This window comes from Alicyclobacillus sp. SP_1, from assembly GCF_024706985.1.
Classification (GTDB): domain Bacteria; phylum Bacillota; class Bacilli; order Alicyclobacillales; family Alicyclobacillaceae; genus Alicyclobacillus_I.
This window is the reverse complement of sequence record NZ_JAMCCX010000018.1, coordinates 1-57,671: the sequence shown is the minus strand read 5'-3', so window position 1 is coordinate 57,671 and position 57,671 is coordinate 1. Positions and strand designations below refer to the sequence as shown.

Genomic DNA, 57,671 nt, shown 5'->3' with positions numbered 1-57,671 from the left:
CGATAGGTCAAATAAATAACTAAAAGCAACCCTTCGCCAACCCCCAGCATGGCTGCGCACCCAAACACTATGTCAATTGATGCAGCAATAGAGAGGAAGACGGCACCGACAAACATGCACAGCTGCGCACCCATGCCTACCGCCATGCCCAAATGCGTCGGTATTCGCGAGCCAATTAAAGTTCCGATGAGAGAACCGACCGCATATAAGCTAACGGCCACGCCGACCTGGAATGAATCCCCATGAAATGTCTTAAGAACAAAGAATGTGAGAGCCGGAATGAGCGCCGCAAACACAAAGCGGTTGCTCCCCCAAAGGAGAGTAACCGCACTCAGAACCGAGTCCTTCAAGACTGTCTGAACTCCCACTTTCATTTCCAAGAAAAAACCTGCAGTGGTTTTCGAACCGGGCGTGCTCCGTTTGTCGACACTACGTAACCCAAGTATGGATATGGCCGAAAACAAAAACGACAGTGCATCTATGCCGATGGTATAAGACGCTCCAATTTTCGATGTCAAAACACCCGCGAATAACGGCCCCAAACCATACGCAATACTCTCAATCGCTTCAAAATAGCCATTGGCGCGTCCCAATTCTCCTTCGCCCACAACTCGCCGAATCAGTCCCGTGTAAGCTGCGCCGAAAAACACTGCCAAGGTCCCGCTGACGATTGCTACAACCACAACCACCGGCATCATCGGCGCGTGGGCTAAAGAGGCCGCCGGGATGAGCCCCATGACCAGCGCTCGGCCGAAGTCCGATACGAGCATCACTTTTTTGCGGCTCCATCGGTCGACCCAAACACCAGCTGCCAACCCGATGACGAACACCGGAACAACTTCTAAGGCACCGACCAAACCCATCAAAAACGCCGACTGCGTGTAGGTGAGAACTAGGATTGGGATGGCCACAGCAGCGATGGAGTCCCCAAAATAAGAGATGCCTTGGCCACAGAACCAGAGCAAAAATCGCTGATTCGAAAACATCGACTTCTTGAACCAATTCATTGCGGACCCCTTAATTTAGCCGACTGTTTCAGGCACATTCAGATTGATAGATTTTAGTATATCAACGCATAAAGATTCAAAGCTTGCAACCCAATTATGAGCCAGGTTCCAACTGATATATCATGGAAATCAACCCATGGTTTGATTCATAGCGCGTTGAAGATACTTTATCCTCGAAACTCCAAAGAAGATGAACATGAGGATGCAATATACTGCGGCCACTATGGCGAGAATTCCCCATTCACCTGCACTCAGTAGCACAAGATGCCCGAGGTCGATGATAGCGACTGTACTGTGCACTAGCGCAACACCGACAGGAACAAAGAACAGTAAGAGTAACTCTATGGAAAGCAAGCGACCAATTTCTTTTCGTTGTAAACCCAACCTTTGAAATGTGCGAAACTGTTTGCGGTCCTCTTCGAGTCGTGAATCCAGTCGAAAATAAATAGAACCGCCAGCAGTAAGAAAGAACAGAGTGCTGATGAAGAAACCTGAGAACAGCATGACGGACAGTAATTCTTGTGTTTGTTTGAAACCCGTCACGGTTGCCGACACAGCCAGGTTCCTGGAAGCAACAGCGTCTTGTATCTGACGCACCGCGGAGCGTGATTTTACCCAATGAGACAACATCGCGCTATAAATTGTCCATTTCATGGACTTGGGAATATCAAGTTCCCATTTTCTGTAGTCCTCGTTCGAGACCACAAGTTCAAAATCAGGAAGCTGGTTCGATTCGTCCACAACTCGAACATTCGACTGTTTCTGGATGTGGATCGTTTCGACCGCGCGACCTATCTTTAGCTCTGCACGGATAGGCGTAAGTCTTTTGGACACAATAAGGGGATATGGTACCATCAATTCTGCGTGAGCCGTACGAATCCTCGGAAGAGCAGGAATATATTTTTTCAACCGCGAGTCGGTAAGAAACTCGGCTCGTAGCGAATTGTATGTGGACAGGGACATAACTTGAACCCCCACCCACTGTCCAGACATTGTGCGAAGTGTCGCAACGAAGATGGACGACGTATTTTCTGCCGCGATTCGGACTCCGTGAGTGTTTAATATATGACGCAAACGAGTGGCTGAGAAGTGTGTAGAGTTAGCCGCATTACTGGCTATCATAACATTCATCGGGTTGACCCTCAGAGAGTTTTCCCCCACGATTTGCTGCAGACCTAGCACGGAGCCCATACTCGTCAGAACGACCGCGGTCAACATCGTGACCACTGTTAATACCCGGGCGTTGTCTTTAAGGCGATACATCAATCGACTTACAACCAAGAGACTGACCCCGCTCAGCGCACGACGCCGTAGCACCGTGAGAATCATGATCAGTACTTGACTGTAGAGAAAGTATGTCCCTGCGCTTGTCAAAATGAGGATAGGTATCAAGTCTCTGATAAATTCACGACTTTCCGAAACAGCCATATAATATCCTGCTCCAAGACAAGTCAACCCTATCACAATCCACCAAACCGAATACCTTGGCACCTTTTGAGCTGACCTCTGTTCCACGAAGAGCGCTGTCGGCGACAATCCCATCACACGCCGCGAAGCCAAATAGGCTTCGCACAGAAATAAAGCTCCGAAAAATACTGCTGTCAGTAGCACAGAAGCCGGCGGCACTGCGAATGGAATTACGTGTGGTAATTGTAGAGCGGCTGCCATAGTCAATAGAAACAACTTGGAGAACAAGAGGCCTAAAATCATTCCAGAAACGATCGATACGAAACCGAGTATCAAGCTCTCGAAAAATATCCATCGTCCCATCTGCTTGGGGATGATGCCCAGTGTTAAAAGTAGTCCAAATTCTTTGCTGCGCAGTCGTAACAGACCGCTGTGAAAGAAGAAGATGAAGAAAGCGGCGAAAACTATCACAATGAATTGGCATGATGCAAGCACCTGCTGAGCTGTATGTGTCATGTATCCATGGTGAACTGCAGGGTTTAATACAAACGCAGAAAACATATAAAATATCATGACAGCGAATGAGCATGCAGCAAGGTAATTTACGTAGCGGCGCAGACTCCGCACACTATTTTTGAACGCAAAGCTAAGCCACATCATTGCTGCGTCCCCTCCAGCACGCCAAGCGTATCTAAAATTTCTCGGAAGAAAGATTCTCTCGAGTCTGCTTTTTCTAAGTTTGCAAACACACTACCATCACGGATAAACACGATTCTTTGGCAGTAACTAGCAGAAAACGGGTCATGTGTAACCAAGAGTATAGAGGTTCCGTTTTCTTGGTTTAACCGCTGAAGCAGCTCTAGTAAGGACCGAGCCGATCCCGAGTCTAAATTGCCCGTAGGCTCATCCGCCAAAATCAACGCTGGATTATGAATTAATGCCCGCGCAACCGCAGTTCGCTGTTGCTGTCCGCCGGAAACTTCATATGGATATTGGCGCATGACGTCTCTCAATCCAAGATATTCTAACAATTCCTCAGCTCTCTGATTGACTTTTTTCCCTCGTTGACCATCTAAGGCTAGCGGCAGTGTCACATTTTCAAATAGTGTGAGCGTGTCTAGCAAATTGTAATCTTGAAACACAAACCCTATACTTTTCCGGCGAAGCACAGCCATTTGTTCTGGTGTACATTTGGACATATTAGTATCTTGAATCCAAAGTTCACCACTCGTAGCCTGATCTAAACCTGCGAGTAAATTGAGCAACGTTGTTTTCCCACTTCCGGAAGGACCCATAATGCCAACAAATTCACTAGACCTCACAACAAGGTCAATCCCGTTCAACGCTGTCTTAGAGGAACCAGGATTTTTGGTTCCGTAAACTTTGGTCAAACCCTTCGCACGCAATACATTCAATCGGCATCCCTCACTTACGCAGACATCTTTCACTTAGTCGAATGTCTCACATCGATACGTGAAGTTCCTTCGCTGTCCCTTACAAAACCTCTTATTACCCTTACAATTTTGCAACTTTTCACGTTGTAAGCAGTGGACGCAGAAAATCTTCTAGGGAAATGCTCACAAACACAGTGGTGCCTCGCCCTTCGTTCGACTCAATTCGAATGTCATGCCCGAGGCGCTCGGCTACCTGTTTGACGATATACAGCCCCATGCCAGTTGCCCTAGAATGTGACCGACCATTAGACCCCGTATAAAAGGGTTCGAAGACATGTGCCAAGTCCCTCGCTGGAATCCCTATCCCGTTATCTGAAAAGACCAATACCGCATAATGGTCACGTTTTTTAATTTGTATGACAAATGAATTGGCCACTTCAGCCGGTATTCCGTCTTCGTCCACACGATAACCGTATTGAAGGGCATTGCGAATAATCTGATCCATAATAAACAAAAGCCATTTCCGATCGGATTTCACAACTACAGGGCAATCTTCCCCATCCAATCGTGGATAAATTGCTCTTCGAATCCACTGACTTTTATGCTCGTTCACAGCTTCGCGAACTAACTCTTGCAGGTCGACTTCTTCAATGTGGACATCAACAGAGAACGAACCCAGACGCATAGTGTTCAACATCAGGTTCACGGAAGTGTCCAGTCTCAGTCGTTCTTCCGAGAGTCGACTCACGATTTCCGCCATATCTGTCGACCACGCGAACTCCCGGCGCATCTCATCTTCAAGAAGTTGAATGACCGTCAGTGGCGTCTTCATTTGATGCGCAAATCGCGTTCCAAACAGTTCATACACTCTCTGTCGCTCTATAAGGACATCCAGTTGGCGAACGTGCTCTTGGTGATACCTGTGCAGAAGCTGAACGAATAAGCGTTGGTCGTGTGTTCCAGTCACTGGCATGGTGACCGCGTCAGACATAACAGCCTCCTTCTTCAATCGATACGCCAATTCGGTATAGAAGCGATGGCGACGAACGTACTCTAAAACCAAAAACACGACCAGCATAGTGAGTCCGAGCACATAGGCATACATAAAATTACTTTGACGAACCAATGTCCGAAAAGACAATAAAATTGTCGCCACAATCAGCGCATAGCCAATGCAGAAAAAAAGCACAGTCTGCCACATGTCCCGTATAAAGAGAAGCAACGGATTATGATTCATTGGACGCTCTCATCATCTTGTCCCGGCTCCGGAGGCGAACACTCGTCAAATAGTGCAAAACGATATCCTACCCCGCGAAGCGTAACAATCGCGTCGTGAATACCTACGTTCTCAAGCTTTTGCCTCAGACGAGTCACATTGACAGTCAACGTATTATCATCCACGAAATGCGTGTCGTCCCAAATAGCCTCCAGCAGGGCATTGCGGGACACCACCGCTCCTTGCGCATCCAGTAGTCTGCGCAAAAGTTCCAATTCTGTTTTACTCAAGAAACTAGATTTCCCTTTATTATCCACTGTAGCTCTACGTACATCCAACTTCATCGTTCGAAGAGAGTAAACTTCCCGTGGTGAAGTCCTACCCACCGCATATTCCCCACATGTACGTCGCAACAACGCCTTGCTTTTGGCAAGCAATACTTCTAATTGAAATGGTTTGGTGATAAACTCATCGCCACCATTATCTAAGCCAAATACTTGGTCCATATCGCCGTCGCGCGATGAAATGTAAATTACAGGTACTGTGGAAAAGCGGCGTATTCGTCGACACCAATAAAACCCATCGTAAAATGGCAGGTTAATATCCAACAAGACTAGGTCTGGGTTTTCCGTCCTCACCACTGTATCGACATGCTCAAAATCTTGACACAAGCTCACACCGTAGCCATAGCGACTCAGTTGCCGTCCCAAAAGCTTTGCCACTTGCGGATCATCTTCGATGACGATGATCCGATAGTTGATTTCGCCCCGTAAAGTCTGTTCCATTTTTATCCACCCTTCAAAGAGGCCCCATGACTGGCACGACGACTGCCTCAATTCACCAGACCATCGCGCAGGGCAAAGACGACAGCCTGCGTGCGGTCCTCAACTCCAAGTTTTTGCAAAATACGATGAACGTGCGTCTTTACCGTCCCTTCCGATACGGAGAGCGTGGTGGCAATCTCCATGTTGCGTTTGCCATACGCCATCTGCTGCAAGACCTCGATTTCACGCTCGGTCAATGGCTCAGCCAACCCCTCCGATGCAGTCACAGACTTCTTTGGTTGCACACCTGGCCCCAGTGGCACCCCCCTCGTCTCCACTTCTTTGACTTCTTGCGGCGATTGGTGAGAGACTGCACGGGCTAATGCCCGCGCTGCACTGGCGGTGCGATACACTGCCTCGCCGCGCGCCGCCCGACGGATGGCATCGAGCAGTTCGTGCACATCCGCATCTTTGAGCAAATACCCCACCGCGCCTGCCCGAATGCCATCAAACAGGTTTTGTTCGTCGTCAAACGTTGTCAGCAACACAATTTTCGCAGGCGATCCGCTAGTTACAATCCTACCTGTCGCTGCAATGCCATTTTGTTTCGGCATGCGAATATCCATCAGGATGACGTCAGGACGCCTTTCCGCCGCTTCCATGACAGCCTCATCCCCGTCCGCGGCTTGGCCGACAACATTCAGGTCGCTCTGCGCACTAATCATGTAAGCGAGGCCTTGACGAATCATCGCCTGGTCATCCACTATCAAGACACGAATTGTGCTGGACGGTTCGATTAGAATGCGCCTCCATTCAACGGGAGTTTGGCACGGACGCGCATACCGCGCTCTAGCGCGTCATTGAACTCTACTACGAGGTGACCCCCTAATTCCTTGCAGCGCTCCTGCATGTGCTTCAATCCAAACCCAAACGATACTGGCGGATTGCCCGTATAACATCCATCATCTTCGATGGTTAACGTCACCTCATCGGACACCTCCAGTACCGTCACCACAACATGACGCGCGTTCGCGTGTCGCAATACATTGGTCAGCGATTCTTGAAGCACTCGATACAACGCAATAGAAACGTCACGCGACCAAGAGTCTGACTGCTGCAGGGGCGCCTCGAACGTGCAAGAGATTCCCCCGCGGCGCGCAACCTGTTCTGCCAATCCTCGCAAAGAAGAAAGTCCAAGACCAGCGTCCTCGTCACTCCACTGATGCACAGCTAAGCGCACATCAGACACCGCCTGTCGAGCCACGGCCAACATGTCTGGAACATGTTCTGCCGCCATTTGCGGATTCTCTGGCAACATCATTTGTAACGATTGCAGCTGAATGACCAGAGACGTCAAAAGATGTCCGACACCATCGTGGATGTCTCTCGCGATACTGGCTCGTTCGGCGAGCGCTGTCGACTGCATCGCAAGTATGGTCGTGTCCAACAGTTCTTCGTGTGTGCGGCTCAGTTCAGCATGGGCTTCCTTCAACTGCTCATGCGCCTGGAGAAGTTCCTTCAAGCGCCGTTGATCGATCTCGTGAGCTTCCCGACGCAGTCGTGCGCCAAGAAAGCCTAAATAAATTCCAACTTCTGAGACAGCGTATCCGACGTTGGCGCCAAACTCCCCATCCCTGCTCAACAAAGTAGCGGCAACCAGACCTGCGACAAACATCATCGCCCATCTCGTCTTCATCCCATCTCGCACAAGAAACCCAGGAAACGGTAGTAACAATGCCAGATATTCAGAATTCATGCCGAATAGATTGATGAGAACAAGGATACCAAGAGCGCCTAGAGCCGCTATCAAACCAAGGATAACCGGAGTGCGCCAATGCCGAGGCATCCAGACAAGGCCCATAAAAATGCCTAAATAAATCCACACCACGGTTCGGTAGTCCCCAGTCCCACTGGGAAAGGACCATGCCCCGTAGACTGCCAGCAGAGCCAACGTTCCGATGAACTGACGGCTGAGCTTGCGGCCACGACGAATCGCCGCCTGGTTTTGCAAGGGTGTATTCCCCCTGTGTCGTCATGGGGACTCCTCCTGACCAAAGTGTGGTCCGAAATGTCCCACGGCGTTTCTACCGCAACGGTACCCTCACTTCTGATAGGGCGGCAACCTTTGCGAACAATCCCCATTTTATCATGCCTGACAGGTGGCTGAAGCATCCAGCACAACATGCTATCTCAACACCATCATTCTACCCATAGGTAGATAAGACTCCCCCAAAAGACCCATCCAGCGGTAGACGACACTTTTTTGCTGATCTTCTAAAATCATCACTGTGACATTATCTCCAGTACATCCTTCCCCCCTGAACTGCAACAGGCGACAGTGTCGGAGATTCCCATTCCGTTCAAGGAGGCGTCATTCATGCCCAACATACCATCGGACATCGTCGGTCTCGCAGTACTCGTATACTTCATTGTGCGTCAGATCACGCCAAAGCGACCGAGTCGCTTACGATTTTATTTTCTTCCGGCCATCGCTCTGTTTTGGGCATATCAGTCGCTTCCGCACCCGGTGCCCGCCGTGCAAATCTGGACCACGGTGATTTCAATCGGGGTGTCGATCCCGTTTGCCATCTTACAAGGATTCTTCACGCGACTCTATGAACGAAACGGGGTCTGGGTCATACAAGGGGACTGGCGATACCTGGTGAGTTGGCTAGTGATTTTTGCTCTTCAAGGAATCATTGCCGTCTTCTCACATCAGACAGCCATCGTCACCTGGGAGATTGCTTTGGGCGTGGCTGTTGTCTGGGGAGCGCGTTCGGTCGTGCTTCATCTCCGATATCCAGCTCTGAGGGAAATTCTTGCGAGAAAATCGCGAAATTAATGGGTGAGCACGCACCCGCTGAACTCAGGTCCTCTTTATTCAATGTGGGAGGGACGACGTGGTACCGCGTCGTCCCTCCCACACCTACTTTCAGTGCACTTACACCAACGCCACGTTGGCATGTGTTTCAATGTTAGTACCGAGATCGAACCTATCCGCATTCATCACTTTCACCCACACGGCAATAAAGTCACGGACAAATTTCTCGCGATTGTCGTCTTGCGCATAAACCTCCGAAATAGCGCGCAACATGGAATTGGAACCGAGGAGGAGGTCGATGACCGTGGCCGTCCATACGCGCTCTCCCGTTGCCCGGTCATATCCTTCATAGATACCACTCTCCGTGGGCTTCCATGAAATCCCCATGTCGACCAAGTTAACAAAGAAATCATTGGTCAGTTTGCCAACTGACTTCGTCAATACGCCATAGGAAGTACCTTGATAGTTCGCACCCAACACGCGCAACCCACCGATTAAAACCGTCATTTCTGGGGCAGTCAAACCCAACAACTGCGCCCTATCAATCAGAAGATTGGCTGCATGTGCCCGGTATGGCTCGGGAATATAGTTGCGAAAACCATCAACTACCGGCTCTAGTACGGAAAAACTCTCCACATCCGTCTGTTCTTGAGTCGCATCCCCACGCCCCGGAGCGAACGGAACAGACACTGGATACCCTGCATCACGTGCGGCTTTTTCCACCGCAGCAGTGCCACCCAGCACTATCAAGTCGGCGAGGCTTATCTTCTTTTCCAAGCCTGCTTGAATGCGCTCTAGTTCGGCAAGTACTTTTGCGAGTTGATCCGGTTGATTGACTTCCCAGTCTCGTTGTGGCGCGAGCCGGATTCGCGCACCATTCGCACCGCCCCGCATGTCGGAACTGCGGAACGTGCTAGCGGCCGCAAACGCAGTGGTCACCCATTCGGAAACGGTCAGCCCAGAGTCTAAAAGAACCGCCTTCAATTCTGCAATCTCCGAGTCGGAAAGCATGTAATCTACGGCTGGAATGGGGTCTTGCCAGTCATATTCTTCCTCGGGAACTTCCGGGCCAAGATAACGCGTTCGCGGTCCCATATCGCGGTGCGTCAATTTAAACCATGCTCGCGCAAATGCGTCGGCAAACTGGTCCGGATGTTCATGAAAGCGCCGGGCAATCTTTGCATATTCCGGGTCTTCGCGCAAAGCGATGTCGGTCGTCATCATCATCGGCGGCACGCGTTTCGAACGGTCTTCTGCATCCGGTGCAAAATCACTGTCTGCCAGGTGAATGGCTTCCCACTGGTAGGCCCCAGCCGGGCTTTTCGTCAATTGCCACTCGTATCGGAATAAAAGGTCAAAGTAGCCATTGTCCCACGCGGTTGGATGAGCCGTCCAAGCACCTTCAGGGCCGCCTCCAATGGTGTCGCGACCATGTCCACTCCCGTAGCTGCTCTGCCAACCCAAGCCCATGGCCTCCACCGGGGCCGCCTCCGGCTCGCGCCCTAAAGCAGACGGATTGCCCGCACCGTGCGACTTTCCAAAAGTATGTCCTCCAGCAATCAGGGCGACCGTTTCCTCATCATTCATCGCCATCCGCTTAAAAGTTTCGCGAATGTCGCGCGCACTGGCGAGCGGGTCCGGCGTGCCGTTAGGTCCTTCCGGATTGACGTAAATCAGACCCATCTGCACGGCAGCTAATGGATTTTCAAGGTCCCTATCGCCGGTGTACCGTTTGTCGCCAAGCCACTCCGACTCCGGCCCCCAGTAAATATCTTCTTCTGGATGCCAAACGTCTCTGCGGCCCGCTCCAAAGCCAACCGTTTTTCCGCCCATCGATTCTATCGCAACGTTGCCCGCCAGAATCATCAAGTCAGCCCACGAAATCTTATTCCCGTACTTTTTCTTGATAGGCCACAAAAGCCGACGTGCTTTGTCCAAATTGACATTGTCTGGCCAACTGTTGAGAGGAGCAAAGCGCTGCGAGCCAGACCCAGCACCGCCTCTGCCATCGCCAATGCGGTAGGTGCCGGCCGAATGCCAAGCCATGCGAATGAACAACGGCCCATAGTGTCCATAATCTGCTGGCCACCAGTCTTGACTGTCGGTCATCAAACGGCGAAGGTCTTGTTTCAAAGCGTCATAATCCAATTCAGAAAATGCTTCTGAATAGTCGAAATCCTTGTCCATCGGATTCGATTTGGTGTCATGCTGGCGCAAGATATGCAAGTTTAATTGATTAGGCCACCAGTCTTTATTCGATGGACCTTGAAAAGGATGCGCAGAAGGACTGGCATGCATGACGGGGCACTGACTCACGTTGGCGCTCTCTTTGGCTTCCACAAAATTTCTCCTCTCGACTCTAGATTTTATTTAGACTTATTTTAAATATAATATATGCCTAGGATGAAGCCTCGTCAAGGTAGATATATGCTGGATGTCGTTCATTCCTTCATCCGTTCCGCCGATTGCCCAAACCGTCTCTCCCAAACGTCAGGATTGACGAGATTGGGAGGTCTTCGCCCAGAAAAATAAGCGATGATGTTGTCAACGGCTGTGAGCGCCATGTTCTCTCGCGTTGCTACCGTCGCGCTTCCTATGTGTGGTAGCATGACGACGTTCGGGCGCGACAGAAGCGGATGGTTTGCAGGCAAAGGTTCCTCTTCATAAACATCGAGGCCCGCTCCTGCAATCCACCCGCCGTCCAGTGCCTTCATCAGCGCAGATTCGTCGAGAACCGCCCCACGCGCGACGTTGATGATCCAAGCATTGCGCTTCATCCTGCAGAGCTCATCTTCTCCGATGAGATGAAACGTGTGCTTGGTCAGTGGCGTGAGTAGAACCACAAAGTCTGATTCACCCAACAGTTCTTCAAGAGACGCGCGGTAGACTGCGCCAAGCGCCAACTCTGCGTTCGGCTGCCGTCGCCGATTGTGATAGACAATGGTCATCCCAAACCCCAGCGCGCGGCGAGCAACCGCCTCTCCAATTCGACCCATGCCCACAATACCGATAGTTTTTCCATAGACGTCCGATCCGACCATTAAATCGGGCACCCACTTCTGCCATTGTCCGCTTTTCACGTATGCGTCTGCTTCCGGAATGCGACGGGCCGCTGCCATCAGGAGCGCAAAGGCCAAGTCTGCCGTGGTTTCCGTCAGAACACCCGGCGTGTTCGTACCAGACACCCAGTGTGCTTGCATTGCAGCGAGATCGAAATTATCAAAGCCTACGGCAATGTTGCTCACCACTTCCAACTGGGGCGCCGCCTCGAGGAGACTTTCCCGCACCGAGATTTTTCCGTAGCAGACCATGCCCTTCGCACCCCGCAGACCGTCTGCGAGTTCCGTTTGAGTTGGCTCACTGCGCAGGTCGCGATAGATGACCTCGCAGGTCGCGTGCAGTCGATGAAGTGCCTTATCTGGAATGGTATGGGGCACAAAAACAGTTGGTTTCGTCACTGTAGTGAACCTCCCGCGAAGTGTCCTATGTGCGACAACGGATAACACAGACCGGAATGTCATTCACAGTCTTGCACATCTTGCTGCAAAACGGATAAAAGATGTTCTTGGAACACTTTTCGGCGCATGCTGAGCATGGTCAGCAACAACTGCTCGTCCCAACTGGAGCGCCTCGTTTCCGACGCGAGGAGACATCATATGCGACAATCGCTCGCACATATGCCGCGATTCTCTCCAACATAACAGATTCCATCAAGAAGGGCTGGTGAACGCTCGCGTGGCCGCGACTGCCTTCTGCCAACCAGCATACCTACTCGTCCGCCACGCCGCATCACCATTCGGCAGATACGTTTGCGCAGCATGCCAATGTTTCTCGATTTCCGAGCGAGATGTCCAAAAACCCACGGCCAGTCCGGCCAAATAGGCCGCTCCCAGCGCAGTCGTTTCGAGGACCTGTGGTCGCTCGACAGGTGCGCCAAGGAGATCACTCTGAAATTGCATGAGAAAATGATTGGCAGCGGCTCCCCCGTCCACGCGCAGAGTGCCAAGCGCAATCCCCGCGTCTTGTTCCATGGCCTGCAACACGTCCTTTGTCTGGTAGGCGAGCGATTCGAGCGTGGCGCGCACGACATGCTCTTTCGTGGTGCCTCTCGTCAAGCCGAACATCGCGCCGCGCGCATCACTGTCCCAGTGCGGCGCTCCCAGTCCGACGAAAGCAGGTACAACATAGACGCCGTCGCTCGATGCTACTTGCGTCGCATAGCGCTCACTGTCTGCGGCAGAGGGAAGCATCTCCAGACCATCTCTGAGCCATTGAATGGCCGATCCCGCTACAAACACGCTACCTTCCAGCGCATACTCGACTTGGTCTCCTAGGCCAAACGCGATGGTTGTCAGTAGACCGTGACTGGACTGAACTGGTCTTGTGCCCATGTTCATCAGCAGAAAGCACCCGGTGCCATACGTGTTTTTCGCCATTCCGGCCGTGAAGCAGGCCTGTCCAAACAGCGCGGCGTGCTGGTCTCCAGCGACTCCAGAAATCGGTATCTCCAAACCGAAAAAAACGTCCGAATTCGTGGACGCATACACCTCAGACGAGGAGCGAACCTCCGGCAAAATCGCGCGGGGAATGGTCAAAGCAGCCAGAAGTTCGTCGTCCCAAGCGAGACTATAAATATTGAACATCAACGTCCGTGACGCATTCGTATAATCCGTGATATGCATCCGTCCGCCGGTCAACTTCCACACAAGCCATGAGTCGATGGTGCCAAACAAAAGTTCTCCGGCTTCCGCCTTTTCGCGCGCGCCATCCACATGGTCCAAAATCCATTTCACTTTCGTTCCTGAAAAATAGGCATCCAACCGTAAACCGGTTTTTTCTCGAAAGAGTCCATCCAATCCTCGTTGTTTCAACACGTCGCAGATACCAGACGTCTGTCGAGATTGCCAAACAATCGCAGGATAAACAGGCACTCCCGTTTGTTTGTCCCAGACGACCGTCGTCTCTCGTTGATTCGTGATGCCAATCGCTGCAATCTTTGACACACAATCTGGATGCAACTTGAAAAGGCTCGACACCACTTCGACTACCGATGTCCAAATCTCCTCGGGGTCTTGCAAAACCCAGCCCGGCTGAGGGAAGATTTGCCGAAACTCTCGTTGCTGCCCATCCACCATTTCACCGAAGCGATTGAACAAGATGGCTCGAGAACTCGTGGTGCCCTGGTCAATCGCGAGAACATACTCGTCTCTCAAGTCTCTACTGACCCCCCATTCGACTGGCATCATCTTTGAGTGGAACAAAGCACTCAGCATCATCGACTCGCACATTGCCGATTCGCCCACTCACAGGGTACGCATACAACTCTGGCATGTCATAGTGCAGTGCAAACTGTTGCATCTCCGACGCATCCGTACAGTCGGGACGAAGCCATGCGTCGACCTGGCTCGCGCGAAGGACCGCTGGCATGCGGTCATGGATGTGCGCCATCCACGCATTCGCCGGGCGCGTCAAGATGGAGCAACTCGCTCGCTCCCCGCCGTCTGCTCCGCGCCACACGTCATACACCGCCGCTAAGGCGAACACTTCTTCACCCTGTACTCGAATTCGGTAGGGCTGCCGGGACCCTGTCTGCCACTCGTAAAATCCGTCCGCCAACAAAACCGCTCTCTGCCGTCCCACCAGCCTACTGTAAAGACGCTTTTCCAGCACCGACTCAGTACGTGCAAGATGCGTCGCGTAGCGGCTGGTGAAAGAGTCCGACCAAGGTGGAATGAGTCCCCACCGCATGGTTTGAAGGGTCCGTTGTCTTTCCGCGAAAAAGACGACGGGCACTTCCGTGGTTGGTGCGATGTTATACCTTGGAGCATAGTAAAAGTCCATCGAATCGAAGCCAAATTGCGGAAGCAATGCCGCCCAATCGGTCACCGCCAATGAAAAACGTCCACACATCCGCACCTCACTCCTCAGCCCCCGCAGCCCGCTTACTTGTTCGTTTCTTGACCATCCTGAGAGGCCAGAGCTTGCAGCCATTCCGCCGTCCGTCGAAGTGTCTCGGTGCGACAGAAGTAGTAGTGCCAGATGCCTTTTTGCTGGTGACCCACCAGCCCGGCTTGACGCAGAATCGTCAGATGACGTGATACCGTCGACTGCGGCAACTTCAGGACTTCACTCAAGTCCTGAACGCAGATTCCTGTCACCCGCTCGCCGTCCACGTGGCAAAAATACTGGTCTTGCTGCAAAAGTTGAACGAGCGACCTCCGTATCGGATCCGCCAATGCTTTGAACACTGCTTCCACATCCAAGGGCTGCTCAGTTAGGGCTTGTGTTGCATATCCTCTGACTATTTCCACTAAAATTCCCCTCTCAATTCTCATCCCTGAGGAGGCTTTGCCACAGATAATAGGTAGCATAGCTACGCCAAGGAGCCCACACCGATGCAATCTGGCGAATGTCCGCTTCTTTTGGGCGATCCGCCATGTGATACAGCCTCTGCACTGCATTCTGGATTCCAATGTCAGCTGCTGGAAGAATGTCGGTGCGCCCCATTCCAAACAGCAAAAAACATTCCACGGTCCACCGTCCTACACCGCGTAGCGGCATCAGGACTTCGTACACATCCTCATCGGGCAAGTCACGGAGCTTCTCCAAATCTATCGCTCCACTCGCAACATGGCGCGCAAAATCAATAACGTACTCTGCTTTACGCTGGCTAAACGCCAGTTCCCGCAAGCGCGGATACGTCCATTCCGCCACCGTCTTTGCACTCGGAAACACCGGCAAGGTTTGCTGCTTCCAAACCACGCGTTCATCGCCCAACTGCACCAGTCGCTCCATCAGCGTTGCCGCAAACGAAAGATTGAGTTGCTGGCCGATGATGGTACGTACCATCGATTCAAATAAATCCGCATCTTGAATGGGCCGAACACCGTACAACCGCTGAATCAATCCTGCCCATTCTTTGGACACCGAAACGGTCTCATAAAAATCTTGCAGATTTCGCTCCAAAGAAAACATTTGCGTCATCCGCTGGAGCAATTCATCCCGTTCGTCTTCCGCCAGGTCATCCGGATATTCCAGACAAAGTTCGGGACCGTCTACCGAACCAACACTTCGCACCGTCACAGGACAAACCCGAGACCTAAGGCGCACCGCCCTCGTATACGTTCCGGAGTTCGCGTCAATGAGGATTAACGAAGATGGTCGCGACATCGGCCGTCGCAACATCTGCAGAAAGTCGAATGGTGCTCGAGGAGTCAAAATTACCTTCATCACAGTGGTCCTTTCACAAACGGAGTGTACCCCTCCATAGTCATTCGAAAGAGACAGTTGACCGATGCACACAGCACACTGTTCACTTCGTGCAATCCGTCCGCCTAGTGTGAGCCGCAACCTCCGCTTTTACCATAACTGGTTTCAGACTAAGGGAAAGGCAGGGACAATTCAAGGGTGAGATTTGCAACCTATGGGTTATGGATTCCGTCGCCAACCGATATTCTGAATGTCATGTGTTGTCGCCCGTAGGCTAGCCTAGCCTCGACGCGTCGCGATTCGAGAATTTTCAACTTACGACTGTGTCCCAAACAACACTTTGTCAATCTCGTTCGTTGTCTAGATGTCGGTACCTGTTAACGGCGGTTCACGGAAAGGGGGTGAGAGCACGACTTTCGAGGAACTTTATGAGCTTCATAGGCCGTCTCTGCAAAGATTCGCGCTGGCACTGACTAGAGATCCGGATAGAGCAGACGATCTCGTTCAAGAAACATTCGTTCGTGCTCTCCGCCATCTATCGCGACTTGCCGAAATGGACGATGGGCACCTACGGGGCTGGCTCTTCACGGTCCTCCGAAATGTAAAGAGAGATGAAGACCGCCGAACGCGATTTATCGTCGATTACCCCTACGCTTCACATTTCCCGATGGAAGCAGGTGTTTCCGATTTATCCAATCATCTTGAATGGACCGACCTATTAAACCGCCTACCGGCAGAACTGCGTGCTATTCTCGTACAACGATATTGGAACGGACTCAATAGCCGCGAGATAGCAAAGCGTACAGGGACAAACCCCTCAACGGTGCGTAGCCAAGTACGTCGAGCCATTCAGATGCTTCAAACCGAAATGACGAACGGTGAATACGGAACTGGAGGAGATGTTTGATTATGGGTCGTATCCTTCGAAATATTAACGTATTGGACTTATCGGCAACGGACGAGACTAGCCTCAAAGATGTCGTGTCCATCGAAAACGTCAATTTGCTTCTCTCTAAGCCAGAATTAGGACCCGCACTGAGCAAGATTTCTATGCGTAACATCAACCAAACTGTGGAGGGTATTTCTAACATTCGGATGGTCAACGGCCGTTGCGAAATTAGTGCAACTGATGCGCCTCCTTCAGAGCCCAGCAATATAATGATTAACGGCACTCTTGTCATACAGCCCGATGTTACAGAGAAAGCTCTTTCTGAACAAATTGGTGCTCTCCTAGTCAATGGTAGCGTGGTGTGCCCAAAACGCTTGGAAGGAGCACTCAGGTCGAAAATTCACCATTTAAACGGTGCCATGAATACCTACGCGAACGGGGCAACGACTCTGCTGCACAATGCCACTTTTGATGCGGTCTTCGTACGCCTCCTGAAACCTGGTTCGAGAATTGTGGCCGTCGGAAAGTCGCAACTGCTCGCACATGTCGACACCGCGATTCTCAGAGAAAAAATTGATTTCGTCGAGTTTCATGGGCGCGTCGCGATTCGAGAGGATATCCTTGAAGTCTTGGCGGACTGCATTCAAAATCCTCAACACGCCAATTTTTCAGTCGTTCCTGAAACTGCCATCTATTTTCCGGAAAGCACAGACTTAGATGGTGCTCTGCTCTCCCGACATTCCCGTCAAATTCTGTACGTCAATGGCGATGTGCACGTCTGTGCAGATGTATCTTCCGCAACACTAGAGACATCCGTGTCGAAACTACTTGCGACTGGTCAAATTTTCTGCCACCCAGAAGTCCAGAGTACCGTGCAGCGTTTATGTGAGTTTGACGCGAAAATTGTGCTTATTCGCGGAAAATTGGTAAGAGTCGATGATGAAGGGAAGTTGACCACGAGTGAATTGGAACTTTCTCAATCTGAAGGTGGAATGACCCTTGTGGTAGGAGGAGTTTTAGAGATTGCAGACGACGTAAATCCAGAACTGTTGCTCGCATCCGTCCATTATGTCGACAATGAAGGGGTGATCCTCGGTTCGGAAGCACAGTGTGCTGCCATCCGCATGAAATTACGTAGCAACAATGGATTGATAGAACAGAAAGAGGCAGAACTCGGAACGGACCAAGCTACCGACCCGAACGCACTACCGGACTCCAATCAGTATGTTGAAAATGTGAATATCCTGAAACTATAGACCGTAGCCCCAGTGCAACTATGTATTGAAGTGCGTACACGCTTGCCCAACCGACTTCCAGTAGCCGACCAGACCGTTCTGATGAAGAGGAGACGCCCGCAGACGTCTCCTCGGTATGGAGCCCTCAAGGTACATAATTCATGACAAGCAATTCCTCCACATGCCCACGCTTTCCTGCATCGGAATTGATGGCTGGATTCGCTGCAATCGTCACTATCGTGTATTTCTGATAGAGGTCGCGCATGAAGGGCGTGGCTGAGTTGCTGAGGAGCACCTTGCAACCACGCTGGTCCAGCTCTTCGAACACGTGTCTCAGTCGAACTTGACTCTGTGCGTTGAACCCCCTCAAGTCATAGCCTGTGCGCATCTTCCGCGCTGTAACATAAGGTGCTAAGTGAATTTTTGTAGGGAAGTTATTCGTCTGAGTCGAAATATTCCCCTTAGATGTTGCGTACCAAGGAGAATTTGCAGTTGCTCGATGCTCTTAATCTTACAAACAAGGAGCTCGGCTCAGGTCCTATCTGGTCCTGGATGATTGACCGACTCGGTTGAGTCGGCAAGGTGGATGAGCTTGTTGGGGTTGGGGTTGCGCCTAACGACTGTCGACTTTCCGCTGGCCAACGAATCAAAGCACTATTTGGTCAACATCCTGACGGACCGCAAGGCCTTTTTTAAAGTTCAAGGGCCCTGTGACGAATACGACATCCAATCACGTGTAAGCCCGAACGTCACGGCGGATGCTCTGAATGAAACGACGCTCTTGGACGGGCCCGGAACGCAATTCATGAGGATGAGATGGACAGTGTGCTGACTATGGCCTCATTCTCGACGCTGGACTTTGCCTCTCTGTGCCCTTAGACCATCTGCATGGAGATACCACGTCCATGCCGTTCCATGGCCGCTATCGGAATGTCCTAAACGACCAGGATGACGAGGAAGACGCTCATTTTCGGATTTCAAGGGCTATTCAAAAGACCACAGGCCCGACTTGAAACAAATCATTTTCGGGTATGGTCACCGCACACGAAATCCCTTCCTTGGCCAGCCCTGAGAACGGGAACCTCATCGACAAGAACTGGAATGTGCAAACCATTGTAAAGTTGACTGACACTCTTGCGGAAGAGAAACTTCGCCAAATCCTCTGTACCGCGAATTCTGCGGCGGTCACGTCGAAGAACCTACGGTTGCTCCACGAACACGATGTTCGCTTTATCTCACGTTTACCGAACACATTAGCCATGTGCGACAAGGTAAAGCACAGGGCGCTCGAGAGAAACCACTGGGAAGTCGTTGGCAGATTGGGAGAGCGCAAGGACACAGCTATCTACCGCATCCAGTCGTTTCACGACTGGGACGATGGTTCACCTCCGTTGGGTGCCCATCACGAAAGTGCTTCTTAATAGTGTTTTTTTGGAGTGCCTAGCTTCCCTAGCAATCTCTCTCCAGCCCTTCTCTTGAGCCGCTAGACTTTGTAGTCTAATCACAGACCCACCTCGTAACAATTGGATTCCCTTTTCGACACCATGCAACGGTTATCAATCAGGGTATTCAACACAGATGGGTCATTTTCATTCCGGTGTCACTGGGTCAATTCTAACCCGGTGATCACATTTTCGTAAAAAACGCCTAGCTTCAGACAGCCAAGGTGAGCGACCACAGCAGGCTTTGGATGGACGAAGAAGTCGTTGAAATAACCAGACTCTCCATGTAGACTAGTAGAGGCTCGAACATACGTTTTATTAGGTGGTTAGCATTTTGGCTAAGAACAAATTACTTCAGCCATTTGTCAAATGGGCAGGCGGCAAACGCCAATTGCTCGAAACTATACGTTTATATATTCCAAAGTTCACCACTTACTTTGAACCTTTCGTAGGTGGGGGAGCTGTGTTGTTTGACATTCAACCTAAAAAGGCTGTTGTAAACGATATTAATTCTGAATTGATCTCCGCATATAAAGTCATCCGTGATGACATTGACGAGTTAATTAAGCATTTGTCGGCACACAAAAATGAGAAGGAGTACTTTTACGCGCTTCGAGAGTTAGATCGAACACCAGGTTATAAAGCCTGGTCATCCGTTCAGCGCGCTTCACGACTGATTTACTTGAACAAAACATGTTATAACGGACTCTTCAGAGTAAATAACCAGGGTCAATTTAATGTTCCATTCGGAAACTATAAGAGTCCGAATATCGTAAATGAAGTTGTATTGCGAGCCGCCCACCACTATTTGTCAACTTCAGATATTAAGTTTCGGAACACTGATTTTGCCGAGGCTGTCGCTGACGCTAAGAGAGGAGATTTTGTTTACCTAGACCCGCCCTATGACCCTGTTTCAGATACCGCTTACTTCACCGGTTACAGCTTAGACGGTTTCGGTAGAGAGGAACAGGCTCGCCTGAAGAGGGTCGTTGACGATCTTGATGAACGTGGATGCAAAGTGCTCTTGAGTAACTCGTCTACTGATTTTATTAGAGATTTATACAAGGGTTATAAAATCATAACCGTCAAGGCCAGTAGGGCAATTAATTCGGATTCGTCGAGGCGAGGGAAAGTCGATGAAATTCTCGTTATGAATTATGGGGAGTAAAAACAACGAGGCTTGGGAAGCCTTATTCCAGCGATTCAACATATTGCGTGAGGTTCGCAGGACTGGCCTGTTTGAAATTGACGCGAAAACGATCAAGACGGTTCGAGAACCACGTTTGATGAGCAAATTCGACCACAAGACGAATCTTCCCGAAATTTTCAAGACTAATGGTCTAGCCATTCTGCCAATCACGCGTTCCAGATATGTCATTGGTGAATTCGACGCATATCAAACCGTAGCTTATAATCCACAGATTGAACCGACACCAATTGCATTCCCCGATACCATCACATCCATTCAACCATCAAATTTATATTCCGAGAGCGTCGCCCTTCATTGTGCGTACGTTTCTGGAATGGTAGATCATCTCTTGGCGGAGATCGCTTATCCGACTATCTCTGGTCGCATGTCTTCTAGGGATTTTGACTTCCTGATCAAAAGCAATGGTTTTGCTGAACATCGGATCTCCGTCTCAAAATCTCAGATCGAAATCGATGCAGGCTATGAATCCGAATCGAAGTTCGTGCTGATTGAGGCGAAAAACGAGTCAACTAGCGACTTTTTGATTCGTCAATTATATTATCCATATCGTCTCTGGACCGACAGGCTTACCAAAGAAATAGTTCCAGTATTTTTTACCTACTCTAATGACGTTTTCTCATTTTTCGTTTATAAGTTTACCCATCCCCATCGTTACAATTCATTACGGCTTGTGTTTCAAAAGGATTATGTCCTCAACCATGAGGACATCAAGCTCGATGACATAATTGAGATTTTATCGATCACCAGAGTTGTTCGAGAGCCACGACTACCGTTCCCGCAGGCTGATATTTTTGAACGTGTCGTGGACTTACTTGGGATATTGGTGGATACTGATATGGAGAAAGATGATATCACGGCGAACTACGCGTTTGACGAACGCCAAACGAATTACTACACTACGGCGGGTATGTATCTTGGTCTCATCGAAAAGTTTCAAGATACAGATCGTGTCATTCGATTTCGGCTGACACGAAAAGGCCATGGCATTATGCGCAAACCATATAAAAACAAATACCTGGGTTTAGCATCTTGTATCCTTGAACATGACATTTTTCAGCGCGTTCTAAAGGAGTACTTTGAGATTGGACATCCGTTAAACCAGGATCGCATCGTCAAACATATGAGAGATTGCAATCTATACAGAGTTAGTTCAGAAAGCACCTACTACAGAAGGGCTCAAACCATTTCAAAGTGGGTAGATTGGATTTTAAGTCTGCAGTCATTATAAATGACCCTGCAGTGATGGTTCGATATTACTCTAGAACCTGTAGTTCACTGTTTATAGTATTTTAAATCGGGAGTAATTTGTCCTGAGATATACCTGTCATTTGTAGCTGCTCAGCTAAATGTGTCGACGCCGGATTTGATTTGACCCACTTCGGCAAAGCTTTTGTTGCTTGTCAAGACAATGCTTTCGTGTTCATAACGGGTTCTGACGAGTTAGAAGAATGAGTTGGTTTCTTCCGGCCCAAATGGCCAGTATCCGACTTCATCCATCACGAGCAGCTTTGGGCGCAAGTATTTACGCATCCGAATGTCGAGTTTGTTCTCTGCGTGTGCCCTCCGTAGGTCGTCGTTGTAGGTTCATTAATCCATTCTCGGATCAAATCCAGGTCTTCCTGGCTGAAAAAACGTGGTAGGTGCCTTTTTGTGCGGGGAATTAACTCGAACCTAGCTCCTTTCCACAGTCTCTCATTCTGACATGTCTTAGTGTAGCATGAAAATCCTGTGCTCCTTCGCCAATGCCTGTTCCACCCATCGCGTGTTGACATTCGCGATTCGCCCGACCGCTTCTATGCAGTTAGCCATCGGGCGATCGCGATGAAAACAGGGAGACAGCGAGCTAATTCATTCCATTGTTGCTCATCGGCATGAGGACCGCCGAACGTACGACGGCAACCGCAGCCTGGTCGATTTGGACTGGCTGTTGCGGATTAAATTTGCCATTCTTGTCAAGCGCGAACAGCTTTAACCCGATGGCCATCGCCACGGCAGCGCGATCGTTCTTTGAGACCTGCTGCTTGGCACTGTCCGGCAGCGTGAAGATGTCAGACTCTTTGAGCAATGGACCATCCCCGAGCATTTTCAGCAACAATTGGGACGCATCCCATCGGCTGATGAATGCATTCGGATGAACCACACGATTGCTTGGCAACCAGCCCTCCTCCAGCGCTTGACGAATGGTTTGATACGCAGGATTCGATTTGGATGTGCCCGACAGCGCGTGATGCAACTCGGTAACCGACAAGGAATTCTCCGGAGAAAAGGGTGAAACAAGGGCTCCCATCACTAATTTTACGAAAGCACCGACGGTCATGGGTTGATGCGGATGGACATTCCCATGCGGCCCCACCTTGAGAAGCCCGTGTTCAACCAGTAGGCGAATTTGTGCGCCCCCTTCCACGTTCTTCAGGTCACGAATACTCGAAGTGAGCGAACTGGCGTTGGCAGAGCCCACAAAATGACCCGTCAGCGCGTCCAACGAACCCGTTCCACCCGTTGTCGTCATCGGAACATAGAGCAGGAGAATTTTTCGACTCGACGCAGGAACCTTGCCGCCAGTCTTGGCGACCTTGTACTGAATCTGCGTCCTACCATAAACCAGTTGTAGAGGCCGATGCGTCAGCCATACTTGTTCTGCATCGTCGAGAGAAATGGCATGCTCTGGCGATGGGAAATTTTTCATGTGACGAGGGACACTCAGTGAATACTGCGTAACTTGTCCAGTTGTCCGATTGACACTGAGATCATTGAATGACTCGACGGGAATCCCATGAACAAGCCAGTCAAGGTCATAATTGGCGACTTTATTCCCATTAGGAACTCCCGCATTTCCGGGAACAAGAGCGATGGCCCCTGTGTCTTCCGGAAGAGCCTTTTGAAGAAAGCGAATGGCGACTTTCTCGGCTTCTGCTTGGGTCAGCGGTGCCTTCGAAGCAGACGTCGTTGCCTTCGTCTTTTGCTTCTTTGTAGAAAGCGGCGCCAGTGGGAGTGATTTGTTATAGCGACTAGCATCGACGACCAGTCCGCGCGTGGCATCCACTTGTGCATACACATGGCTATCTCCGCTTAGATTCCAAGAGAAGTTCCACTCTACATTGCCGTGTTCCAAGCTTCGAGACGTGTACGAAGGTGTGACCGTTGATGGCACGTTCAGCAACTGCTCGGCGTGCTCTAACGACTGTGTCATGGTCCAATTGGCGTGAAGAGTGTCCGGCAAAACGGAAGGCCCTCCAGGAACGACGGGTTTCAAGGTGGAAACAGCGGGAAGATGAAGCGTTTGTCCGTTCGACTCGACTAGGTGTCCATTCTTGGCGTCAATGGCAAACGTGGGATTTGGAAATTGTGCATTATTGTACTGGAAGTTCCAAAAAGTAAAACTGGGAACCTTCATCGGTTTATAAACTAGGCGCCAGTGACCTTCACCGGACGCAGAAAAAATTTGCTCATAGGCTAAATGCAGCCCGAGATTCTGCTTGTAGATAGCTTGCGCCTGTTTTTCTGACAGAACGTGCTTGGAACTCGGAAAGTGGGCATCCGTCCAATTCGTATTGACACTTTGGAAATGTCCGTGACCTCCAATGAGGACGTCCAATCCGTCGAACGGCGCCGGAATACCGTTTTTAATTCGCTCGAAATTGAAGTTGTACGTAATGCCATAGGAAAGTGGTCCAGAAACAGGTGTTAGGGGTACGGACCGAACTTTGTTCGAGACCGTCGGATACATGCGCTTTACCAAGCTCAGAGCAATGCCTTTTGCTTGTTTTTCGTTGACCGGAATTGGAAACTGAAAGTGATTCGTCGGACTGGAACGGTATACGCTGACGATACTGCCGGTTGTTGCGTTGACCGTGACCGATTCATTTTGCATAGATACGCTGTTGTCGCTTTCATCCGAAAACGGTTGCCAAGTAAAATAGTATGTGCTCTCGCCATAGACTTGGTTGGCATTGTACGAAGCCTGAGTGAGAACCCATGTCTTTGGAATCGCCACCCGCTGCTCTGCAAGTTGTTCCGCTTTCTTCATCGAAATTCTTGAGGTGGGGGCCTTTGTCGCAGTTGCGGCCAGCGCTACTGGCGGAGACGCGGCACACACCGCCCCCATCGCCAACGATGCCGCCACTGCTGCCGATAGATATACCCGTCGCTTCATCCATAGACTCTCCCTTCGTCTCATCGGTCACGAGGTCTTGCCTAGAAGTACACCGATGAGACGACAGGGAGCAGCAATATGTTTCAAAGTTGCACAAAAAATATTTTTAGAGATGACTGTCAAACTGGCGCAGAATGTCCTCCCGGTGCGCCAATATCCCCTCTACTACGGAAATTGAGTGTTCATGAAGCTCGAGGAGGGCCTGGAGCAAATCGCGATCGGCCGATTCCAATTCGATGAACAACAGGCGATTATCAGCCCGGCCATGCCCAATGATGTCATTCGGTGGAATCGCGGCACCTTGAATGCGCACCCGCAACGCATCGACCTGCTGAAGATAACGCTCGAGTTCACGAACAGCCTGTAACCCATCCATCGGCGGATACGGATTGTCTCGGGTCGGCTCCGGTAAAGCTCGACGGAGGCGACTCAGTTCTGACCGAAGGTGGTCCGAGTAGGCCGCCAACGCCTCGTCGCAGGCATTACGAACCGCTTGGCTGCGGTCGCGAGCCCCATTTTCGGGTCGAGCTGGATTGTACGTCCATGCGTTCAGAATGCCTCGCAGGAGCGTGGTCGACGCAGACGGCGGCGCCATCTGGACGCCGTAGCGGACAAGGTCACTCATGGTCTTTCGGCAACTCCAATGGAGTGCTTTGCAGGGCGGCCATCTGCGGATTGCCGACGAAATACGGCTGCCCGACCGCCATGTTGGGCGCCGAGACAATGCCGCGCTGCGCCATTAACATCGCAGTGTAGTAGCGCACTGCGTCGATTTCGGAGAGGCCAAACGCCCGCAGCGAAATCAGTTCTTTCATACGCTCATCTTTCGGAAAAATCAGCGCCTTCACGTCGTTCAGCGTGAGCCCATAGACTTTTAAAAATTCCTGAAGATGGTCTTTAACCAACTCTAAAATTTCCGGCATGCGCTCATTGACACGCTCGAGTTCCGTAACCTGGACGATTTTGTTGATGGACTGTTCAATAACGGGAGCTGCGTAGGCATTGACCTCTTTAATGGTCACGTAGTGACCCGCAATCGGCATGCGTTGCACGAGATGCAAGGCATCATCTTTCGAATCCACGTGAACATAGCAACTGACGTGGTAGCCCATTTCCGCCATTTCTCGTGAATAGGCCACCCCTTGCACTTCGAGAATCAGCTTGGCTCTGTTGATGTACAACACTTCATACTGCCAGGGACTGGTGCCGCCAAAAAATGCTTGTTGAAACACGCCAATAATGGGCCGATCCGGTGTAGAAACCGTATACTGCCCGGTTTCGTACACGTTCAAAATCGCGCCACGCGACTTCAACACGGCAAAGTGATTGCTCTCACAGGTCAGTAGCGAACCATTGATGATGCTGTTGTCCGGGTAGTGAAACACCAGTACATCCGGCCCCATCAGCTCTTTGCCGTCGTTGCTCAGCGTGCTAATGACTTGCCTTACTCCAGCCATCGTCGTTCCTCCATTCTGCAATGTGCGATAGATGTCGATCCGAGCATCCAAAACACTGCGGATGTCTGAATGCGCTATAGAATAAGATTCTCTTTGTTCCATCTATTCCCTCTCAACTTCGACTCATGGCCGGAGAGAAATTTTTCCGCTATGATGGCCTTAGTCTCGCTCCGAGGAGGGCTTCCATGTTTGACATCCGCAGGCTTCACAAAGAAGAATATGCGAAAGCTGCCGCGTTAGCCGACCGAACGTTTCGCGATGATACGCAAATCTCTATGGCAACGGCCTTCCCAGCCCTATTCTCCGCACATCTGGGACAAGGCTTTGGCGCGTTTGAACATGGCGAGTTAGTCACGTTTCTCGGCATCATGCCTTACTGGATACACGTTGACTCAGCCCGCATTCCCGTCTATGCCCTCGGCTCTGTCTGTACCGACTCCCGTTATCGCGGCCGCAAACTGGCCTCGCAGGTCCTTGAAGCTGTATTAGACCACGCGCGGGCCGCGGGAGCGCCGCTTCTCCTCATCTCTGGCGACGGCCCGCTCTACCGTCGCATTCACTGTGCGCCGTTCGGCGTGGCCTATGCTCATCGACTGACTGCGCCAAACCACCTTCGGCGAGACGGCGGCCATACTGCGGGCAGAGCCGATTGGCAGATTCGCGAACTCAAGCCGACGGACTGGTTTCGCGTGCACGCGCTGGCGAGCGCTCGTGCGGTGCGCTATGAACAAAGTTTGGTCGATCTCGCTACTGCCATTGCATCCAACCCGCTGGCGAGTTGCGCGCACAGTGTGCACCATGCGCTGGTTGCCGAACAGGACGGAGAAGTACGCGCCTTTGCCGTATTGGCTGTGCCCTACCGAGAAGACGACGAAGCGCCTACCGTGGTCACCGAGTGGGCGGGGGACGCTGCAGCATGTGCAGCCATCTTTCATCACATTCTCTGCAAAGGCACACAACAAAGACCGCTCCAACTCTTCCTCTCCGAGTCCGAGAACGACGCACTTGCACCCTTTCTCGAGACGATACAGGCAGAGCGGCAACGAAACCAAGGGACCGTTTGTATCCTCTCTGCCGAAAAGCTCTTTGCCGACCTGAAGCCGTACTGTCAGGCGCGAGACACCGAGTTAGCAGCCACCCTTAGCGCCAAACCGGCGGACGCTAACCGAACTACACTCACCATCGGCGAACACACGCTGACTGTGACTCCCGAAGAACTCGTCGCGTTCGTCTTTGACACAGGCACTCCACCCAACGAGCATGCGCCCATTTCTCATTGGTCCAGCGAGATTGAAATCCTGCGCCAACGCCTGTTCCCTCTTCCATTTCCATTCACGGGAGGTCTGAACTTCATTTAAGGTCCAAGCGTACGGGCGCCCCGTCCCGGGCGGACTGATAAGCAGCAAGTGCAACCTCGAGGGCCCTCAGCCCGTCGAGTCCAGTCGCCGACGGACGGCGGCGAGTCCGTACCGACGTGAGAAAGTCGAGCACCAAATTCAAATCCGTGGAGTCCCCATAGTGGTCGTGGCGGTACATGCGCGAACGGTCATCGTACCAGTCTAAGTGCTCGGCAAACGCGTCGACTCTCAAAACCCCGTCCGTACCAATGAGTTCCAACGTCACATCGCCCCAGGTCGGATTTGACTTTGGACGCGACCAACTCGGGTCGTGCATGGCGATGACGCCGCTCGCAAACTCGAACGTCAAGAGTCCGCAGTCTTCCGTCGGAATGTCGGAAAAGCGTGTGCCCACTTCCGCGTAAACTTCACACACTTCGGAACCGACAAACCAGCGCATCAAGTCGAGCACGTGAACCGTGTGGTCAAGGACCGCACCCCCGCCGGAAAGAGCGGGATCGACAAACCAACCTCCCGGATTTTGCCCGTGATTCGTACCTCGCATCGCGACCAATCGGCCCATTTGACCGGCATCCAAGAACTGCTTTGCACGGCGGACGGGCGTGCTAAATCGGACCGGGAAAGCGGTGGCGAGTACAATCCCAGACGCCTCTGCAACTCCAACCATTTTCCAGGCGTCAGAGAGCGTGGTGGCAATCGGCTTTTCGCAAAGAACGTCCACGCCGCGCTGTGCCGCCAGCAAGACGCTCTCGAGATGCTTCGTGTTTTCGCTGCAGACAAGGATGCAGTCCGGGCGTGCATCGAGTAGCTCGACGGTACTGGGATAATACCTCAACCCGTAATCCTGAACGACCGACTGTGCGCGCATCGCGTCATCGTCCGAAAATCCAAGGACTTCGACACCCGGAATTTGTTTCAGGCAATGAAGGTAAGAATACGCGTGCATGTGTGCAAAACTGACCATCCCTACGCGCAAGAACATCCACCCCCAAGCGTCACTGCGCACCCGTTCGTTGCGGATTCGCAGAGAGCGTTGCTGATGCGCAGAGCCTCACGCACGTCCTCCTCCGACATTTCTGCACTGGGTCCCGTCTCCATGGAGAGCAGAGAAGGGGCCGACTGAGGCGGCCAAACGTAAGCCTCCAACCCTGGCGGTGCGCCACTCCGGTGACGAAGAAGTCCTTCGGAGCCCGCAATCTCAAACTCTCTCTGCAACCCTGGCGGATACGCCCACGACGCTTCTGCAGAAGCGATGACACCCGTGGCAAAGCGAAGGCTGACAAAAGCGTGATGGACCCGACGTTTCTCGGAAACGCCCCGATGTTTCGCATAGACGCGCTCTACTTCCCCGAAACACCAACGGAGAAAGTCGAAATCTGGAAGCATCCACTCAAAGATGGAAACCTCTTGTGGAGCCGTGTCACCCGAAGGCGTCTGAACATCCCAGGGGCAGGCACCACCGCAAAACGTATAAACCGTCCCAATTGTACCCAATTGTCCTGTGACCACCCGTTCCCGTGCCAACGCGTATTCGGGTAGGGCGCGCAGTGACGGATTGGCGAGGTGGATGCCTGTCATCGCGCGTCTCCTCTCGCCGTGTCTTCAGAAACGTGGCCACTGCCTGTGACCGTCGCGACGAGCGGACGAAGGACATCGAGGCCACGCTCAATTCCGCTGAGGTCCGGTTCTCCTTCAAATTCAATCGACAGCGTGCCATCGTAACCAAGTTGCGACAACCGCGCCACAATCTCTGCGATTGGCACTATACCTTGACCGAGCGGCACGAAGCGATAGCGTCGTCCATCCGTGCTGAGCAGTCCTTCGTCCGAGCTCGAGAGGGCAAAATCTTTGACGTGAACGTGACCGATGACGTTGCGAAGACGCTCGAGCGCGGGCAGCGGATGGTCTGCGACCAGCAAAAAATTTCCCGTGTCAAAAGCACACGTCAGATACTTCGAGCCCACGTCTGCCAACAGGGCTTCCACTTGTTCGCTGCGACCGGCGAGTTGGCCATGGTTCTCAAGCACGAGTTGAACATCAAATTCTTCCGCCAATTGTGCCGCCGCACGCAGTCCCTCTACCACCCATTCGCGAGCCGCTGCAAAGTCGATGCCGGGGGCGACATTGCCGGCGAAGATTCGCACAGAGCGAGTCTTTAGCGCATTGGCCATCTCGAGTCCAGCGCGCACGCTCGATAGACCTGCTTGGCGCACCGAGGCATCGGGTGAGGCGAAGTCGTTGTGGACGTCATAGGCGGAGACCGTCATTCCGTACTCTTGCAGAAACGCGATGGTCTCCGGTAGCTCCTTGTAGACATCCAGCCAAAACAAATCGAGCAGTTCCACGGAGGAAATGTTCTGTTGCCGGCAATATTCCAAAAAATCGCGTACCGCCCACCCGTCCCTGCCACAACGGCGGTGAACACTGTACATGCTCAGACCGACGTTCATCCTCGGTGCCCCCTCTCATCCACTTTGCGGACTTCAAAACCCACGCTGGCCGACCGCTGAATGGTTTCCAGCATCTCCACCACTTGCACACCCTGCTGCACCGTGGACAGCGGCGATGTTCCGTCCTGCAGGCAGTCGATAAAATGTCCAATCTCATCCTGATACCACGAGTTCCCGTCCACAGACAGTTGCGACTCCGCCAGAAATCCTGCCTGTTCGCCAAAAACACAGAGTGGAGAGAGGGAAATCCCCCCTTTGCTTCCGAACACCTCGACTTGGAGGGCGTCGTCTTGCCGACCGTTGAGGGCCCAACTGACTTCTAGCTGAAGGGCCGATCCGCCCTCAAACCGCACGAGTGCCGCCGCAAAGTCCTCGACATCAAAGATGGCGTTGTCTTGATTCGCCGCATCCGACGATTTCCAGCGGTCCACCATTTTCGTATCGTAGCGCCCAATTCCCTTGACCAGAATTCCAGAAGCAGAGGCCAGCGTGGGTTCACCCATCAGCCACCACCCTAAATCCAGCGCATGCACCCCGATGTCCATCAGCGTCCCGCCACCCGACTTCTGGCGATTCGTGAACCAACCCGCCGGCGTTCCGCGCCGGCGCAAAATGCGCGCCTTCGCATAGTAAATTTCACCGAGCGCTCCGGAGCGAACGACTTTGTGGAGCGCCTGCGCTTCGTTCCGGTAGCGGTGCGTCATCCCAACCATGCATAAGCATCCCGTCCGATTTGCCACTTCCTCGACCCGTCGCGCATCGGCGAAGCGGGTGGCCAGCGGCTTCTCCACCAAGACGTGAATTCCCCGCTCCATCGCAGCAATCGCGAGGGGCACATGACTCTCATTGTCCGTGCAGATGCTGACAGCTTCAACCTCTTTGGCGTCAAACATCTGGAGCGCGTCTCCATAGATTCTCGTCATCCCATACTCCTCGCCGACGGCATGCGCCCGTGTAAGATTAACATCGGCCACTGCAACGAGATCGACATCGGGATGATCCCGATAGAATGGCAAGTGCCCAAGCTTTGCTATCGATCCCACTCCAACCACGCCCACACGCCACTGTTTGCTCATCTGCCAACCTCCCAAAGTCTACGTGTCACCCTGCCACCCTGCGTCCAATCCTCGACCGCCGTGGTCGACTAACTAAGCTCTCCGTTCATTGTACTCATCGCCCGCAAACGGGCCGCACCAATCAGACCGGCATCGGTTCCAAGCGATACGCGGCGAATGTGCACAGACTGAACCATACTCTGAATGCCCATGCCGTGAACTTTGTTCTCGAGTCGCTCGCGAAGCCATTCCGCCTCTGAGAAGACCCCGCCGCCGAGAAGCATGATTTTAGGATTAAAGGTATGAATGAGACTGACCACTCCATACGCAAGCGCGTCAATGGCTTCAGAGACAACTTGCTCGGCTAGCGCATCGCCACAGAGTGCCGCTTGAAACACCTCGACTCCGGTCCATTTCCGGTCCCCATGCGTCAACTCAGCCATTCTTCGCGCTACGGCCGTACCGGACGCGAACATCTCCAAACAGCCGCGAAATCCACACGCACAGACTGGACCATGCTTATCCACTGAAATGTGTCCGAGTTCTGCTGCACCGCCCCAAGCGCCACGGAGTAATCGTCCGCCAGTCAGCACAGCCCCACCAATACCCGTGCCGACCGTCAAGCAGACCACATCGGTGCAGCCTTGTGCGGCGCCAAATTCGCGCTCTGCCTGAAGCACGACGGGAACGTCATTGTCCACGAAAGTCGTCAGTCCAGTGGCTGCCGCAACCGCGTCGCGGAGCGGCACGTTATTCCAATCGTGAATGTTTGTCGTTCCTGCCAAAACCACGCCGCGCACCACATCGATTTGACCAGCAGTACCAATGCCTACACTCTGCACCACTAGGCCATGTTTCGACGCTCGCTGGCGCACATGCCGAACGGTCTCTGTGAGCGCGTCGAGAACATCGTCCCGCCCCGTTTGAGGAGTGCTGCGACTGACGCGCTCCGAGACACGCCCGTCTGCCCCGACCAGCGCCGCCGCAAGCTTCGTCCCACCCAAGTCGACGCCAATGTCAACCCCATCATCTCCCATGCATCTCGTGGCCGCTGCCCCCTTCCCGCGAATGCGATGCCCCCAGAGACGAGCATCTCATGCTCTCGACAAACCAGTTCGTAATCTCTTGCGGCCTCGTGATAGCGCTTCCGACGACGACCGCAAAAGCTCCCGCAGCGAGACATTCGGCTGCCTGTTCGGGCCTGCGAAGACGACCTTCAGCAAGCACTGGAATACGCAGGCGGTCCACCAACTGCTGAACAAGTCCGAGCACGGACGGCGGCAACTCGTCCGCCGTTTCCTCCGTATAGCCGAACAGGGTTGTAGCCACTGCATCAAAGCCCAGTCGCTCTGCAGACAACGCCTCTTCACACGTCGCTACATCGGCAAGCAGCGGAACATCGCCATATTTCGCTCGAATTTGCGAAACCAGCCGCTCTAAGCTCAGCCCGCCCGGACGAGGCCTGTTGGTCGCATCCAGGGCAATCACATCGGCGCCAGCTGCAACCAGGGAGTCCACTTCGGCGATAGTCGGCGTAATCCAAACGGCACAGTCTCCATAGCGGCGCTTCTGCAGTCCAATCATCGGTAGCGAAGTAGCCGTCCGGACGGCGGGCAGGTCATCCGCCGAAACGCGCATACCGGAAGCGCCACCCAGTTTGGCCGATCTCGCCATCGCCACCATGAACTCCGTGCCATAGAGCGGATCGCCCCATTGAGCTTGGCAAGACACCACCAGCCCACCATGCAGCCGTTGCCACACCGCATCCATCCGTTCACCACCTTTCTCTGCCCCGCGCACGTCAGTAGAGTTTATCCAACACTGCCTTTGCAGTGCTCTCCATGGCAGCAAACGTCTCTTCTCGCTTGCGCATGGAGACAACGGTGGCCAGTACATCGAGAACGTGAATTTGCGCCACTTTCGAAGCGAATGCTCCTCCTTGAAGAGGAGACTCTCTCGCCGCTGAGAGGAGAACGGCATTGGCATATTGAGTGATGGGAGAACGCGCGTGACTGGTCAGGCAGATGATGTAAGCGCCTTTCTCCTTAGCAATCCGAACGGCGTCTACCAAATCTTTGGTACTGCCTGAAGATGAGATTCCGACGACGACATCCGCTCGCGTGAGCAGCGAACAGTGCATGGCAATCACGTGTGCATCGCAGGCAAAATGGGCCTGAAATCCGAGTCGCATGAACCGATACTCAGCATCCATCGCCGTCATACCGGACGAACCCACACCGAAAAAGTACAAATTTCTCCCCGCTAAGAGTGCGTTCGTCGCTCGTTCCAACATAGATTCTTGGAGCAGACTTTGCGTATCCATAAGCGCCTGTTTATTTTGAAGAGTAATTTTCTGCACCATCGTGGCAAGGTCGTCTTCCTCTTGAACCTGTCCGTAAACTTGACGGCTCGGGCCAACCAACTCCTGTGCGAGGGACAACTTGAATTCTTGAAATCCGCGAAACCCTAATTTTCTGCAGAAACGAATGACGGTCGTCTCACCGACGCCACTGTTTTCTGCCAGATCCGTCACCGAAGAGTAGACCGTCTGCTCTGCGTCTTTCAAAACGGCATCTGCAACCTTCTGTTCGGCTGGAGACAGCGATGGATAGACACTTTGGAGCAAAGCCATACAGTGAGTTCCATGCAGCGTCTGTTCCACACCATCCCTCCTTCCCTTCGCAACATGCTGTCTTGCGTAATCAATAGAAACTCCTTTTGAATGCGCGACGGCGGAATGCATGACGGTCACGGACAGTCCGCTTTTCAAAACAGTTGCTCCCATTTTTTAAAACAGCTACTCCGGTCACGGCGCTGCTTTCACCGCGTCCTCCCTCGTTCCGCCCATGACGACTTGCTGCAAGCATCCGGCCGCGTCCCAAATACTATAGTCCGCCTGATATCCGACGGCCAATCGCCCCACGCCGTCCAGTCGCAGCGCCTCGGCGGGAGAAGCGGAGGCCATATACGCAGCGTCCGCGAGCGGGGTTTGCCAGCGCTGCACAAGATTTTGGACCGCCTTGTCGAGGGTGAGCGTACTCCCCGCCAATTCTCCACTCGGCAACCGCGCGGTGCCATCGATTGTTCGAATCTTCAGTCCACCGAGCGCGTATTCGCCGTCTGGCATGCCCGTGGCACGAATGCTGTCGGAGATGAGCACGACCCCATCGCGCCCTTTCATCCGCAGCAAGACTTGAACTGCCGCTGGATGAACGTGAATCCCGTCCGCAATCAGTTCCGCTTTGACCCGGTTTGAAAGTAGCGTGGCGCCGACAACTCCTGGAGACCGATGGTGCAGCCCACTCATCGCGTTAAAACAGTGTGTCACATGCTGCACACCAAGCTGAATGGCTTTTTCCGCTTGTTCATACGTCGCATCTGTGTGACCCATCGAGACGCGAATCCCTGCATCCACCAAGTGCTGAACCAACGCGTCTGCCTGAGCGAGTTCGGGTGCCAAAGTCACCAACCGGACGCATCCCGGTGCTACATCCAGCAGTTGCTGCAGCACCTGCACGTCCGGTGTCTGCAGATACTCCCCATTTTGAGCGCCTCTGCGCTGTGGCGAGAGAAACGGGCCTTCCATGTGGACACCGAGCAACCGCGCACCCGTCCACCGCCCCGAAGCGAAAGCCACCTGCTGTTCGGCCATGAAACGCTGCGCTCGCTCCAAAGTCAGCCGCGTGGCCTCGAAGCTCTGCGTCACCGTGGTTGCCAAATAGCCAGTTACGCCGTGATTCGCCAATTGCAGAGAGATGGCAGGCAAACTTTTGTCATCCATATCCATACAGTCATGACCGCCGATGCCGTGCATGTGCACATCAATCAAACCAGGCAACACCATGTGCTGACGCCAATCTTCCAAAGCGAAGCCACGTTCCAACCACTCCGCCACGCCAGCGTCTGCTGCAGCGCAAATGGCAACAATTCGCCCATCTTCGACGGCCATCCACCCATCACGCAGAACTCCAGTTGGCAAGACGAAGTCTGCACGTAACACTCGCCGTCGATAGCGCCCCAAGTTGCCGTCCTCGTTCCCAGAGGTCATGTCACTCACCATGCCGCCTCCTCTAGAGCGAGCAAACGGCCCGCGTCAGGGAGTCGACCAGCAGCGGCCGCATCCAAAACATAGGTTACCCGCGGATGCAGTTGCAACAGACTGGCCGGACAGGAGGTTCGCACCTGTCCACAAACGGACTCTGCAACCGCTTCTGCCTTGTCGCGCCCAAACGCCAGCAATAAAATGGTCCTGGCTGCGAAAATGGACTGCAATCCGACCGTGATGGCCTGGCGGGGAACGTTTGACCCATCTGGAAAGTCGCTTGAATTTCGCAGAATCGTCTCGTCCTGAAGCGCCACAACGTGCGTTTTCAGAGATAGACTCGTACTCGGCTCGTTGAAACCGATGTGCCCGTTGATGCCAATGCCAAGTAGTTGCAAATCGAGACGGTGCGTAGACAGAAGAGCGTCGTAGCGCAGACACTCAGCCGCCAAGTCCGGTGCATCGCCTTGAGGCAGATGGCGAGCGCCGGGTGGAATATCCACATGGCGAAAAAAGTTCCGCTCCATATACGCAGAAAAACTGCCCGGAGATTGCGTAGACAGACCCACGTACTCATCCAAATTGATAGTGGTCACGGTGGCAAACGATAACCCCTGCCGATGCATTCGAACCAACTGCCGATAGAGAGGAATCTGGGTGGAACCCGTCGCCAAACCGAAAACAGGAGAGCGACGAGCCTGCATCACCCGGTCCATGACGGCCGCAGCATAGACGGCACCACTCTGTTCATCGGGGAAGACGCGTAGGGCTGGCATCGTTCCACCTCCTTGCCGCAGGCGACGAGCAGGTCACCGAAGGCCGTGTTCAGAGTACCATCGGCCATCGCCGTGCCTGCGCGGATATTTATTTCATATTATCTTGTCTTGAAGGATTTTACCACCATCTATTTCTGACGCACCGAAAGATTCCACTCTGTCATCACCTGAGCCGCTAACTCGTAGGAATGAAGACGAGCGGAATGGTCATACATGGAGGAACTGAAAATGACCTCATTCGCTCCCGTTTCCCGTAAGATGCGGTCTAGCTTCACAGCCACTGTGGCGGGACTTCCAATTACCGTAAATCGTCCTCGCGCCGCCAGTGCAGCCCGTTCTTCACCACTACAGAGGTCGTCGAAATTGGCCACAGGTGCTGGTAGCCGACCTGGCCGGCCACGCATCAGACTCAGCACCTGCTGTTGCATGGAAGTCGCCAAAAATGCAGCCTCTGCATCCGTATCTGCCGCTACCACGTTGACCCCAACCATAGCGTGTGGCTCGGACAGAAAGACCGACGGCCGAAACATGGTTCGATACAGTTCTAAAGCTTGTATGGTAAAGTCTGGAGCAAAATGACTGGCAAACGCGAATGGCAGCCCCCAGTGTGCCGCCAACTGCGCACTAAAGTCACTCGACCCTAGGAGCCACAGAGGAATGTCCAGACCCTCCCCCGGAACGGCGCGCACGCGGGTGCTTTCCCGTCCGTCCGCCGAGGCGGCAGGGTGAAAATAAGCAAAGAGCTCGGCCACTAAGTCTGGAAAATCGTCGCCGTGCTGTTCGAGATGTCTTCGCAAGGCGTGCGCCGTCTGCCGATCGCTGCCCGGTGCGCGGCCAAGACCGAGATCGATCCGTCCCGGAAACAGAGACTCCAACGTGCCAAATTGCTCCGCAATCACGAGTGGCGAGTGATTGGGCAGCATGATTCCACCAGAGCCCACGCGAAGGGTGTTCGTACCGGCGGCAAGATGTCCAATCACGACTGCAGTGGCTGAACTGGCAATGCCAGGCATGTTATGATGCTCCGCTACCCAGTAGCGGCGATATCCCTGACGCTCAGCATGCTGCGCTAACTCGAGACTGTTCCGCAATGCCTCTGCGGCATTGCCGCCTTCCACAATGGGTACCAAGTCTAATACAGAAAACGAAACGTCCCCTGAACGTGTCAAATCCGACATGCACATCCCCTCCATGCGAAAATTGTATCCTTCCCGCCCCCTCATTCTCCACTCGGCCTGTAGCAGAAAGAGCGTCGTAACGGGCGGATGACCTCGGCCATCTGTCCACGCCGGGGACGATTGTCCGCACATACCGTACTCCACAGAGATTGGCAACTGCGCCAACTGCGCCGTGCCAGCGCAAATCTTCGCCCAAAGGAGTGTGTTGTATGTTCAGTCTGGCCAGTTCCGACTTGGCTCGTTTCCTATTCGCCATGGTGCTTCTTCTCGCTGCTGCCAATCTTCTTGGGTACCTCGCAGAACGCATGGCCGTTCCTCGCGTCATCGGCGAAGTCGCAGGCGGTCTCGTTCTTGGTCCCACGTGTCTTGGCACCCTCTTTCCACAGACGTTTCACTGGCTGTATCTCGGTTTTTCAGGCGAAAGTGGCCTGTTTGGCCTCCTTTACGCTATCGGAGAGCTCCTTCTCCTGTACATGGCTGGGCTGAAATTCCAAGCCCGTTTCGCAAAAGCCGATATTCAGACTGGGGTGGCCATTATCCTCGGCTCGACCATCATCCCGTTTGTCGTCGGCTGGCTCTCGACGTACCTCTTTGACCCCGCCAAATTTCTTGGACCAGACCAAAATCTCACGGCACTAAAAATTGTGGTAGCCATCTCAATCGCCGTCACATCCATCCCTGTGATTTCAAAAATTTTTGCCGATCTCGGTATTCTCCACTCCCGCTTCGCCAAAATTGTGGTAGCCATTGCTGGTGTCCATGATTTGATTCTCTGGGTGGCTCTCGCCGTTGCCGCAGGCATGATTGTTCCGGGCCATCACGGCATCAGCGTGTGGGTCGTCTCAAAAAGCCTCCTCGTGACTTTCGCCTTTCTCATCGTCTGCATCGCCGTCGTGCCTTTTGTTCTAAGGCGCATCACTTCAAAACGGGGCAATTTTCTCTTTCGCGCGTCGTTTCTCGGGTACTTCTTGGTCATATTATTTGCCCTCGCCGACATTGCCGGGTTTCTCAATGTCGACGTGATGTATGGGGCGCTGCTCGCAGGCGTCGCGACCAAGTTCTCCCTTCCAGAAACCCTCTTCAAACGCGTCGAGCAGGGAATTGGCAGCATTTCTTTCGCCTTCTTTATCCCCTTGTTTTTTGCCATCATCGGTATGCAACTGAATTTAGCTCAAGATTTTAGTGTTGGCTTCTTCTTGCTCTATCTGCTCTTTGCAACCTTGGTTCAGGGGACGGTCGTCTATGTGACTTGCCGAATCATTCGCTCCGACCGACTGACCAGCTTCAACTTCGCTGCGGCCATGAATGCTCGCGGTGGTCCAGGCATTGTTCTCTCCTCTGTCGCATTTTCGCTCGGCATTATCAATCAAGACTTTTTTGCCATCTTGGTCATGCTAGCCTTAGTGACGTCGTGGATGGCCGGTTCTTGGTTGCGCTACGTCTTAAAGAGTGGCAAACGACTCATGCCTGGGGATGAGGACCTCGTTCTCGACCGGATCGATGAGGACATGTCTTTTGACAATCCGCCGCTGGCAAGGTAGATCTCTTTCAAGGCCCTGTGGCGACTTGCAACCCACCAACTCCATGCAAATATAGGCAAAGACCCTGCACAGCACAGCTCTGCAGGGTCCTTGTGTTGATTCTGGTTTGCAACAAAAAAGAAAGAGAGCGAACTACCGCTCGTCAGGCCGCAAAAAGCTCGGGTTCTTTACAGTCCCGCCACAAACACCGAATCCGCGCCAAAACTGCCAACGAGTGCCGCATGCGCCATCTGCTCATTCCAGGGCATGAACACCGGATGTCCATCCTTCGTCACCCACATGCCACCTTTTTTGACAACAGCTTGCCAGTAGGCGTTGAGAGATGAATCGTACGATCCCGCTGCGGCCTCTTCTTTCACAGCGCTCCACGGCATCCATTGATGATTCATCCACAGACCGTGTTTCTTGGCGACTGCCGCCCAGTAAGCGTTCCACTTCGTGAGCGGGGTGTAATGTAGCCGCTCAAAGATGGATTTTCCGGTCAGGCTGGCTGCCAACCCAAACGCTCCATCGCGAGTGGAGTATCCGTCCACGCCCGAATACTTTCCGGAGAGTTGATAGTTAAACCCGCCCACTTTCGCATTGTAAAGCGACAGCAGCGCCGTTACGGGTGTGTTCGTCCCCACCGCCCACGAGGAAGGTGCTATACCCACGCTCGCGAGTGCGTCCATCACCGTGCCGTCTGAGTCTGCATCCATCGCTTTGGCGGTTGAATCATAGAGAAATCCACCATCGGAGACCTGCAGTTTTTTCTCATAGGCCAAGGCTTTGGCCACTGGACCCGACATGCTCGTATCGCCCAAGGATGCCAACGCTTCAATGACATACGCGGTATCGTTGGAGTCGCTGCTCGCGCCGACCTGATAGCCAAATCCGCCGTCCTTATGCTGGGTCCCAAGAAGCCACTTCTCGGCAGCCGCTGCGTCGTACTTCACGCCCCCCGCATCCTGCAACGCCAAGATCGACAGCGCTTGGTCGGTCACCGACAGTCCCGTATCGGTCGTGTCCGGCGCACCCGCAGCGGACGCAAAGTAACCGGCATTCTTGCCACTGGTCCATTCGCGGCTCGCTAAATCCTGAACAAGATTGTGCCCCATGAGATCCTGCGGATTGAGATGGTCCGCTAACGCCGCCAAAATTTCCTTATCCAGTGTCCCAGTGGATGCTTTCGAAGAAAGACCTTTGGCCGACCACTTGACATCCGGAACAATGTGGTTGTCCGCAAAGTTGACCATCAGGGTCCAATCTGGCAAAGCGCTCATCTGCGTCTTATTCATGTAAGCGACCGCAGATGTCAAATCAGTCCATTCTACTTTCTTTTCAGCTTGCGAAGTCATCTGAGACGGGGAGGTACTGCCGTAAGTGCTGCCAGCCGTACTCGTGCCAGCTTGTCCACTCGACGCAGCTAATGCTGTCAAAGGTGCGGCCATGACAATCGTCGCCGCCGCGACTGTACTCGTGCTAATCCAAAACTTCTTTGTCATCAAAACTCATTCCTCTCTGTGTTCGCGATATCTTCGCGCTCGTTTCCTGTCTCAGAGTATCCGTCAGATGAGTCCAAACGTGTGACGACCATCCGCTTCCGAAACCGTTCAAAAATTTGATAGACTGGATATCCTGCAATCGCCACCAGGCCTGCCGTCACCACTGCGTTGGTCGTATCAAATGGAAAGAAACTGGCCACACAAGCGGCAAGATATGCCTTCCAGGTCACGGACGATTCGCCGAGTAGGTACTGAATATTCATGAACCACCCAAATGCATAGCCGCAGACAACCGCAAAAGGGATGAGCCAGCGGATGCGGATGCTAGGCCACATCCTTCGCAACAGTCCAGCAGAAAATCCGACCAAGCCCCACGCCACCATCTGCCAAGGCGTCCAAATGCCTTCCCCAAGAACGAGATTTGACCCCAGTGCCGTCAGTGCGCCGACCACTGCGCCGACCACAGGACCAAAGGAAAAGCCGGACATCAACACGAGAAACGTGGCAGGCTCAGCATCCGGAATGCCCTGCACGACCACTCGTCCAATCGAAGACACGGCACCCAACGTCGCGACGAGCGCAATGTTTTTCGGGTCGACCGCCATCGACTCATACGCAGTCAGTCCCGCATACGTCAAGACGGCGGCCATGGCGATGGCGATGAAATACCAGTCCCACTCGACGATGCTACCATACACGAGCACTCCAAAGGCAACGAGAACGCAGACACCGACCTGTGCTTTGGCCCAGTTTGTCACCTAGCGAAGCCTCCTCGCACTGCATCTTTAAGAGTGAGGATTTCGTCCGAAAACCCTCGAAACACGCGCGCCACGACGGGGGCAAAGACCAGCGCCTGGCGAAACACGTCGCGCGGCTGGCCGTGTAAAACCACCCGACCACGGCTAAGAAAAAGAACTTCGGTAGCAAAGTCGGCCACAAACTCTAAGTCGTGTGAGGCCATCACAATGGCCCCATCAAAGGCAGCCAATCGCTCCCACAGAAGTTCACGCGCGCTCGCATCCAAACCTCGTGTCGGTTCATCGAGGAGCAGCAGCTTCGGATGGGTTGCAAGCACAGCGGCCAAGGCGACCTGTACTTGCTGTCCACCCGACAAATCTCTGGGATGCTTGGCAGCGAGAGCCTCCAAACGAAAGTCTTGCAGCCAACGTTGAGCCAAAGTGCTCGCTTGGTGCAGACCGTGACCCGCATCTTTGAGTGCTAGCTCCAATTCTTCGCGCACGCTGCTGCCGTGCAACAATTCCTGCGGATTTTGCGGAAGGTAGCCCACTCCCGCCGTTTCCAGTCGAGACTTCGCACCCCGCACAGATTTGCCGAGCAAACTCCCCGTCCCGCGTCCAGTCGCCAGTGGTAGCAATCCAGCGAGCGTTCGGAGCAAAGTCGTTTTGCCGGATCCGTTCGGGCCAATCAAGGCAATTCTGGCTTGACCAGCAATTTGCATTGAAAGATCTTCCAGAGCCGGATTTGCGCGACCCGCAAAGTAGATGGAGACGCCCTTCAGTGCCACCCATGATTCGTCGTTCCCACGCTGGCCTCTGGCTGGAGCCGCACTGGTCACGAGCGGTTCCTCATTCCCCCCGAACCGGGCTTCTACGAACGGCGGAGAATGGGACCGCACGTTCTCTACGGTCGAGCCGCAGCCCGTCGTCGCATCTCCGCCGTGCCTACCAAAACCGGCACGGTCCACAGTGAGGCACTCAACCTGACCAAAGCGGCTAAGATGCTCAAAGTAGGGACGGATGGCCTTGCGCAGAGCGCCCACCGTTAACGCTGTGACTTCTTGAGAAGCGCCGACTTGCTCCTTCATTGCGACATCGATGTGCGCTAGCGTAGGGGCCAAGACAGGTCGATGCGAAACCAACCACCTTGCTGCCACGAACGGGCTCGGGAATTGCTGCACCATGCGCCCTTTTTCAAGCACGACGACCTGATTGACCCATGGATAAGCAGCATCCGCACGATGGTCCGTCAAAATCACGGTCACGCCGTAATCCAGGTGTATTCTCTGGACCACCTCAAAAAATTCCGCGGCCGCGACCGGATCGAGCTGAGAAGCTGCCTCATCCAGCAACAAGATGCGCGGTTGATGGACCAGAGCGGCTGCTAGCGCAACGCGCTGGCGCTGACCGCCAGACAAACTGGACAGAGGCCGGTCGCTCAAGTCGGACATCCCGACCAGTTCTAGCGATTCGGCAACGCGCCAAAACATGTCGGATTTCGGCACACCTAAATTTTCAAGCGTAAACGCAACCTCATGCGCCACATTCTCGTACACAGACTGCGCCACGGGATTTTGGCTGACATAGCCGATTTGCTGGGCTTGCGACGAAGCATCCAAGCGATGAATCGACGTTCCAAGCAGGCGCACGTCTCCGCCGATAGCGCCTCCATGGAAGCGCGGACACGCCCCAGTGATGCATTGGAGTAGTGTAGACTTCCCAGAACCCGTCAGTCCCTGCAACAGCACCCAATCTCCGACCTCGACCGTCAAACACACGTCCGTCAATGCGTTTTCAGCACGTTCTGGGTAGCAATAGGTGAGATGCTCTATCTCCACTGCGCGCGTCATTGCAAGGACCACTCCAAGCTGGCACGCCATCGCCAGCGGACGATAGCCGCCACCGCGATAATAAGTCCTACGCCGAGTCCCGAAAGCGCCGGCACTACCGCGAAAGTCAGCGCCAAAGCAGAGAGAACGCATAGCCATACATCGTAGGGCCGCCAACGGGCGAGCGAATATCTTGTTTTGCGTGTAGCCCCATACCCGCGGACGGTCATCGCTTCGGCTAACTGCCAAGCGCGTTCTAGTGCGTTCGTCAATAACACTCGATAAAGGGTCTTTTGCATTTGCAACTCTCGGCGCCCTCTCGCGAGCCAGGAAGAACTCGCTTGCTGTGCCAAGTTGCGGCGGCGAACGGTCATCCAATCCAACACGCGTTCTCGCTCTGCCAGCAATTCGGGGACAAAGTGCAGGACCATGGCGAGCGACAGTCCTGCCCTCGCAAAGCGCCGTCCGAGCCAGTGCTGGATGTCGTCTGCGGACACTTGACCGCTGATGGCCCAAAAAATCACCAGCACGTCAAACCAATGGAGTGCTTCTGTGGACCCTACGTCCAGCCCTCGCTTGGTCACAACCAGCGTTCCAAACAGGGGAACACGTGGTATCTTCAACCAAACCGGGGGAACAAGCGGATGCGCCGAGGCGTAGCCAATGGACACGAGCGCGTACAAGCAGACAAACGGCAGGGTTAAGCGAACTGTCCAGAGCATAGAGCGATACGTACCTCGGCTCGGCGTTCCTCCCACCAAGAGTACTGCAACAGCACTCGCGAGAAGCGCCAAGAGTAACCAAAGATTCTGAAGCGCGACCGACATGAGACACCATGTCAAGAATAGCGCTGGGTAGACCCAAGGATGATTCGGTGTAGCGAGGCGGTGCATGGCGGTCGTGCGCCTCACTGGCCGGTGGCTGGGTTCCACTTTTGATAGTCCCAAACGTCCACGTCCCCCGCTTTCGGAAAGATACTCAAAGCGCCAACTGGGGCTTCAGTCCCGTTGACATAAAGAAACCAATCGTATGGCTTGCGCTGACCTACCGGAACTCCTGTCCATTGGGACCGAATTCCATCAATAGAAACCATGAACCCACCGCCGTAAGCCGTCGTAATTTTGAAGTACTGATGCATGTACTGCATGAGCGATTCACCCGGAACCACAGGAACTTTTTCATCCACAAGTACGTGTTGAAATTTACTCACGACAATCGTGAAAGTACCATACTTGTCGGGTACTGCGGCTTTCGGTGGAGTCACCGCCGTCGCAGCATCTGTTGACTTCGAAGACGCGGCAGCATCTGTTGATTTCGAAGACGAAGAAGCTTGGACTGGCTTTTGTTGTGCTGGTTTTACGGCCTCCGTCTGTGACGAACGATGGTGCGCAGGTTTTCCTAGCTCAATTGCGCCTGATGGTTTTGTTGTCGCTGAGGTCGCCACACTGGTCGTAACGGGATTGGACTGAGCCGAATGGGTCACAAACGAAGTCGACGACATTTTGGTTGAATGCGAAACGGTTTTGGACGATGTCAACAAACGGTGCGACGGTGTGTCTCTGGAAGTGCTCGACGACGCGGATGGGTGGGACGCTCCGACTATTGTCTCCGCTTGTTCTGCTGCAACCGTCGAGGACGGTGTTCCCTTCGTCAAACTGTGCAACCACGCAGAGGAGACTGTTGGCGCTGCATGCGAATGTGGGGCAAAGAGAACCCCGCCCGCTAGGGCAGCTGCGGCAATCGCTATCGACGCAACCTTCGCCAATCTACGCATATACCAGTTCTCCTCTCTGGTCTATCTCCAACGACAACACACAACAGACCTTGTTCCAACGCCATCCTGCACACGCTTTCGTCATCGAAAAAGCGAGCCTCCTCAGAGGCTCGCTTGCCGCATCATCCCTGTAAGCCTTAGAAAACCAAGCTCATAGATGTCGCGTCACAGCCTTCCCGCCGAAGGAGAACACGCCACACTAGCAGCAGATATCCTGACTCGTGATTCACCCTACTCTTCCGCCTTCCCATCCGCTTCAAGCGTCAGTGGCCCGTGGAATTTCGTCCTCACTTACAGTAGCGGGGGCTGCTCCGGAATTACACCGGATTCCCTGCGCATTCGTCTGAAGAACCTTCAGTTCAAATGCAGACTGGATGGCCTTCTCAGCTCATCCGTCCGCTGTGCGGCTCCGTATCAATTGTCACTTCAGTATATCGTAAAAACGACGAGCCACACAAACTTCCGCGAACAGGAATCTTCAACCAACGCTCGACCGCCGAAACGCCGATATAAACTTACCCTAAACGTTCCACGGCTTGCAGAAGACGGTCGACTTCTGCGACAGTGCTGTACGGCGCAAGACCGGCCCGTACCAGGCCGCCGGTCTCCAAGACTCCTAATTTTCGAACTAACGTGGTGGCATAAAAATCGCCGTCTGCGACGAAAACGCTCGCCGTCTCTAGGACTGCTTTACAAACGTTACGCGGCGACATACCATCAACATTAAAAGCGACTGTAGGTGTTTTGCGGACGGAAGCTGGAGCCGTATAAAGATGAACTCCAGCCATACTTTCGAGCCCGTCGCGAAGCCTTTGCGCCAACGCCTCCTCCTCCGCTTCAATAGCCGCCATCGCCGTTTGAAGCTGTTCCCGCAGTGTCTCGCCATGTCCTAGTCTGGCGATAAAGTCGATAGCACCCGACAGCCCCGCCAGTCCCTCATGGTTCTGCGTGCCTGTCTCTAACTTATCCGGACAACCATCAGGGGCCGGGAGCAAGCGATAGGTCTCAAGTCGCTCAAACAGCGCTGAACGAATCGCCGCAATACCCAGATGTGGCCCAAAAAACTTGTAAGCAGAGCACAGCAAAATGTCCGCACCCAGTTCATCCCGTTGCACAGAGATATGGGGCGCTGCATGTACCGCATCAACCGCAACCGTCGCTCCAAATCGATGGGCTACATCCGCCACCCGCCGAACGTCGTTCACCGTGCCCACCGCGTTTGATGCAAGACCAATCGCAACCAACTTTGTCCCTTCTGTGATGACCTGTTCCATCTCGTCCAGTCGCAGCGTCAAGGTTTCTGGGTCGACCTGTAAAAAACGAATGCTCGCTCCCTTGTCTTTAGCAGCAGAAATCCACGGGTCGACATTGGCTCGGTGGTCTAACTCCGTCACAACGATGTTGTCTGCATCCGTCCAATCTCTGGAGAGCGCCCGCGAAATCGCGAAGTTCAAAGTGGTCATATTGGCCCCAAATGCAATCTCATTCGGCTCTGCCCCCAAAAAAGCGGCGGCACGTTTGCGTGCATGTAAAATGACTTCTTCAGTCTCGACACTGGATGGAAACACCCCGTGCAGGTTTGCGCCACCACGAATCATGTACGCGGACATAGCGTCAATACAAGACTGCACAACCTGAGAGCCGCCTGGCCCGTCAAAATATGCTGCCTGGCGACCTCCATACTCTCGTGTCAACGCTGGAAATTGTTTTCTGATGGCCTCAACATTCCACATAAATCCGCACCCCTTCTAGAGCAACATGGCCCTTCGCGCTCTGCGACTTACGACGTTTTATGAAGTTCAGTCCCACTCACGATACTTAAATCTATGTGCAACCTTTTCAATATCATATCGTGCTTCTGTCCGTCGATGTGCGATCAAACCAAAATAAGGCCGGGCGAATCACGCCCGGCCGACTCATATCCGTGTTAACCTTCTTCATTCGCACTCGTTTCAGCTTGGCCGTCCGAGTGTCTATTGCCAGCCTCTCCTCGGGCACGCTTTGCCAAGTCATGAACAACTTGCCCCGCAACGTCGCGACCACCGATGCCAAACGCGATGGCTGCGGCCACCGCAACCGCACCAAGAATCAATCCAAACGCAAGATTAATAATGTCATTCGCTACGCCCATCTGCTGCAACCCGATGGCAAAACCAAAGCCGATAATCGCTACGCGCGCAACTAACGCCAAAAGGCCCGACTGACTGTTTTGCGACTGGCGGACAACACGCGCCATCCAATTGGCCACAGCCAATCCAATCCCGATGATAACAAGACCAAAGAGAATGTGAGCGCCGAAGACGAGGAATCTGCTGACCAACCCTGCAAGAAATGTGAAACCGAGTAGCTGCAACGCTTCCAGAGTAGCAAACGTCAGCACTGCAACCAACACCAGCCAGCCGACGATGGCAGTAGGTCTCTCGCTCGGAGAGTCTGATTGAGAAGGCAAACCAAGATGAACGAACAAACGGTTGAATCCGATGGCAGAGAGTAATTTCTCAGCCAAGCGCGCCAATGCCCTGCCGACAAACCAGGAAAAGAGGATGACCAGAAATGCGGCAAAAATGTGAGGCAGCGCCGTCAAGGTAATGTTCAACATATGACTGGCTGGTTCCGTTACATACGGCAATTGCAAAGCGTTCAACACAGCGATGAGCACAGGGATGAGAATCAGAACATAAACCACGAGCCCGATAACCGTAGACAATTGCTCACTCATAACCTTGTTGAGACCCACTCGCTGACCCAGTGCATCTGCTCCTACCGTTTTCAACAAGTTACTCAAGATACGCTGAATGATACGAGCAAGAAACCAGCCCACCACCAAAATGAGAGCAGCTCCCAAGAGGTGCGGAAGATAGCTGACGACAACTTTACTCATGGAACTGAATGGACCGAGCAGACCAGGAATGTTCAGAGCGCCGACAATTCCAGGGATAAACAAGAGATAGACCAGCCAGTGGGCCGTCTCCGCAATCGTATTGACCAGTGTCGGCTTGCCATCTTGGCTTAGGTCGGCACGGGCTTCTACTCGCTTTCCAAAGCTAGCAATATTGAGACTCTTACGAACCAGGAATCGAGTCAGATTAGCGAGTAAATATGCCGCGAGCAGCAAGGTTGCGGCGCCTAGAATTCTCGGCATATAGCTAAAGATAGTCGTCACAAACTGATTAAGTGGTTGACTGACCAACAATAGACCCAATGCTTGAAACGTACCCACCAGCACCAAAAGCAGTAAAATGTAATACGAGACTCGGCCAAAGCGCCGTTCAATCGCTACAGATTGAGCTTCGTTTTCGCCGAGCCATTTTGCCATATGCCGACCGAGTCCGCTCCGTGCGACTGCCGCTTGAATACCGCGCGCAATCAATGCTGCAAGTAGCCATCCGACCAGTAAGACAATGACTCCAGCCGCCAACTTCGGAAGATAATGGACTATCATTTGCCATGCTTGCAAAAAAGACGATGACATTTGAACTCCTCCTCCATGAAATTTTGCATGGATAACCCCTGCTCTAAATCACCTCGTTACCTTTGTTCGCTTCGTTGGACACAGTAGCGAATGGATACTATATCTTCAGTCTAGCCCATGAGCAAACTGAACTCCAGTTTTACCCGCCTCTTTTCGTCGTTTTGGCCTAAAATCTGCGCAATCCTATGTCCTGTTGTGTGGAAGTACCAAGGCAAGCGACAGGCATTCGTATATTTTCTAGAAAATTCTATTCTATCAATGTGTAAAACTAATAACTAGATTGTCTTTGTCGAATTTGGTTCCATTTGCTAGAATGCACTCAGTCTCTCGTTCATTGTGTCGCTTCTCACCTGAAAGGAGTACTATTTTTTGCGTAAATGGATGCAAGGATTGACTGCCGCTGCCGTCGCAGGCTGCCTAGTTGCCGCCTTCCCGCAAACTGCACTCGCCGCCAATCGAACTGCTGGTCCAGCAAAGGACATCGTTTACACCGTCGAAGCTGGCAATACCATCTACGGAATCTCCCTCAAATTTCACACATCCGAGACACTTCTTTTGAAGGACAACCCTTCCGTAACGAATCCTCGACTTTTGCAAATTGGGCAACGTTTAAGGATTCCTTTGCCACAACGATTCCACGACCACGAACTGCATGCCTCCAAAACCACGAAGCACTCGGTGCCACGCAAAATCGTGAAGCATTCGAAGTGGGTAGCGAAAAAACGCGCCTTGACGCGGAAGAAGACCTGGACAGTAAGCGAACCGCGCGTGCGGAATACGGCCTATCACGTACCTCTGGCCGCATCTCGTATCGCCGAGGCTATCATACGAACTGGCGAATCGTACATGGGACTTCACTACACCTGGGGCGGCAATACTCCCAAGACAGGATTCGACTGCTCTGGATTCACGCAATACATCTTCAGCGTGCATGGCATCCATCTCCCTCGGACCGCCAATGAGCAATTTCATGTTGGACGCCCCGTCCCACTCTCTCAACTAAAGCCCGGCGATTTGCTCTTTTTCCGAGATACTTACAATACTCCGACTGGCAATATGATTACGCATGTCGCCATGTATATTGGCAATGGAAGCGCCTTAGAGTCTTCCTCGGTACACAATTGGGGTGTGATGATCATTCCAAACATTCTTCAGGACCCTTGGTATCGCATACGCTATGCCGGAGCACGCCAAGATTTTTAGCGCTCACAACATGACGACTTCTGTCGCATGAGGAACGGTCACAGCCGGTACGTCTCGACTCAGGTTCCTTTCGAAACGCACCGGCTGTGCGCGAAACGAAGCAGGAGAGCCACAACTTGGCCACGCGAGTGTCAGTCTTTCTGCTTCCCGATGCGCTCTCGCGCCATCTCTTGCAATCGGAACTTCTGAATTTTCCCAGTACCCGTCATGGGCCAGTCACTCGCTTCGACAAACCAGATGTACCGCGGTATTTTAAATCGAGCAACCCGTTCGTGACACCAAGCTAAAATGTCAGACCGCGTGCAAGCTCCTCCAGGACGCAGTTCAATGAACGCTGCCCCGGCTTCTGTCGTCAATCCATCCGGAACCCCCACAATGTAAACTTGACTCACCGCCGGATGCTTTGAAATAGTTTCCTCCACTTCTTTGGGCGCGACATTCTCCCCTGAAACTTTATACAAATCTTTACTGCGACCTAAGAATTCAAAGTAGCCAAACTCATCCATCCGACCCAAGTCACCCGTCCGCAGCCAACCATCGCCGTCCAAGACCGCCGATGTCTCCTCCGGTTTCTTATAATAGCCACGCGTGACCACATTGCCGCGAACCGACAGTTCACCCATGGTGCCAGAAGGAAGGTCGGCGCCAGAAACCGGATCCACCACTTTGTACTGCACATTGGCCCCTCCGTACTCAGCAAGACCGGACACTCCACCCGGCTTGATGCGCCCAACGCGAGAGACCACGACTTCTAGCGAGTCGCCAACTTCCGTGTGCATCGTGGAGGCCGTCACTTCCGTACCGCCATAACCCGTACAAATCTCAGTCAGTCCGAAGAGGTCCACAGCGCGCTTCCACACCGGCACTGGCGCAGGTGCTGCGGCGCACATCAAAGCGGTCAGCGATTGCAGAGAATAGTCGGTCACCTGCGGATGATTGACCAAGGCGACGAGCATCGACGGGACGCAAATCATGTCCGTGGCTTCGTGCGTCGACATCAGTTCGAGCGCGATGCGCGGCGTAAATTCACGGCCAATGACGAGACTTCCGCCTACAAACGACGCTGCCAGCAACCCTTCTTCCATCGCAAATACGTGGTATAGCGGGAGCGGACAGTAGATACGTCGCCCGAGCTCAAAAGCCCGGCTCAAACACGTGGAATAGGCGCAACGAAGAAACATGTCAGACGTCAGCTGAACGCCTTTGGGCACTCCGGTCGATCCCGATGTATAGATGATAAACGCTACTTCATCGGGGTATTCGGAGTCCTTCCAGCGAGCGTAGACCTCGTCGTCCGTGACCCTCTCGGCTCCATCTAAAAAGTCAGACCAAGCGAGAAATCCAGCGTCCCGACAGACCTCTTCATTCTCGTCATTGTGCGCACGGTCAGGAATGCAAATCACCTGTCGCAATTGGGGTAGCTTGGTTTCGCCTGCAGACAGCAGGTCCGCCACCGCTGCGGCGTGATGCAGCCGTCCAATCCGTTCGCTCATGACAAGAATGTTTGTATCCGACTGCTGCAACACGTACGATAGTTCATCGGCACGGAGCATGGTGTTGATAGGGATAACGACTCCTCCGACCATAGAAACGGCAATCATCAAAAAGATAAACTCTGGCTCATTCGCCATCAGGACCGCGATTTTATCGCGGCGCCGGACGCCAAGCGCCAGAAGAGCCCTGGCCAAGCGCCGCGACTCTTCCATAACCTGTTCATATGTACTCGTGCGGTCCTCCGTGATGAGCAGCGGTTGGTCTGCGAACTTCTCTGCTTGCGCGAAAAAGTGACTCGCAATCGTGCGCCGCGGCCATTGCGGATACTGCGACTCCAACTGTCGGCGCCGTTCTTGCACACTTAGCATTTTCCATCCCCCCATTGATGGCTGGCTTGTCTCTTTCTGCTGCGTGCGCTCCGCGCGAAGTCGTCCTCGCGGACACATCCACATCTCTATGTTGATTCTATCTTTCATCGCCTGATACCTGCTAGAGATTGCATTCGAGAGTCATGACCATGAAACTCTACACGCTCGCCTCCCGACTGCCTTTCCATGGCTCATGGTCCAAAGAGACAGAAAGCCCATCTGGCCGGAAATAGGGGGGCCGCACGGCAGTAAATCGGACGCTCTGTCCAACCTGGATATCCTCTGCAATCGACGTGGAGAGCTCCACAATCTCACCGCCATCCGCCAACTGAACCCTCACCCGTCGCTCTCCCTGATGCGGAAACTGACCAAGAACCATCCCTTCTTGAACTGGTCCCAAATGGGGATGTTCTCCAAATATCACGCGACTCGGATGAAAGGCAAAGCGGCGGCCTGCGCTATCGCGCAGCAAATGAGTATATCCAAGTAGTTGGGCATTTTGGAACGTGCGGGGTTCGTTCATCAACTCTTCCGGTTTCCCAATTTGAACTGTCTCGCCATCAACGATCATGCAGATGGTATCCGCCATCCGTTGTGCTTCTGTCAGTTGGTGCGTAACCAGAAGGACCGTGCAGCAGAGTTCGCGTTGCACATGCAGAACCGCGTCTTGGAGCACACGGCGCAATTCTTCGTCCAATGCCGAAAACGGCTCATCGAGCAGCAACACCCGCGGCCGATTAGCAATGGCTCGCGCAATCACGGCGCGTTGCACAAGACCGCCAGACAGTTCCCGTGGTAGTCGGTGCAAGTAAGGTCGCAGCCCGAATTCCTCCAACCAAGGGTCCATCCACGAAGCCTTATGGGAGTTGTCCAGGTCGGGTGTGCCGTAAAAGATATTCTGTGCTACCGTCAAGTGTGGAAAGAGCTGTGCGCCTTGTTCGACGTACATCAGCCGCCGCTTCCAAGCTGGAACAAACAAACCGCGTCCGGCCGTTCTTTTCATCAACCATTCTCCATCGACTTGTAGACTCGCGTCCGGACAATCCGGCAAAAATCCTGCCATCGCCTTCAGAATCGTGGTTTTCCCGGCCGCTGATGGTCCAAACAAAGCACAGATACTCCCTGTCGGCACGCTCAACTCAACATTCAGGTGAAACGTACCCCTGTTCCACTTACAATGAAACTCCAGCACGCGCCTGACGCCTCCCTAAAAAAACAAAAATAGGTAATGGCAACCCAACGAGCAACAACAGCAGCGCCAGCGGCAATGCGGCCGGGAGGCCTTGTTCTTGAAGTGCTATCCAAATGCTGACTGGCAAAGTGTACGGATGATAGGCGACCACAATGACAGCGCCAAAAGCGCCGATAGCTCGCGCAAAGGACATCGCAAAGCCAACCGTCAACCCCGGCCACGCCAGCGGCAGCGTGATTCTCTGAAAGGTTTTCCACGGCCCCACCCCGAGCGACAGAGACGTGCGTTCCAATCGTTGATCGACCTGTCGAAAAGCCGCCTGGGCGGCAAACACATAGTACGGAACAGACTCATACAACTGTGCCAGAATGACCGCTAAGCTGCTGTTCGATGCGGAGACTCCAAAGTGCCCGAGCACACTGCCAATCGGACCATACGGTCCATAGAAGTAGACCAGCAGCAGACCAATGACCAGCGGAGGCATCAACAAGGGAACGAGCAAGACTAACTCCGTTATTTTCCAAGGTTTAGTCTGACGCCTAGCGAGCAACCATCCGAGTGGAGTCCCAAAAAGAACGATGACCGCCATGCTGACGAACGACGTCCACAAAGAAGTCCACAGCGGCTGTTCACCACTTTCCGCCCACTGCTTCCATACATCTACAAAAGATACATGAAGAAGCAACGCTATAAGAGGAAGCAAGAGAAACGCAATACACAGACTAGCCACGAGAGCGAGACCCACGGTACCGATATTTGCTGGATTGCGACGGCGCATCGAACTCAACCTGCAATTTCCTTTTGAAGGGCAGAAGGAATTGCACTCTTTGATTTCCAGACGATAAACTTCGTCCACTGGAAGCCGTTTTTGACAAAAATTGAACGCCCCTTGTCAGACAGCAAAAACGATACAAAGCGTGTCCCCGCGTTCTCGTCCTCAGCCCCTGGAACGGTGGTGACGTAGACTTCAATCGGTTGACCATGCACGGTCGATCCGTTCGACAAACGCATTTGAACAGACGCGTACGTCGAGGCGTCTTCCGGATTGCCCATATTCATGGAACTCGGCAAAGAAATGTAGGGGAGATGGTGTTGAATGGCCTCCGGAAGATAGGCACTGGTTGCATCCAACTGACCGGCTTGTAACCGCGACAAAATCCCCTCTTCTGAGTAAATTTGGCTAGAATTGTCGACCTGTCCGAGAATTTTCGCCGCAGTTCCCGAAGGTAGATGCAACTGCCGCTGCGCCAGCTTGACCATGAGCACGAACGACTGACCCTGAGGGTCCGTGTTCGGATTGGTTCGCCCCAAATGAAACCCGGGCTTCTCCATCAACATAAACAGGTCGCGGAGTGGCTTGTGGCCCTCTGCAATCTGGCGAAACTCTGCCGCATACGGACTGGACGGAGAATAGGCCACGACCAGCGGGGAGCTTGCAAAACCAATCGCCCATTTCGGAACTTTTGTTCCCATCTTCGTCAATGGCGCCGTTCCGATGCTCTCGAAGACATTGGGGTGAATCTCTCCGCTTGCAATCAAATGAGCCATGCCGAAAGCACCGCCGCCTCGACCTTCATAGTGAATTCCTGTCTGCTTTGAGAACTGAGGACCGAGAAATTGGTTATTGACCAATTCAAGCGACCCGGCATAGGCCACATTCGCCTCACGATTCAGCGCCGTTGACCCTGAAGCAGCGCCCCCACCGCCCGCATTGGCGTCGCTGGCCGATGACGGCGAATGGACTGTCCCACATCCCGACAAGGCCGTTGCCATGAGTATCGCCGTACCGTAGGTCACGATGTTTTTGCGGATTTTCACTTCTCCAACCTCCACCCCATTTTTTGAACATCACAAGGCCCATACGATTCCAAATCTTTGCGAAAGGTATCCGAGTGCAACACCTGCATCAATCGGTCTGTCATCGGGTGATCCCGCTGCGACAGCGGGATCCACAACTCGCTTCGCTCGGTTCGCAAAGGCAAAAAGTCCAGACCGAGCATCGCGGCGGCCGTTTCGCTGCCGATGCCCACATGTGCGAGACCACTGGCAATCGCCTCAGCGACTTGCCGATGCCCTCCGACGCAGAATTCATACTGACTGACCTCATTCTGAGAGATGCCAGCCTCTGCAAGAAGATGGTCGAGCAATTTTCGGACACCAGACCCTTTCGGTCGATTCACAAGTCGCAGTCGCTGATGCGCCAAGTCTTCCACTCCCCCAAAACCTTGTGGATTTCCTGGTTGCACAAGCCACCCAACCTGCCACCGAGCAAACTGGATGCGCATGACTTCCAAAGCACCAAAAGCGCCGTCGTCACTCGCGCGAGAGTGGTATCGTTCACCACTGCCACTCGCTCGCTCATCGCCCCCGTCTGTTGCGGCATCATCCGCCACATGGACAGCTGCAACATGGACTGCGTGGGCGAACAATTGTCGGCGGGCCCTCTCGTTATCGGTCGCAAGCCAGACGGCATTGACGGCGGCGCGACCAGCAGGTTTGCTTAAGTGGCTGGACAACAGTCCTAAACCAAGGTCACAGCCCGCCAACAAAAACGATGGTTCGGGACCTGGTCCCATGCCGCCGCTCACGATTCCTTTATTTTTGTCTACGCTGTGCTTTAAGGTGCCGACATAAGGTGCGGCGGGAATGGGGTAAACCTCGGTCCCAACGGCTCGCCGTACAATGCGCCGACCACCAATGTCCGCGACCACCACTCGATGCCCTTGCACGACTGCATCGTCCGGCCAAACATCCACCAACTGCTCGGAAGACACCGTGTCTTCCGCAAACAGATCTTCTACCGACACATGGAACAACTGTGCTAAGCGCAACGCAACGAGCGTACTTGGAATCATCTTGCCCGATTCAATCAGACGCACTGTTTGGCGAGTAACGCCAATGCGGTCGGCAACGAACGCCTGAGACCAATTCGCGAACTGACGATATTTCGCAACTTGATTTTGTAGCGCCCTCCCAGTCTCCACTGTCCACACTCCATCCCCCAGATTCCTCTTTGCACAGAATACTATACTTTCTCTGTGGATACTATACTTTGCTTTCAAGATATCTCATCCAGGCAAGTGAACAGAAAATAGGAGACACGCCCTAGACGGGACCGTGTCTCCGGTATGGTCTTCGAATCTTCAACTTCCTCCCCAAACGTGCCCCAATCGCTCTATCTCCTGAAGAGAACTAACGCCCAACAGAGAGTTTCATCGTGGAAGGCTCTACCAGCTGTCCGGCGCCTTCAATCTGGTCGATGTACTTAAGTCCTGACCCGGTATTCATGACCAAGACTCGCTCCTCGGCGCGAATCCAACCACTCTCGCGAAGTTGACGCACTCCTTCCAAAGCCGCTGCTCCCTCTGGGCAAACGTGCAAACCCTCAAGCTCGGCGACCTGCCGACGCGTCTCCATAATATCGGAGTCATCGACTGCAATCGCGATTCCACCAGACTGCTCCACGATATCGAGGATGAGAAAGTCACCCGATGGATTGGGAACCCGCATTCCGAACGCAATCGTATCCGCATCTTCCCACCCTGCACTCGATTTGACACCTTTTTCAAACGCTCGTACCAACGGTGCGCATCCGGAAGATTGGATCAGAGCGATGCGCGGTAATTTATCGCCAATCCAACCCATTTCCCGCATTTCTGCTAGTGCTTTATAAATCGCGATAATGCCGATACCCCCGCCCGTAGGAAAGGCTAAGACATCCGGAACAGACCAGCCGAATTGCTCGGCAATTTCGTAACCCATAGTCTTTTTGCCTTCCAGTCGATACGGCTCATGCAAGGTAGAGACATGATACCAATCATTTTGCTGAGACATGCGCTCCATCAGAACGCCCGCATCACCGATGGTTCCATCCAACGTGAACAGGTCCGCACCAGAAATGACACACTCTTTGCGGGCAGTGATGGGAGCATTGGTCGGCGTAGCCACGGTGACGGCAACCCCCGCCCGAGCCCCGTAGAGTGCCCATGCGGCTCCGGCATTTCCATTCGTTGCGATGGCTACATGCTTGAGTCCCATCTCTTTCACTTTAGACATACCAACCGCTGCTCCACGCGCTTTGAACGTACCAGAAGGCAAAACACCCTCGTCTTTTACCAAGAGAGAGGGCAAGCCAATTTTGCGGCCGTATTCGGGAACAGCAATGAGGGGAGTCATCGGTTCGTGAAGGGACACCACGTGGTCCACTTGGAGAATCGGCAGTAGTTCATGGTACCGCCATATGGTCTGAGTGCGATGAATAAGGTCAGACACAGTAACCTGTGATTTAGCCCGTTCTAAATCGTATTGCACCATCAGTGGACCGCCACATTCACACGTCGTCTGGCCATATTGCACAGGCTCTTCCTTTTGACATTTTGCGCAACGCATTCCCGCAATACAACTATAAAAAGACATCATTCCGCCCCCATAGAATTTGGTATGCATTCCTCGTGTGTCCCTTTGACCGTGACTGCACCGTGTGAAGGTGTCCAAAAGGAATCACAGCGGGCTCACCTGTGGCACCTTTGAGAGACCCTCAGAAAGCAGTGAATTCGGCTTTCTCGACCGCTGCAACGTCTCAAGGCGGAGTCGAAAAGCCTTCCGTCTCTTCTAGGGGACTTCACCACAACAGAGTGAAATTCCTCTTTCACAGCAAAATACGTCGACGATCACCAATCTATACGGTTCATGAGTCCATCTTTGTTTTGTATGCAACGTGAAGGCGCACGGTCCTCCGTGCGCCCATTCTGCAACACCGCGCATTCATCTAGCTCACCACTCGCGTAACGTTTTCGACAAGTCCCTCAACAACGACCACGCCTATGGTGCGGTGGAATCTGAGGCTGCTTGATTCAACGTAGCGTCGACTACATGTTCCCCAGATACGGTGCGGCGCTTCGCAATCTGCATAGCATTCACCAGCGTGTCTAAATCGCGCTGCATCTCCTGACATTGCTGTTCTAAATACGCCTTCTGTTTCTCCAATTGACGTATTTCCTGTTCACGCAAATCCACTCGGTTTAGTAATCCCATTCGCTCTTTTTGGAGTCTAGCCAGTTCCCCATGCTCATCCAAGATTTCGATACTCCGCAAATAAGCGATCAAATCTTCTTTGGTGACAGCCTTTCGCTCTCCGCCACCATCCACGTGCACCGTCGAAGCGGTCGTTAGTGGTGTTCGAGTCCCCGCCGACGATGCCAAGGGAGTACTTTCCGATGCAGATATCGGTGGACTAGGAACTTTGCCGATGGGTGATGATGCCTGACTATCGTCTGCGTCATCGAGATCGTCATCGCGCGTAAAGAGAGGCTTTATGACCGACTGCCAGCGCGACTTTGCGACGGATGCTTTCTTCGACAGCCACTGCATATCCAAGTTTGGCCGTGTCAACCTCGCGGACCGGGAGGAATTTCGTCCAACCACTTCCTCCGTGATATCCTCTCTCAGGAAAAGTACGTTTTTCTCTCATTTCCTCATTCAATCGCACCATTTCGCATTTGACCATTTCGCGTC

The 57,671-nt window shown here is 53.2% G+C and carries 49 protein-coding genes, 2 pseudogenes and 1 riboswitch (1 of these 52 running past the window's edge); of the genes and pseudogenes, 9 read left to right on the top strand and 42 right to left on the bottom strand.

What is annotated here, in order from left to right; translation table 11 throughout:
• The 7 genes from M4I36_RS06285 to M4I36_RS06255 all read right to left on the bottom strand — a co-directional run.
• On the bottom strand, window positions 1-1,007 hold the 5' portion of the coding sequence (locus M4I36_RS06285) for an MFS transporter (RefSeq protein WP_258110873.1). The gene continues 214 nt to the left of window position 1, outside the view; the window shows 1,007 of its 1,221 coding nt (coding positions 1-1,007); it begins with the start codon at window positions 1,005-1,007; its stop codon lies beyond the left edge, outside the window.
• A 129-nt stretch (window positions 1,008-1,136) separates the two neighbouring features.
• Window positions 1,137-3,074 carry an FtsX-like permease family protein gene (locus tag M4I36_RS06280; protein ID WP_258110872.1) on the bottom strand — a complete coding sequence of 646 codons (1,938 nt, stop codon included), beginning with the start codon at window positions 3,072-3,074 and terminating at the stop codon, window positions 1,137-1,139.
• Window positions 3,071-3,829 carry an ABC transporter ATP-binding protein gene (locus M4I36_RS06275; RefSeq protein WP_258110871.1) on the bottom strand — a complete coding sequence of 253 codons (759 nt, stop codon included), beginning with the start codon at window positions 3,827-3,829 and terminating at the stop codon, window positions 3,071-3,073. The genes M4I36_RS06280 and M4I36_RS06275 overlap by 4 nt, the downstream gene beginning before the upstream one ends.
• A 118-nt stretch (window positions 3,830-3,947) precedes the next feature.
• Window positions 3,948-5,045 (bottom strand): sensor histidine kinase, encoded by a 1,098-nt coding sequence (locus M4I36_RS06270; protein WP_258110870.1) that lies wholly within the window; start codon window positions 5,043-5,045, stop codon window positions 3,948-3,950.
• Complete coding sequence (locus M4I36_RS06265; protein ID WP_258110869.1) at window positions 5,042-5,809, bottom strand: response regulator transcription factor; 768 nt, start codon at window positions 5,807-5,809, stop codon at window positions 5,042-5,044. Before M4I36_RS06265 ends, M4I36_RS06270 begins: the two co-directional genes overlap by 4 nt.
• 47 nt (window positions 5,810-5,856) lie before the next feature.
• Window positions 5,857-6,585, bottom strand: coding sequence for a response regulator transcription factor (locus M4I36_RS06260; RefSeq protein WP_258110887.1), 729 nt, complete (start codon window positions 6,583-6,585; stop codon window positions 5,857-5,859).
• A complete protein-coding gene (locus tag M4I36_RS06255; protein ID WP_258110868.1) occupies window positions 6,585-7,799 on the bottom strand; it encodes a sensor histidine kinase in 1,215 nt (404 codons plus the stop codon). Before M4I36_RS06255 ends, M4I36_RS06260 begins: the two co-directional genes overlap by 1 nt.
• A 366-nt stretch (window positions 7,800-8,165) precedes the next feature.
• Between M4I36_RS06255 and M4I36_RS06250 the strand changes: the two genes are divergently transcribed.
• Entirely contained in the window at window positions 8,166-8,630 is a 465-nt protein-coding gene (locus M4I36_RS06250; protein WP_258110867.1) for a hypothetical protein, read from the top strand.
• A gap of 99 nt (window positions 8,631-8,729) precedes the next feature.
• Here M4I36_RS06250 and katG read toward each other — a convergent pair whose 3' ends face one another.
• The 6 genes from katG to M4I36_RS06220 all read right to left on the bottom strand — a co-directional run bounded on the left by katG (window position 8,730) and on the right by M4I36_RS06220 (window position 15,692).
• Window positions 8,730-10,925: a catalase/peroxidase HPI gene (gene katG / locus M4I36_RS06245; protein ID WP_258110886.1), complete on the bottom strand. Its 2,196-nt coding sequence runs from the start codon at window positions 10,923-10,925 to the stop codon at window positions 8,730-8,732.
• Window positions 10,926-11,050: 125 nt separating this feature from the next.
• Window positions 11,051-12,067 carry a 2-hydroxyacid dehydrogenase gene (locus M4I36_RS06240; protein ID WP_258110866.1) on the bottom strand — a complete coding sequence of 339 codons (1,017 nt, stop codon included), beginning with the start codon at window positions 12,065-12,067 and terminating at the stop codon, window positions 11,051-11,053.
• Window positions 12,068-12,319: 252 nt separating this feature from the next.
• Window positions 12,320-13,822, bottom strand: coding sequence for a glycerol kinase GlpK (gene glpK / locus M4I36_RS06235; protein ID WP_258110865.1), 1,503 nt, complete (start codon window positions 13,820-13,822; stop codon window positions 12,320-12,322).
• Between the two features lie 4 nt (window positions 13,823-13,826).
• Complete coding sequence (locus tag M4I36_RS06230; protein ID WP_258110864.1) at window positions 13,827-14,519, bottom strand: SOS response-associated peptidase; 693 nt, start codon at window positions 14,517-14,519, stop codon at window positions 13,827-13,829.
• Window positions 14,520-14,551: 32 nt separating this feature from the next.
• Window positions 14,552-14,920, bottom strand: a complete 369-nt coding sequence (locus M4I36_RS06225; protein WP_258110863.1) for an ArsR/SmtB family transcription factor — start codon at window positions 14,918-14,920, stop codon at window positions 14,552-14,554.
• A 13-nt stretch (window positions 14,921-14,933) separates the two neighbouring features.
• The gene (locus M4I36_RS06220) at window positions 14,934-15,692 is read right to left on the bottom strand and encodes a DNA-3-methyladenine glycosylase family protein (protein WP_258110862.1); all 759 of its coding nucleotides are present in this window, start codon (window positions 15,690-15,692) and stop codon (window positions 14,934-14,936) included.
• Between the two features lie 490 nt (window positions 15,693-16,182).
• Between M4I36_RS06220 and M4I36_RS06215 the strand changes: the two genes are divergently transcribed.
• Window positions 16,183-16,725, top strand: coding sequence for an RNA polymerase sigma factor (locus M4I36_RS06215; protein ID WP_258110861.1), 543 nt, complete (start codon window positions 16,183-16,185; stop codon window positions 16,723-16,725).
• Between the two features lie 2 nt (window positions 16,726-16,727).
• A complete protein-coding gene (locus tag M4I36_RS06210) occupies window positions 16,728-17,963 on the top strand; it encodes a hypothetical protein (RefSeq protein WP_258110860.1) in 1,236 nt (411 codons plus the stop codon).
• Window positions 17,964-18,087: 124 nt separating this feature from the next.
• Here M4I36_RS06210 and M4I36_RS06205 read toward each other — a convergent pair whose 3' ends face one another.
• Window positions 18,088-18,363: a DNA adenine methylase gene (locus M4I36_RS06205; protein ID WP_258110885.1), complete on the bottom strand. Its 276-nt coding sequence runs from the start codon at window positions 18,361-18,363 to the stop codon at window positions 18,088-18,090.
• A gap of 71 nt (window positions 18,364-18,434) precedes the next feature.
• Between M4I36_RS06205 and M4I36_RS16985 the strand changes: the two are divergent.
• The 3 genes and pseudogenes from M4I36_RS16985 to M4I36_RS06190 all read left to right on the top strand — a co-directional run.
• Window positions 18,435-19,324, top strand: a pseudogene (locus M4I36_RS16985) (DUF4277 domain-containing protein); the annotation flags it as partial.
• Between the two features lie 394 nt (window positions 19,325-19,718).
• The gene (locus M4I36_RS06195; protein ID WP_258110858.1) at window positions 19,719-20,552 is read left to right on the top strand and encodes a DNA adenine methylase; all 834 of its coding nucleotides are present in this window, start codon (window positions 19,719-19,721) and stop codon (window positions 20,550-20,552) included.
• Entirely contained in the window at window positions 20,542-21,822 is a 1,281-nt protein-coding gene (locus tag M4I36_RS06190; RefSeq protein ID WP_374985605.1) for a type II restriction enzyme, read from the top strand. Before M4I36_RS06195 ends, M4I36_RS06190 begins: the two co-directional genes overlap by 11 nt.
• A gap of 212 nt (window positions 21,823-22,034) precedes the next feature.
• Here the strand turns inward: M4I36_RS06190 and M4I36_RS06185 are convergent.
• From M4I36_RS06185 to M4I36_RS06170, 4 genes and pseudogenes are all read right to left on the bottom strand, one after another.
• Window positions 22,035-22,154 (bottom strand): annotated as a pseudogene (locus M4I36_RS06185) (ATP-binding protein); the annotation flags it as partial.
• 283 nt (window positions 22,155-22,437) lie between these two features.
• A complete protein-coding gene (locus tag M4I36_RS06180; protein ID WP_258110856.1) occupies window positions 22,438-24,747 on the bottom strand; it encodes a YcdB/YcdC domain-containing protein in 2,310 nt (769 codons plus the stop codon).
• 106 nt (window positions 24,748-24,853) lie between these two features.
• On the bottom strand, window positions 24,854-25,372 hold the full coding sequence (locus tag M4I36_RS06175) for a hypothetical protein (protein ID WP_258110855.1): 519 nt from the start codon (window positions 25,370-25,372) through the stop codon (window positions 24,854-24,856).
• Window positions 25,365-26,306, bottom strand: a complete 942-nt coding sequence (locus M4I36_RS06170; RefSeq protein ID WP_258110854.1) for an SPFH domain-containing protein — start codon at window positions 26,304-26,306, stop codon at window positions 25,365-25,367. Before M4I36_RS06170 ends, M4I36_RS06175 begins: the two co-directional genes overlap by 8 nt.
• A gap of 83 nt (window positions 26,307-26,389) precedes the next feature.
• Here M4I36_RS06170 and M4I36_RS06165 point away from each other — a divergent pair, with 83 nt between their 5' ends.
• Window positions 26,390-27,562, top strand: a complete 1,173-nt coding sequence (locus M4I36_RS06165) for a GNAT family N-acetyltransferase (RefSeq protein WP_258110853.1) — start codon at window positions 26,390-26,392, stop codon at window positions 27,560-27,562.
• Here the strand turns inward: M4I36_RS06165 and M4I36_RS06160 are convergent.
• The 10 genes from M4I36_RS06160 to M4I36_RS06115 all read right to left on the bottom strand — a co-directional run bounded on the left by M4I36_RS06160 (window position 27,555) and on the right by M4I36_RS06115 (window position 37,063).
• Window positions 27,555-28,538 (bottom strand): Gfo/Idh/MocA family protein, encoded by a 984-nt coding sequence (locus tag M4I36_RS06160; RefSeq protein WP_258110852.1) that lies wholly within the window; start codon window positions 28,536-28,538, stop codon window positions 27,555-27,557. The two genes, M4I36_RS06165 and M4I36_RS06160, sit on opposite strands and share 8 nt — an antisense overlap.
• Complete coding sequence (locus tag M4I36_RS06155; protein WP_258110851.1) at window positions 28,529-29,140, bottom strand: Gfo/Idh/MocA family protein; 612 nt, start codon at window positions 29,138-29,140, stop codon at window positions 28,529-28,531. The genes M4I36_RS06160 and M4I36_RS06155 overlap by 10 nt, the downstream gene beginning before the upstream one ends.
• The gene (locus M4I36_RS06150) at window positions 29,137-30,012 is read right to left on the bottom strand and encodes a sugar phosphate isomerase/epimerase family protein (RefSeq protein WP_258110850.1); all 876 of its coding nucleotides are present in this window, start codon (window positions 30,010-30,012) and stop codon (window positions 29,137-29,139) included. Before M4I36_RS06150 ends, M4I36_RS06155 begins: the two co-directional genes overlap by 4 nt.
• Entirely contained in the window at window positions 30,009-31,088 is a 1,080-nt protein-coding gene (locus M4I36_RS06145) for a Gfo/Idh/MocA family protein (RefSeq protein ID WP_258110849.1), read from the bottom strand. The genes M4I36_RS06150 and M4I36_RS06145 overlap by 4 nt, the downstream gene beginning before the upstream one ends.
• 68 nt (window positions 31,089-31,156) lie before the next feature.
• A complete protein-coding gene (locus M4I36_RS06140; protein WP_258110848.1) occupies window positions 31,157-32,104 on the bottom strand; it encodes an ROK family protein in 948 nt (315 codons plus the stop codon).
• A complete protein-coding gene (locus M4I36_RS06135) occupies window positions 32,094-32,837 on the bottom strand; it encodes an N-acetylmannosamine-6-phosphate 2-epimerase (RefSeq protein WP_258110847.1) in 744 nt (247 codons plus the stop codon). Before M4I36_RS06135 ends, M4I36_RS06140 begins: the two co-directional genes overlap by 11 nt.
• Window positions 32,838-32,868: 31 nt before the next feature.
• Window positions 32,869-33,729: a MurR/RpiR family transcriptional regulator gene (locus tag M4I36_RS06130; RefSeq protein WP_374985599.1), complete on the bottom strand. Its 861-nt coding sequence runs from the start codon at window positions 33,727-33,729 to the stop codon at window positions 32,869-32,871.
• Window positions 33,730-33,873: 144 nt separating this feature from the next.
• On the bottom strand, window positions 33,874-35,115 hold the full coding sequence (gene nagA, locus M4I36_RS06125; RefSeq protein WP_258110883.1) for an N-acetylglucosamine-6-phosphate deacetylase: 1,242 nt from the start codon (window positions 35,113-35,115) through the stop codon (window positions 33,874-33,876).
• Window positions 35,116-35,120: 5 nt separating this feature from the next.
• Window positions 35,121-35,885 carry a glucosamine-6-phosphate deaminase gene (nagB, locus tag M4I36_RS06120; protein ID WP_258110846.1) on the bottom strand — a complete coding sequence of 255 codons (765 nt, stop codon included), beginning with the start codon at window positions 35,883-35,885 and terminating at the stop codon, window positions 35,121-35,123.
• Between the two features lie 128 nt (window positions 35,886-36,013).
• Window positions 36,014-37,063 carry an LLM class flavin-dependent oxidoreductase gene (locus M4I36_RS06115; RefSeq protein WP_258110845.1) on the bottom strand — a complete coding sequence of 350 codons (1,050 nt, stop codon included), beginning with the start codon at window positions 37,061-37,063 and terminating at the stop codon, window positions 36,014-36,016.
• 209 nt (window positions 37,064-37,272) lie between these two features.
• Between M4I36_RS06115 and M4I36_RS06110 the strand changes: the two genes are divergently transcribed.
• Window positions 37,273-38,604, top strand: a complete 1,332-nt coding sequence (locus M4I36_RS06110; protein WP_258110844.1) for a cation:proton antiporter — start codon at window positions 37,273-37,275, stop codon at window positions 38,602-38,604.
• A gap of 167 nt (window positions 38,605-38,771) precedes the next feature.
• Here the strand turns inward: M4I36_RS06110 and M4I36_RS06105 are convergent, their stop codons facing one another.
• From M4I36_RS06105 to M4I36_RS06075, 7 genes are all read right to left on the bottom strand, one after another.
• Complete coding sequence (locus tag M4I36_RS06105; protein WP_258110843.1) at window positions 38,772-40,088, bottom strand: prenyltransferase/squalene oxidase repeat-containing protein; 1,317 nt, start codon at window positions 40,086-40,088, stop codon at window positions 38,772-38,774.
• Window positions 40,088-40,846 carry an ECF transporter S component gene (locus M4I36_RS06100; protein ID WP_258110842.1) on the bottom strand — a complete coding sequence of 253 codons (759 nt, stop codon included), beginning with the start codon at window positions 40,844-40,846 and terminating at the stop codon, window positions 40,088-40,090. Before M4I36_RS06100 ends, M4I36_RS06105 begins: the two co-directional genes overlap by 1 nt.
• Entirely contained in the window at window positions 40,843-42,675 is a 1,833-nt protein-coding gene (locus tag M4I36_RS06095; protein WP_258110841.1) for an ABC transporter ATP-binding protein, read from the bottom strand. The genes M4I36_RS06100 and M4I36_RS06095 overlap by 4 nt, the downstream gene beginning before the upstream one ends.
• Window positions 42,672-43,601 (bottom strand): energy-coupling factor transporter transmembrane component T, encoded by a 930-nt coding sequence (locus M4I36_RS06090; RefSeq protein ID WP_258110840.1) that lies wholly within the window; start codon window positions 43,599-43,601, stop codon window positions 42,672-42,674. Before M4I36_RS06090 ends, M4I36_RS06095 begins: the two co-directional genes overlap by 4 nt.
• Window positions 43,562-44,428, bottom strand: a complete 867-nt coding sequence (locus M4I36_RS06085; protein ID WP_258110839.1) for a DUF4430 domain-containing protein — start codon at window positions 44,426-44,428, stop codon at window positions 43,562-43,564. The genes M4I36_RS06090 and M4I36_RS06085 overlap by 40 nt, the downstream gene beginning before the upstream one ends.
• Window positions 44,429-44,615: 187 nt before the next feature.
• Window positions 44,616-44,799: riboswitch (cobalamin riboswitch) on the bottom strand.
• Between the two features lie 144 nt (window positions 44,800-44,943).
• Window positions 44,944-46,161, bottom strand: coding sequence for a cysteine desulfurase-like protein (locus M4I36_RS06080; protein ID WP_258110838.1), 1,218 nt, complete (start codon window positions 46,159-46,161; stop codon window positions 44,944-44,946).
• A gap of 194 nt (window positions 46,162-46,355) precedes the next feature.
• Complete coding sequence (locus M4I36_RS06075) at window positions 46,356-47,900, bottom strand: mechanosensitive ion channel (protein WP_258110837.1); 1,545 nt, start codon at window positions 47,898-47,900, stop codon at window positions 46,356-46,358.
• Window positions 47,901-48,269: 369 nt separating this feature from the next.
• Here M4I36_RS06075 and M4I36_RS06070 point away from each other — a divergent pair, with 369 nt between their 5' ends.
• Window positions 48,270-49,103: a C40 family peptidase gene (locus tag M4I36_RS06070; protein WP_258110836.1), complete on the top strand. Its 834-nt coding sequence runs from the start codon at window positions 48,270-48,272 to the stop codon at window positions 49,101-49,103.
• 131 nt (window positions 49,104-49,234) lie between these two features.
• Here M4I36_RS06070 and M4I36_RS06065 read toward each other — a convergent pair whose 3' ends face one another.
• The 7 genes from M4I36_RS06065 to M4I36_RS06035 form a co-directional block, all read right to left on the bottom strand.
• Window positions 49,235-50,965 (bottom strand): class I adenylate-forming enzyme family protein, encoded by a 1,731-nt coding sequence (locus M4I36_RS06065; protein ID WP_258110835.1) that lies wholly within the window; start codon window positions 50,963-50,965, stop codon window positions 49,235-49,237.
• A gap of 157 nt (window positions 50,966-51,122) precedes the next feature.
• Complete coding sequence (locus tag M4I36_RS06060; RefSeq protein ID WP_258110834.1) at window positions 51,123-52,157, bottom strand: ABC transporter ATP-binding protein; 1,035 nt, start codon at window positions 52,155-52,157, stop codon at window positions 51,123-51,125.
• Window positions 52,138-52,935: an ABC transporter permease gene (locus M4I36_RS06055; RefSeq protein ID WP_258110882.1), complete on the bottom strand. Its 798-nt coding sequence runs from the start codon at window positions 52,933-52,935 to the stop codon at window positions 52,138-52,140. Before M4I36_RS06055 ends, M4I36_RS06060 begins: the two co-directional genes overlap by 20 nt.
• A 5-nt stretch (window positions 52,936-52,940) precedes the next feature.
• Window positions 52,941-53,975 (bottom strand): extracellular solute-binding protein, encoded by a 1,035-nt coding sequence (locus tag M4I36_RS06050; protein ID WP_258110833.1) that lies wholly within the window; start codon window positions 53,973-53,975, stop codon window positions 52,941-52,943.
• A complete protein-coding gene (locus tag M4I36_RS06045; RefSeq protein WP_258110832.1) occupies window positions 53,972-55,141 on the bottom strand; it encodes a substrate-binding domain-containing protein in 1,170 nt (389 codons plus the stop codon). The genes M4I36_RS06050 and M4I36_RS06045 overlap by 4 nt, the downstream gene beginning before the upstream one ends.
• A 208-nt stretch (window positions 55,142-55,349) precedes the next feature.
• Window positions 55,350-56,573, bottom strand: a complete 1,224-nt coding sequence (locus M4I36_RS06040; RefSeq protein ID WP_258110881.1) for a threonine synthase — start codon at window positions 56,571-56,573, stop codon at window positions 55,350-55,352.
• A gap of 405 nt (window positions 56,574-56,978) precedes the next feature.
• Window positions 56,979-57,548: a hypothetical protein gene (locus M4I36_RS06035; protein ID WP_258110831.1), complete on the bottom strand. Its 570-nt coding sequence runs from the start codon at window positions 57,546-57,548 to the stop codon at window positions 56,979-56,981.
• Window positions 57,549-57,671: the final 123 nt, after the last annotated feature.

Bases quoted from the DNA above. Each gene is read 5' to 3' on its own strand.
- M4I36_RS06280 (WP_258110872.1), bottom strand. From the start codon at position 3,074: ATGATGTGGCTTAGCTTTGCGTTCAAAAATAGTGTGCGGAGTCTGCGC.
- M4I36_RS06270 (WP_258110870.1), bottom strand. From the start codon at position 5,045: ATGAATCATAATCCGTTGCTTCTCTTTATACGGGACATGTGGCAGACT.
- M4I36_RS06265 (WP_258110869.1), bottom strand. From the start codon at position 5,809: ATGGAACAGACTTTACGGGGCGAAATCAACTATCGGATCATCGTCATC.
- M4I36_RS06250 (WP_258110867.1), top strand. From the start codon at position 8,166: ATGCCCAACATACCATCGGACATCGTCGGTCTCGCAGTACTCGTATAC.
- M4I36_RS06230 (WP_258110864.1), bottom strand. From the start codon at position 14,519: ATGTGTGGACGTTTTTCATTGGCGGTGACCGATTGGGCGGCATTGCTT.
- M4I36_RS06215 (WP_258110861.1), top strand. From the start codon at position 16,183: ATGTCGGTACCTGTTAACGGCGGTTCACGGAAAGGGGGTGAGAGCACG.
- M4I36_RS06210 (WP_258110860.1), top strand. From the start codon at position 16,728: ATGGGTCGTATCCTTCGAAATATTAACGTATTGGACTTATCGGCAACG.
- M4I36_RS06190 (WP_374985605.1), top strand. From the start codon at position 20,542: ATGGGGAGTAAAAACAACGAGGCTTGGGAAGCCTTATTCCAGCGATTC.
- M4I36_RS06180 (WP_258110856.1), bottom strand. From the start codon at position 24,747: ATGAAGCGACGGGTATATCTATCGGCAGCAGTGGCGGCATCGTTGGCG.
- M4I36_RS06175 (WP_258110855.1), bottom strand. From the start codon at position 25,372: ATGAGTGACCTTGTCCGCTACGGCGTCCAGATGGCGCCGCCGTCTGCG.
- M4I36_RS06170 (WP_258110854.1), bottom strand. From the start codon at position 26,306: ATGGAACAAAGAGAATCTTATTCTATAGCGCATTCAGACATCCGCAGT.
- M4I36_RS06165 (WP_258110853.1), top strand. From the start codon at position 26,390: ATGTTTGACATCCGCAGGCTTCACAAAGAAGAATATGCGAAAGCTGCC.
- M4I36_RS06155 (WP_258110851.1), bottom strand. From the start codon at position 29,140: ATGACAGGCATCCACCTCGCCAATCCGTCACTGCGCGCCCTACCCGAA.
- M4I36_RS06150 (WP_258110850.1), bottom strand. From the start codon at position 30,012: ATGAACGTCGGTCTGAGCATGTACAGTGTTCACCGCCGTTGTGGCAGG.
- M4I36_RS06145 (WP_258110849.1), bottom strand. From the start codon at position 31,088: ATGAGCAAACAGTGGCGTGTGGGCGTGGTTGGAGTGGGATCGATAGCA.
- M4I36_RS06140 (WP_258110848.1), bottom strand. From the start codon at position 32,104: ATGGGAGATGATGGGGTTGACATTGGCGTCGACTTGGGTGGGACGAAG.
- M4I36_RS06135 (WP_258110847.1), bottom strand. From the start codon at position 32,837: ATGGATGCGGTGTGGCAACGGCTGCATGGTGGGCTGGTGGTGTCTTGC.
- nagA (WP_258110883.1), bottom strand. From the start codon at position 35,115: ATGACCTCTGGGAACGAGGACGGCAACTTGGGGCGCTATCGACGGCGA.
- nagB (WP_258110846.1), bottom strand. From the start codon at position 35,885: ATGCCAGCCCTACGCGTCTTCCCCGATGAACAGAGTGGTGCCGTCTAT.
- M4I36_RS06115 (WP_258110845.1), bottom strand. From the start codon at position 37,063: ATGTCGGATTTGACACGTTCAGGGGACGTTTCGTTTTCTGTATTAGAC.
- M4I36_RS06110 (WP_258110844.1), top strand. From the start codon at position 37,273: ATGTTCAGTCTGGCCAGTTCCGACTTGGCTCGTTTCCTATTCGCCATG.
- M4I36_RS06105 (WP_258110843.1), bottom strand. From the start codon at position 40,088: ATGACAAAGAAGTTTTGGATTAGCACGAGTACAGTCGCGGCGGCGACG.
- M4I36_RS06095 (WP_258110841.1), bottom strand. From the start codon at position 42,675: ATGACGCGCGCAGTGGAGATAGAGCATCTCACCTATTGCTACCCAGAA.
- M4I36_RS06085 (WP_258110839.1), bottom strand. From the start codon at position 44,428: ATGCGTAGATTGGCGAAGGTTGCGTCGATAGCGATTGCCGCAGCTGCC.
- M4I36_RS06080 (WP_258110838.1), bottom strand. From the start codon at position 46,161: ATGTGGAATGTTGAGGCCATCAGAAAACAATTTCCAGCGTTGACACGA.
- M4I36_RS06075 (WP_258110837.1), bottom strand. From the start codon at position 47,900: ATGTCATCGTCTTTTTTGCAAGCATGGCAAATGATAGTCCATTATCTT.
- M4I36_RS06065 (WP_258110835.1), bottom strand. From the start codon at position 50,965: ATGCTAAGTGTGCAAGAACGGCGCCGACAGTTGGAGTCGCAGTATCCG.
- M4I36_RS06055 (WP_258110882.1), bottom strand. From the start codon at position 52,935: ATGCGCCGTCGCAATCCAGCAAATATCGGTACCGTGGGTCTCGCTCTC.
- M4I36_RS06040 (WP_258110881.1), bottom strand. From the start codon at position 56,573: ATGTCTTTTTATAGTTGTATTGCGGGAATGCGTTGCGCAAAATGTCAA.